Raw genomic sequence first — 56,185 nt, 5'->3', positions numbered from 1 at the left:
CATCCAGGCCGTTTCAGGCTCGGTGCAGGGCGGGTCGGAAGTGATCCGCATCGAACTGGCCGAACCACTGGCCAGCGTTCCCACAGGCTTTATCATTCAGTCGCCTGCCCGCATTGCTCTTGACTTTCAGGGCGTCAGCAATTCACTGGGCCGCTCGGCGATAGAAATCAACCTGGGCAACATGCGCTCCGCCAACGTGATCCAGGCCGGCGAGCGTACCCGCGTCGTCCTCAATTTGAAAACGCCGACGGCTTACAAGGCCGAGCTGCAAGGCAAGTCCTTGCTGATCGTTCTGGATTCGCAGGCGGGGGCAGCGCCTTCTGTGGCCGCAGCCCCGGTGTTTGCCGAAAGCCGCAACCGCGACACACTGCCTTTGAGGGACATCGATTTCCGGCGCGGGCCCAACAACTCGGGCCGCATCGTGGTCGCCCTGCCGAACAACGAAGTCGGCGTGGACATTCGCCAGCAGGGCAAGACTGTGGTGGTGGAGTTCCTGAAAACCGCCCTGCCCGAAGGGCTTCGCCGCCGGATCGATGTCACTGATTTCGGAACCCCGGTCCAAACCGTCACCACCTCGCAGGTGGGCGACAAGGTTCGCATGGTGGTGGAACCCACCGGCCAGTGGGAGCAAAGCGCCTACCAGAGCGACAACCAGTTCGTGCTCGAAGTGCGCCCGCAAAAGGTAGACCCCGACAAGCTGACCCAGGGAGCGGGATTCAATGGCGAAAAACTCTCGCTGAATTTCCAGAACATTGAAATCCGTTCGCTGCTGCAGGTGATTGCCGACTTCACCAACTTCAATGTGGTCACCTCGGACACGGTCACCGGCTCGGTGACCTTGCGCCTGAAAGACGTGCCATGGGACCAGGCGCTGGACATCATCCTGCAAGCCAAAAGTTTGGGCATGCGCAAGACAGGCAATGTGCTGCTGATCGCCCCCAAGGACGAACTGGCGGCCAAGGACAAGCAGGAACTGGAGTCCCGCGTGGCGATTCAGGGCCTGGAAGCGGTTCGCACGCAGTCGTTCCAGATCAATTATGCCAAGGCCAGTGAAATTGCCGCGCAGATTTCCGCTGGCGGCGCAGGCTCAAACACGGCCCGGATACTGTCCAGTCGGGGCAGCGTGATTGCCGAGCCGCGAACCAACCAGTTGTTTGTCACCGACATTCCTTCCAAACTTGAACAGGTGCAGAGCTTTATTGGCAAGTTGGACATTGCCGTACGCCAGGTGCTGATTGAAGCGCGCATCGTCGAGGCGTCCGACACGTTCGGCCGGTCCTTGGGCGTGAGGCTGGGCGGCGGGATGATTGGCGCAGCCGGTGCCTTGTCCAATGGCAATACCAATGTCACGCTGGGCACCAACTACGGCGCGACGGCTGCTGACACCAGTGGCAATTTCGTCAGCTTTCCCGCTTCAACGCTCGGCGTTGCGAACAATGCGGCTTCGTTCGCGGTGTCGATTTTCAATGCAGCGGCGAACCGCTTCCTCAATCTGGAACTGTCGGCGCTCGAAGCCGATGGCAAGGGAAAGATCGTTTCCAGCCCGCGCGTGGTCACGGCGGACCAGGTTAAGGCGCTGATCGAGCAGGGCACCGAATTCCCCTACCAGACCGCCACTTCCAGCGGCGCCACGTCGCTGGCATTTCGCAAGGCCAACCTGAAGCTAGAAGTCACGCCGCAAATCACGCCCGAAGGCAACATCATTCTGGACCTGGACGTGAACAAGGACAGCCGCGGTGAAACCACCGCCGCCGGCATTGCGATCGACACCAAACACATCAAGACCCAGGTGCTGGTCGAGAACGGCGGCACGGTGGTGATTGGCGGCATCTTCACGCTCGAAGAAACCAACAATGAAACCAAGGTTCCGCTGTTGGGCGATGTGCCTTACCTGGGCAACCTCTTCAAGAGCCGCGAACGCACGTCCCGGAAACAGGAAATGCTGGTGTTCATCACGCCGAAGATGATTACGGACCGCGCTGGTGCGCGATAACAAGAATTTATTTCTGAAGTAGGGAAGAGTGAAATGAAGTTGTTTAAATATCTATCAGCTGGTGTGCTGGCTGTTGCTTTGGTGGGTTGTGGCGGGGGCGGAGGGAGCGCAGGGATCAGTAGCTCCGGCGGCGGTACTACACCAACAACACCAACAACAACACCAACACCAACACCAACCGTACCAAGTGCGAATGCCGATGTTGCAGCAATTAGGATCAACTCCAGCGTAACCGCTTTGAACGCTGATGGAAGCTCCTTGGTAACGTTCACGGTTTTTGCCCTAACCAGTGGAAATGCCTCAGTGGCAGGCGCGACGATTGACCTTTCGGCTACGAATGGGGTCATATTAAGTAGTCCATCTGTCGTAACCACAGCTACCGGTGCAACGGTCACCATGATTGCGGTCTCATCTGATCAAACAAAGCGTATTTCTACGCTCACAGCTTCGTGTGCAGGATGCACGGCCAGCCCAGCAACAGCTCAGATTAACGTGATTGGCGCAAGCGTCGCCGTGACTAATTCTGGTACATCATCGCTAATTGTTGGCGGTCCCACTACAACACTGAACGCCACGGTCAAAGACGTATTTGGAGTGGCTATGCAGGGGGTAACGGTATCTTTTGCTGCAACTGACCCTGCGATTCTTGGCTTGAGTGCCCCAACTGGCGTGACTAATAGTTCCGGTGTTGCGATAGTGACAGTTTCTGGGTTGACCGTGGGCGGTGCGAGCATCAATGTGTCTGCGCTGGGCAATGCTAAATCCCAGGTATACACCAGTAATTTTCCAGCGACGGTGCTGGCAGTCACTGCTCCGGCAAATAATGCTGTCTTGGTAACGAATATTGCGCAGACCATAACAGTGTCGGCACCTGGAGCGACTACGGTAACTTTCGCGACGACGTTGGGAACATTTGCAAACGGGGCTTTAAGCCAGAGCATTCCTGTGGTCGGCGGAAATGCCTCTGCCGATTTGACGGTCCCGCAAGCAGGCACTGCATCAATCACCATGATTGACAACAATACGCCTTCACCTCGAACTGTGAGCCTCACTTTGGCAGTTTCTCCGCCGGTGTCGGCAGCCAACAAAATTCTCCTGACTGCAAGCCAGACTACTTTGCCGATTGCTACTGCTGGAAACCAGAGTTCGCTCACGATAACGGCGCGCGCAGTGACCTCAAACGGTTCGACGGATCAGTCTGTTGCCAACGTTCCAATCCTGTTTTCAATGACAGGAGGGCCAGGAGCCGGTGAGTCTCTGACGCCTGCACTTGCCTATACCAATAGTGCAGGTAATGCGGTTGCAACGTTCACCGCTGGTACTGCTGTTTCCATTTCAAACGGAATCGTGATTTCCGCCATGATCCAGAATTCCAGCCCCGTCGTGCAGACCGATAAACTGCCTTCGAACAGCTCCGCAAAAATCACTATTGGTGGCCAAGCGTTGTCGGTTGCATTTGGTCCTGCGTCCGTATTAGGGGAAAGTTCTGACAAGACTTTGTATATTCAAGCCTATTCAGTACAGGTCACAGATGCCAATAACAACCCGGTGCCTAACCAGATCGTGACTTTGCGTATGCGACCTGTGGCGTTCAGTCTGGGAGGTGCTTGCACGGTTGCTGCTAATGCAACTTATTGCTCTGAAGACGTGAATGGCAATGGTTCCCTAGATCCAGGCGAAGATGGGAAACGCACACTGACCACTGTTGCCGATGCGGGCTCATGTCCGATCGTGCAGCCGGCTGTTGCCGCGCCACCAGCTACGCTGGACGGCAATCTGACTCCCCAAAATTCAGATGGTGGAGGCGTACCCTCTACTGTGGTTACCGATGCGAGTGGAACTGCTGCTTTCAATTTGACTTACTTAAAAGGTTCGGCCCTTTGGGTTATTAACAAGTTGACCGCAACGGTCAGTTCTAGCGGTACCGAAACCGGAAAATCAACCATTTTCCGCTTGGCTCAAAGCGTTCCGGACTTCGGTCCGCCTTGCGCTCTTCCCCCTTCTCCATATAGCTATTGAGGACTCCACGGGTGATCGCCCTCGTAGGCCTCCCCGGCTCCGGTAAATCCACCGTCGGGCGACAACTCGCCCGGCGGCTGAAGCTCGCTTTCCTCGACTCCGACCACGTCATCGAGGAGCGTCTCGGCTGCTCCATCCGCGATTATTTCGAGCGGGAAGGGGAGGTCAGCTTTCGCGATGTCGAGGAATCCGTCATTGATGAGTTGACCGGCCTGGCGGGCGGGGTGCTTTCGACCGGCGGCGGCGCGGTGCTGCGTCCGGCCAACCGCCAGCGCCTGCATGACCGGAGCCATGTGGTGTACTTGCGTTCTTCACCCGAGGAGCTGTTTCGCCGGCTCCGGCACGATGTCAGCCGCCCTTTGCTGCAGGTTGCCGACCCGCTTGGCCGCCTGCGCGACCTGTATACCCAACGCGACCCGCTGTACCGCGAAACCGCGCATTTCGTCATCGAGACCGGCCGCCCCTCGGTGTCCACACTGGTCAACATGATCGCCATGCAGCTCGAACTGGCGGGCATCGTTCCGGGGTCATGAAGCCGCGCCATTCAGCAGTGTTGACCCTCGACGCCGCGTAATACAGCAGCTCGTCAATCCCTGCCGAAAAGTGCCTCTACACTTCGGTGATGCAAGCAAATCCTTTCTTTTCTCCCGCAACGGCGCAGGTCCACATCAACCTGGCCGAACGCAGCTACCCCATCGTGATCGGGACCGGTTTGCTCGGCAATGCGCAAACCTACCAGCACCTTCCCAAGGCCTCGACGGCGCTCGTGGTGTCCAACACGACCGTGGCGCCCCTGTATGCGGCGCAACTGACCGAAGCCCTGCGCGCGCACTATGCCCGGGTGCTGCTGGTCACGCTGCCCGATGGCGAGGCGCACAAGGACTGGCCGACGCTGCAATTGATTTTCGATGCGCTGCTCGAAAACGGCTGCGACCGCAAGACCGTGCTGTTTGCCCTCGGCGGCGGCGTGGTCGGCGACATGACCGGCTTTGCCGCCGCCAGCTACATGCGCGGCGTGCCCTTCGTGCAGGTGCCGACGACGCTGCTGGCGCAGGTGGACTCGTCGGTGGGCGGCAAGACCGCCATTAACCATCCGCTGGGCAAGAACATGATTGGCGCGTTTTACCAGCCGCAACTGGTGGTGTGCGACCTGGACGCGCTCAAGACATTGCCCGACCGCGAACTGAGCGCCGGCCTGGCCGAAGTCATCAAGTACGGGCCGATTGCCGACATGGCTTTCCTCGGCTGGCTGGAAACGAATCTCGACGCGCTGCTGGCCAAGGACCCGGCCGCGCTGGCGCATGCCATCCAGCGCAGCTGCGAGATCAAGGCCTGGGTGGTCGGCCAGGACGAGCGCGAATCGGGCCTGCGGGCGATCCTGAATTTCGGCCACACCTTTGGCCACGCGATCGAATCCGGTTTGGGCTACGGCAAATGGCTGCACGGCGAGGGTGTCGGTTGCGGCATGGTGATGGCGGCGCATCTGTCGCAGCGACTGGGCCGGGTGGATGCGGCTTTTGTCAGTCGCTTGAGCATGCTGATCGAGCGCGCCGGGCTGCCGGTCAAGGGCCCGGTGCTCTCAAGCGCCGACAACGCAGGCCGCTACCTCGACCTGATGCGCGTGGACAAGAAATCCGAAGCCGGCGAGATTCGTTTCGTGGTGATCGACGGCCCCGGCAAGGCTGCCGTCTGCGCCGCGCCCGATGCGCTGGTGCGCGAGATCATCGACCTGTGCTGCGCCTGACCAGCAGTTTTGCAATCTACTATGAAATTAATAGCTGCTTGCACCCGTGGATACTGCGCAATCGGCATTTTTGATGCATAAATCATGAATCTGGCTGCCTACGCCTGTGATCCGGCCCTGTCGCGCGGCCGCCGCATTCCCGAGCCGGTGGCGCCGACGCGCTCGGACTTCCAGCGCGACCGCGACCGCATCGTGCATTCGACCGCGTTCCGCCGGCTGGTCTACAAAACCCAGGTGTTCCTGAACCACGAAGGCGACCTGTTTCGCACCCGGCTGACGCATTCGCTGGAAGTCGCGCAACTGGGCCGTTCCATCGCCCGCACCCTGCAGCTCAATGAAGACCTGGTCGAGGCGATTGCGCTGGCGCACGACCTGGGCCACACGCCTTTCGGCCATGCCGGGCAGGATGCGCTCAACGCCTGCCTGAAGAACCACAACCCGCACAGCGCCGGCTTCGAGCACAACCTGCAAAGCCTGCGCGTCGTCGATGCGCTGGAAGAGCGTTACCCGGACTACGATGGCCTGAACCTGACCTTCGAGACGCGCGAAGGCATCCTGAAGCACTGCTCGAAACGCAACGCCCGTCACATCGAGGCCAGAGAGCCGGGCGGCGTGGCCCGCCGGTTTGTCGAGCAGCCCGGCCACGAGCCGGCCTGGCGGCAACCCAGCCTGGAGGCGCAACTGGCCAATCTGGCCGATGAAATCGCCTACAACGCCCACGACATGGACGACGGCGTGCGCTCGGGCCTGCTGAGCCTGGAGCAGCTGGAGGACGTGCCGCTGTTCAGCCGCTACCGGCGCGAAACGCTGGCCGTCCACCCCCGGCTGCAGGGCCGGCGCCTGCTGTTTGAAACCATACGGCGCATGCTCAGCGCGCAGGTTTACGACGTGATTGATGCCACCGGGCGGGCGCTCCAGCAGGCTGCGCCAGCCGATGTCCAGGCGGTTCGCCAGCACGCGGGTCTGGTCTGCTTTTCAGATCAAATGGCCTTGCAGTCCACGTCCCTCAAGCGCTTCCTGCTACAAAATCTATACCGCCATCCGCAGGTGACGCAGACCACGCAGGCGGCCCAGCAGGTCGTGCGCGACCTGTTCGAGGCCTACATGGCCGACCCGGCGCAGATGCCGCAGGCGCATATCGACCGTTTTGACAGTAGCGACAGCCCGCAGGCCGCCGGTGCCAAACCCGAGCGCGTGGTGGCCGACTACATCGCCGGCATGACCGACCGCTTTGCCGGCAAGGAGCATGAGCGGCTCAAGGGCCATGCGGTCTTTCCCGCCTGATCCATCGGGTTCGCGGTGAGCAGCCTGGCCCCTTGAGACGGCGCACCCACTGCCCGCTTCCCGTTATGCGATGGCGGCGGTCGTGGTGGCGGCGCTGCATCTCGACAAGCCGCCGCCGGCCCGGGCTGCTCGGGCCGGCGGTCATGCGACTGGCGCAGGAGTTTTTCAAACAGAAGCCTGCCCGGCCTGACCCTGTGTTCGCCTGCTGCCTGGCTCAGGCGCGTTGCAGGCCGGCAGCTGGCAATGGGCCGGCTGGTTACCTTGTCTTGGCTACTGCATTGGCATGCTGCTTGCATGGCAACTTCGGCTTTTCGATGTGCAGCGACTGGAAAGAGAATCTTCCAGGCAACGATTTTCTTGCTGATTCAGGGCTTACCTCTGGATATGAAATAGGTTATGCCTACATTGCATGGTCTTTTTGGTACAAAAAATACTATTTGTGACATGCTTGGGCTTCAAGCGTTTGCAACATAACAGCGAGCAGGTCAGTTTCTGGATTGCTCTTCTAAATTGGGTAAAAGGTAAGCATCATGTTCAATCGCCGTGCGTTGATTCTGGGAAGCGCTTCTTGCGCCGCCCTCGTTGCCAGTCCCGCGCTCAGGGCTCAAGCCGTCAAGGCAGGCCGAAAACTGACGATTGGCCAGTCGGTGCCGCTGACTGGCGCGGCTGACCAGATCGGCCTGGCCTACTTGAATGGCGCCAAAATCTGCTTTGACGCCATCAATGCCGCGAACGGCGTGGGCGGCTACAGCATTGAGGTCAAGGCGCTCGATGACGGCTACGACCCGGCCAAGGCCGCCGCCAATGCCAAAAAGCTGATCAGTGAAGGCGTTGATGCCTTGTTCGGCTTTGCCGGAACGGCCAGTTGCGACGCTGCCTATGCCGTCGCCAAGCCAAACGGCACTGTGTTTTTCGCGCCTTTTGCCGCGTCCGACACCTTGCACGATCCCGCGCTTGCCAATGTGTTTCATGTTCGTCCGGCGCTGGCCGACGAGGCCTACAAAGTCGCGCGGCATTGCGCCACGCTCAACCAGGAACGCATTGCGGTATTTGCCGAAGAAGATGCCATGGGCCGTGCGGGACTGGCAGCCGTGAACAACGCCCTGGTGGACCTGAAGCGGCCACCTCTTGTGACCAGCGCCCTGTCACCCGTCAACAGCACTCAGGTCGATGCGGCCGTGGCCCAGATCATCAAGTCCCAACCCCAGGCCATCATCATGGTCAGCCTGTTCAATTCATCGGCAGCGTTTATCCGGAAAATGCGCCAGGCGGGTTTTGGCGGCCAGTTCCTGACCTTTTCTGTTGTGGGCATCGACCCTTTGTTCAGTGCGCTGGGCAAGGAAATCGGCGGCATTGTCATTTCGCAGGTCGTTCCTTCGCCGCGCAGCGCCACCATACCCCTGGTCAAGGAATATCTGGATGCGCTGAACCAGACCGACCAGTCGCCCAGTTATGAAAGCGTCGAAGGCTATATTGCCGCCCGCAGCTTTGCCGAAGGCGTACAGCGAAGCATTGCCGCCGGAGGCAAGCCGGACCGCGCCGGTTTGCAAAAAGCGTTCAATTCCATGACGGACTTCAACCTGGGCGGTTTCCGCGTCAACCTGCGTGCCAAAAAATACGAATCGGTGCGGGCCATTGACTTGGTCAGCATCACGCCGGAAGGGAAAATCATCCGCTGAGTTGCCGAGCCAAAGCAAGCCGGCCAGATCAAATATCATGGCGCACACTTCCGGCATTGCAATTCATGGCCCGTCTTTCCCGCCTTGCCGTTCCCGGTTACCCGCACCACATCATCCAGCGCGGAAATAACCGACAGGCGATTTTTTCATCGGTCGCCGACTTCCAGATGCTGCTCTCGCTGCTGGATGAAAACGCGCAGAAATTCAGCGTCGCGGTGCATGCCTATGTGCTGATGGACAACCATTTCCACCTGCTGGCCACGCCGGCCACCGCCGAAGGCCTGCCGCAGATGATGCAGGCGGTGGGCCGGCGCTATGTGCGTTATTTCAACGACCGCCAGGGACGGACAGGCACGCTGTGGGAAGGGCGTTACCGCTCGACCGTGATCGACACCGACCGCTACCTGCTGGCGTGCATGGCGTATATCGACCTCAATCCGGTGCGCGCCGGGCTGGTCAGGGAGGCCGCTGCCTATCCGTGGTCCAGCCATGCGCACTATGTTGGCCAGCGGGCCGACCGGCTGGTCACGCCGCACGCACTGTTCTGGACGCTGGGCAACACCCCATTTTCGCGCGAAGCGGCCTATGCGGCGCTGGTTGCCCAGGGCATCGCGCCGGTTCAGCAGGAAGCGCTGACCCGCGCCGCGCTAGGCGGCTGGGCGCTGGGTGATGAAAGCTTTGTCGCGAATCTGCAAAAGCAGACCAGCCGCCGCGTCGTGAAAACCAAGGCCGGACGGCCTGTATCGGTCAATAAACTGGATTAAAAACAGGGTTTTCGCATGACTGTAAATGATTGTTTGCTATTTATTTTGATGTGTCCCTATATTTTTAACCCTGAGCCGTAGCTCGGATTAATTGGAATCTGACCCCGATTAAAAAATTTGGCATCAAGACTGGCATGTACTATGCTCGTCTTTTGAAATTTGAAACACCCGGCGGGCAGGGCTGGCGTCTCGATCCACGCCTCCTGCCTGCCCACTGACAAGGAATTGCCATGACCACGGCTGCTGAAATCAAGCATTTTGAACAACACGGTTTGTACGCAGGCGCCAACGAGCACGATGCCTGCGGTGTCGGTTTCGTGGCGCATATCAAGGGCCACAAGAGCCATGCGATCGTTGCCCAAGCGCTCAAGATCCTTGAAAACCTCGATCACCGGGGCGCCGTGGGGGCCGACAAGCTGATGGGCGACGGCGCCGGCATCCTGATCCAGCTGCCTGATGCCCTGTACCGCGAAGAAATGGCCGCGCAAGGCATTGCCTTGCCGCCACCGGGCGAATACGGCGTGGGCATGGTGTTCCTGCCCAAGGAACATGCCTCGCGGCTGGCCTGCGAGCAGGCGCTGGAGCGCGCCGTCAAGGCCGAAGGCCAGGTGCTGCTCGGCTGGCGCGACGTGCCGGTCAACCGCGACATGCCGATGTCGCCGACCGTGCGCGCCAAGGAACCCATCCTGCGCCAGATCTTCATCGGCCGGGGCAATGACGTGATCGTCCAGGACGCGCTGGAGCGCAAGCTCTACGTGATCCGCAAGACCGCCAGCGCCGCCATCCAGCGCCTGCACCTGACGCACAGCAAGGAATACTACGTTCCCAGCATGTCCAGCCGCACCGTGGTCTACAAGGGCCTGCTGCTGGCCGACCAGGTCGGCACCTATTTTCTGGACCTGCTTGATGCGCGCTGCGTCTCCGCGCTCGGCCTTGTGCATCAGCGCTTCTCGACCAACACCTTCCCCGAGTGGCCGCTGGCGCACCCCTACCGCTATGTCGCGCACAACGGCGAGATCAACACCGTAAAGGGCAACTACAACTGGATGAAGGCGCGTGAAGGCGTGATGTCGTCGCCAGTGCTCGGCGCCGACCTGCAAAAGCTCTACCCGATCAGCTTTCCCGGCCAGTCCGATACCGCCACCTTCGACAACTGCCTGGAACTGCTGACCATGGCCGGCTATCCGATCAGCCAGGCCGTGATGATGATGATTCCCGAGCCCTGGGAGCAGCACACCACCATGGACGAACGCCGCAAGGCCTTCTACGAATACCACGCCGCGATGCTCGAACCGTGGGACGGCCCGGCGTCCATCGTCTTCACCGACGGCCGCCAGATCGGCGCGACGCTGGACCGCAACGGCCTGCGCCCGTCGCGCTACTGCGTGACCGACGACGACCTTGTCATCATGGCGTCCGAATCGGGCGTGCTGCCGATTCCCGAGCACAAGATCATTCGCAAATGGCGTTTGCAGCCCGGCAAGATGTTCCTGATCGACCTCGAACAGGGCCGCATGGTCGATGACGAGGAAATCAAGGCCACGCTGTCGCACAGCAAGCCCTACAAGCAGTGGATCGAGAACCTGCGCATCCGGCTCGACGATGTGGCCGGCAAGACGAAAGAAAGCGCCCCGGCGGTTCCCGTGGCGCCCGAATTGTCACTGCTCGACCGCCAGCAGGCCTTCGGCTACACCCAGGAGGACATCAAGTTCCTGCTCTCGCCGATGGCCGCCAACGGCGAGGAAGCCACCGGCTCGATGGGCAACGACAGCCCGCTGGCCGTGCTGTCGAACAAGAACAAGCCGCTCTACAACTACTTCAAGCAGCTGTTCGCGCAGGTGACGAACCCGCCCATCGACCCGATCCGCGAAGCCATCGTGATGTCGCTGGTGTCCTTCATCGGCCCCAAGCCCAACCTGCTGGACATCAACCAGGTGAATCCGCCGATGCGGCTGGAAGTCAGCCAGCCGGTGCTGAACAACGCCGACATGCAAAAGCTGCGCGACATCGAGGCGCACACCCAGGGCAAGTTCAAGAGCTACACGCTGGACATCACCTATCCGCTGGCCTGGGGCAGCGAAGGCGTCGAGGCCAAGCTGGCGTCGCTGTGCGCCGAAGCGGTCGATGCGATCAAGACCGGCAAGAACATCCTGATCGTCAGCGACCGCGCCCTGAGCGCCACGCAGGTCGCGATTCCGGCGCTGCTGGCGCTGTCGGCGATTCACCAGCACCTGGTCAAGGAAGGCCTGCGCACCACTGCCGGGCTGGTGGTCGAGACCGGTTCGGCCAAGGAAGTGCATCACTTCGCCGTGCTGGCCGGCTACGGCGCCGAGGCGGTCCACCCCTACCTGGCGCTGGAAACCCTGGCCGAACTGTCCAGGGGCCTGCCGGGCGACCTGAGCACCGAAAAAGCGGTGTACAACTACACCAAGGCCATTGGCAAGGGCCTGTCCAAGATCATGTCCAAGATGGGCGTGTCGACCTACATGAGCTACTGTGGCGCGCAGCTGTTCGAAGCCATCGGCCTGAACCGCTCCTCCGTTGACAAGTTCTTCACCGGAACGGCCAGCCAGGTCGAGGGCATGGGCGTTTTCGGCATTGCCGAGGAAGCGCTGCGCATGCACAAGGCCGCCTTCAGCGACGACCCGGTACTCAGCAACATGCTCGACGCCGGCGGCGAATACGCCTGGCGCGTTCGCGGCGAGGACCACATGTGGACGCCTGACACGATTGCCAAGCTGCAGCATTCGACGCGCGCCAACAACTGGAACACCTACAAGGAGTTCGCCCAGCTCGTCAACGACCAGAACCGCCGCCACATGACGTTGCGCGGCCTGTTCGAGTTCAGGATCGACCCGAGCAAGGCCATTCCGATCGACGAGGTCGAGCCGGCCAAGGAAATCGTCAAGCGCTTTGCCACCGGCGCGATGTCGCTCGGCTCGATCAGCACCGAGGCGCATGCGACGCTGGCCGTCGCCATGAACCGCATCGGCGGCAAGAGCAACACGGGCGAGGGCGGCGAAGACCCCAACCGCTATCGCCAGGAACTCAAGGGCATCCCGATCAAGCGCGGCGACACGCTGAAAAGCGTGATCGGCGAGAAGGTCGTTGAAGTCGATCTGCCGCTGCAGGACGGCGACTCGCTGCGTTCGCGCATCAAGCAGGTGGCGTCGGGCCGCTTTGGCGTCACCGCCGAATACCTGGTGTCGGCCGACCAGATCCAGATCAAGATGGCGCAGGGCGCCAAGCCCGGCGAGGGCGGCCAGCTGCCCGGCGGCAAGGTCAGCGAATACATCGGCCAGCTGCGCTTCTCGGTGCCCGGCGTGGGCCTGATCTCGCCGCCGCCGCATCACGACATCTATTCGATCGAGGACCTGGCGCAGCTGATCCACGATTTGAAGAACGTCAACCCGCGCGCCAGCATCAGCGTCAAGCTGGTCAGCGAGACCGGCGTCGGCACGATTGCCGCCGGCGTGGCCAAGGCCAAGGCTGACCACGTGGTGATTGCCGGCCATGACGGCGGAACGGGCGCTTCGCCCTGGTCGTCGATCAAGCATGCCGGCTCGCCGTGGGAAATCGGCCTGGCCGAAACCCAGCAGACGCTGGTGCTCAACCGCCTGCGCGGCCGCATCCGCGTGCAGGCCGACGGCCAGATGAAGACCGGCCGCGACGTGGTGATTGGCGCGCTGCTCGGCGCCGACGAGTTCGGTTTCGCCACCGCGCCGCTGGTCGTCGAGGGCTGCATCATGATGCGCAAATGCCACCTCAACACCTGCCCGGTCGGCGTCGCCACGCAGGACCCGGTGCTGCGCCAGAAGTTCAGCGGCAAGCCCGAGCATGTGGTCAACTATTTCTTCTTTGTCGCAGAGGAAGCGCGCCAGTTGATGGCGCAGCTCGGCGTGAGCAAGTTCGACGACCTGATCGGCCGCCCTGAACTGCTTGACATGCAAAAAGGCATCGAGCACTGGAAGGCTAGAGGCCTGGACTTTAGCCGGCTGTTCTACCAGCCGCAGGTGCCGGCCGATGTGCCGCGCCTGCATGTGATGAACCAGGACCACGGCCTGGAGCGCGCGCTCGATGTGCGCCTGATCGAGAAATCGAAAGCCGCGCTGGAAAAGGGCGAGAAGGTCCAGTTCATCGAGGTGACGCGCAACGTCAACCGCACCGTCGGCGCCATGCTGTCGGGCGAGCTGACGCGCCTGCGCCCCGAAGGCCTGCCGGACGACACGCTGCGCATCCAGCTTGAAGGAACCGGCGGCCAGTCGTTCGGCGCTTTCCTGGCCAAGGGCATCACCATGTATCTGATTGGCGACGCCAACGACTACACCGGCAAGGGCCTGTCGGGCGGTCGCATCGTGGTGCGCCCGAGCATCGACTTCCGGGGCGACGCGGTGAAGAACACCATCGTCGGCAACACCGTGCTGTACGGCGCGACCACCGGCGAGGCTTTCTTCAGTGGCGTGGCCGGCGAACGCTTCGCGGTGCGCCTGTCGGGTGCGACGGCGGTCGTTGAGGGCACGGGCGACCATGGCTGCGAATACATGACCGGCGGCACGGTCGCGGTGCTGGGCAAGACCGGCCGCAACTTCGCCGCCGGCATGAGCGGCGGCGTGGCCTATGTGTACGACGAGGACGGGCTGTTTGCGACGCGCTGCAACACGTCGATGGTGTCGATGGACAAGGTCGTCCTGACTGCCGAACAGCACACCCATGACCATTCCGACTGGCATGGCGGCGAAAGCGACGAAGAGCAGCTCAAGCGCCTGCTGCAGGACCACAACCGCTGGACCGGCAGCAAGCGCGCCCGGGAACTGCTCGACACCTGGAACGTGTCGCGCCTGAAATTCGTGAAGGTCTTCCCGAACGAGTACAAGCGCGCCCTGATCGAGCGCAAGGAACGCCGGCTCGAAGCCGCGACCGAAACTACCAGCGCGCAAGTCGCGACGAACTGGGAAGCAGTAGCCGCCAAGTAAGCCGGGCCGGGCCGGCACAACGGCCCGGTCATCATTTTGCTATTGTATTTGTAGCTGCTTGCGCCCGCTGGATATGCGCAAACGGCTAAAAAAGCTTAAAGAATTGCACAGGAATCGATCATGGGAAAAATCACCGGCTTCATGGAATACGAGCGCATCGAAGAGGGCTACAAGCCTGTTCCCGAGCGCCTGAAGAACTACAAGGAATTTGTCATCGGCCTGGACGACCAGCAGGCCAACGTGCAGGCAGCGCGCTGCATGGACTGCGGCACGCCGTTTTGCAACAGCGGCTGCCCGGTCAACAACATCATTCCCGACTTCAATGACATGGTGTTCAGGAACGACTGGAAAAACGCGATTGACACGCTGCACAGCACCAACAATTTTCCCGAGTTCACCGGCCGCATCTGCCCTGCGCCGTGCGAGGCCGCCTGCACGCTGAACGTCAACGACGACGCGGTCGGCATCAAGTCCATCGAGCACGCCATCATCGACCGCGCCTGGTCCGAGGGCTGGGTCAAGCCCCGTCCCGCCCAGCACAAGACCGGCAAGAAGGTCGCCGTGGTCGGTTCCGGCCCGGCCGGCATGGCCGCTGCCCAGCAGCTCGCCCGCGTCGGCCACGACGTGACGCTGTTCGAGAAGAACGACCGTGTCGGCGGCCTGCTGCGCTACGGCATTCCCGACTTCAAGATGGAGAAAATCCACATCGACCGCCGTGTCGAGCAGATGCAGGCCGAAGGCGTGACCTTTCGCACCGGCGTCATGGTCGGCAGCCTGCCCAAGGGCTCGAAGGTCATCAACTGGGCCAAGGAAACCATCACGCCCGAGCAGCTGCAAAAAGACTTCGACGCCGTGGTCCTGACCGGCGGCGCCGAGCAGTCGCGCGATTTGCCGGTGCCCGGCCGCGAACTCGATGGCGTGCATTTCGCCATGGAGTTCCTGCCGCTGCAAAACAAGGTCAATGCCGGCGACAAGGTCAAGGGCCAGCTGCGCGCCGAAGGCAAGCACGTCATCGTGATCGGCGGCGGCGACACCGGCTCCGACTGCGTCGGCACCAGCAACCGCCACGGCGCGGCCAGCGTGACCCAGTTCGAGCTGATGCCCGAGCCACCCGTTGAGGAAAACCGGCCCATGACCTGGCCTTACTGGCCGATCAAGCTGCGCACCAGTTCCAGCCACGAAGAGGGCTGCGAGCGCGAGTTCGCCATCTCGACCAAGGAGCTGATCGGCGAAAAAGGCAAGGTCACCGGTCTGAAGACCGTCCGCGTCGAATGGAAGGACGGCAAGATGGTCGAGGTTCCCGGCTCCGAGCAGCTCCTCAAGGCCGACCTGGTGCTGCTGGCCATGGGCTTTGTCTCGCCGGTGGCTTCGGTGCTGGATGCTTTCGGTATCGAGAAGGACAACCGGGGCAATGCCCGGGCCGGCAACGACTTCATCGGCGGCTATGCGACCAACGTTCCCAAGGTGTTTGCGGCGGGTGACATCCGGCGCGGCCAGAGCCTGGTGGTGTGGGCGATTCGCGAAGGCCGACAGGCCGCGCGCTCGGTTGACGAGTTCCTGATGGGCTACAGCGACTTGCCACGCTAATCAGCGTATTCCCTTATGATCCAGAAGCCGGAATCCCCGGCTTTTGTCTTTTCTATGCCTCCACCTTCCAACGCTTCCCTTGTCGAACTGCGCCACCTGACCTTTGGGTACGGCGAACGCGTCATTCTGGACAATATTTCGCTGTCGGTTCCCCGGGGCAAGGTCACGGCGCTGCTGGGCGCCTCGGGCGGCGGCAAGACGACCATCCTGCGCCTGATCGGCGGCCAGAACCGGGCGCAGTCGGGCCAGCTGCTGTTCGACGGCCAGGACGTCACGCCAATGGACCAGGAACAGATCTACGCGGCCCGTCGGCGCATGGGCATGCTGTTCCAGTTCGGCGCGCTGTTCGCCGACCTGAGCGTGTTTGAAAACGTTGCCTTTCCGCTGCGCGAGCACACCGGCCTGCCCGAAGCGCTGATCCGCGACATCGTGCTGATGAAGCTCAATGCCGTCGGCCTGCGCGGCGCGCGCGACCTGATGCCGAGCGAGGTGTCGGGCGGCATGGCCCGGCGCATTGCGCTGGCCCGTGCCATCGCGCTCGACCCGGAACTGGTGATGTACGACGAGCCGTTTTCCGGACTCGATCCGATTTCTCTGGGAACGGCGGCCAACCTGATTCGCCACCTCAACGACAGCCTCGGGCTGACCAGCCTGTTTGTCTCGCATGAGCTGGAGCAGACGTTTGCGATTGCCGACCATGTGATCATCCTGGCCAACGGCAAGGTCGCCGCCGAGGGCACGCCCGACGCGGTGCGCCAGAGCACCGACCCGCTGGTCTACCAGTATGTGCATGCGCTGCCGGACGGCCCGGTGCGCTTTGACTATCCCGGCGTCACCGTCGAGCAGGACTTCGGTCCCGAAGTGACGCCTGCATCGAAGAAATCCGGAGCCTCCTCATGAGCTGGTACAAGCCTGCCGACGTCGGATTTGCCACCCGCAGCTGGCTGGCCAACCTGGGCTATGGCGCCCGGCTGTTCCTGCGGCTGCTGGCTACTTTCGGCTCCAGCCTCAGGCGCTTTGGCCTGGTGCGCGACCAGATCCATTTCCTGGGCAATTACTCGCTGGTCATCATTGCCATTTCCGGCCTGTTCGTCGGTTTTGTGTTCGGCCTGCAGGGCTACTACACGCTGCTGCGCTTTGGCTCGACCGAGGCGCTGGGCCAACTGGTCACGTTCACGCTGGTGCGCGAACTCGGTCCAGTGGTGACGGCGCTGCTGTTCGCCGGCCGGGCCGGCACTTCGCTGACCGCCGAGATCGGCCTGATGAAAGCCGGCGAACAGATCAGCGTGATGGAAATGATGGCCGTCGATCCGATCCAGCGCATCCTGGCGCCGCGCTTCTGGGGCGGCGTGATTGCCATGCCGCTGCTGGCCGCCGTGTTCAGCGCCATGGGCGTGATTGGCGGCTGGGTGGTCGGCGTGCTGATGATCGGTATCGATGCCGGTTCGTTCTGGAGCCAGATCCAGGGCAGCGTCGATGTCTGGCGTGATGTCGGCAACGGCATCATCAAGAGCATTGTGTTCGGCTTCACCGTGACCTTCATCGCGCTGCTTCAGGGCTACCAGTCGCAACCGACGCCCGAAGGCGTGGCCAGCGCCACGACGCGAACGGTGGTGGTGGCCTCCCTGGCGGTGCTGGGGCTGGATTTCATCCTGACCGCGATGATGTTCACGAAGTGATCGCTTGAAAAAATTCGTGGGACAGGCCCTTGCCGTGCGATGGCCGGGCGGGCACTGTCCTCAACCGTTTGGAAGGAAGTTTTGATGCAACGCTCGAAGATTGATGTGTGGGTAGGACTGTTTGTGCTGGTGGGCGCCGTGGCCATTTTGTTTCTGGCATTGCAGGCAGCCAATCTGCTGAACCTGAATTTCCAGCCCACCTACCGGATCACGGCTGAATTCGACAACGTGGGCGGGCTCAAGCCCAAGGCGTCGGTGCGCAGCGGCGGCGTGGTGGTGGGCCGGATCGAGGACATCAGCTTCAATGACCAGACATTCCAGGCGCGCGTCACGCTCGAAATGCAAAGCCGTTATTCTTTTCCCAAGGACAGTTCGCTGAAAATCCTCACCAGCGGCCTGCTCGGCGAGCAGTACATTGGCATCCAGGCGGGCGGCGATGAAAAAAACCTCGCTGCTGGCGACGTCATCCGACAAACGCAGTCGGCCGTGGTGCTGGAAAATCTCATCGGCCAGTTCCTGTTCAGCAAGACCGCCGACGAATCTTCAGGAACGGCTCCTCCCCTGCCAGCAACCGGAACGACGGACAAAAAATGAAGCATGCTATTCCTCTGAAAAAAGTCCCGGGCTGGGCCGCCGCCGCCCTGGCTATCGCCCTGCTGCAGGGCTGTGCCACCGGTCCCCAGGCGAATCCTGCCGATCCGCTGGAGCCGTTCAACCGGGGCGTCTACAGCTTCAACGAAGGGCTGGACCGCGCGGTGCTCAAGCCCGTCGCCACCGCCTACCAGAACATCACGCCGTCGCCGGTGCGTACCGGCGTCACGAATTTCTTTGAAAACATCTCGGATGTCTGGTCCCTGGTGAACAACGTGCTGCAGGGCAAGCCTACGGAAGCGGCCGATTCGCTGTTTCGCGTCACGACCAACACGCTGTGGGGCGTGGGCGGCATTTTTGATGTCGCCACCGAGCTGAAAATCCCCAAGCACAAGGAAGATTTCGGCCAGACCCTGGGCACCTGGGGGCTGGCGTCCGGCCCGTATGTCGTGCTTCCGCTGTTTGGTCCCTCCAGCGTGCGCGACACGGCGGGCCTGGCGGTGGACATGCAGGGTGATCTGGTGTCGCAGTCCAACAACGTTCCGGCGCGCAATTCCCTGAAAACCCTGGACCTGGTCGATACCCGGGCCAACCTGCTGCGTGCCGGCGACCTGCTGGACCAGGCCGCGCTCGACAAATACGCCTTCACCCGCGATGCCTATTTGCAGCGCCGCAAGAGCCTGATCGGCGGCAACGAGCGCACCGAACCCGAGGAACGCTTCGACCTGCCTGAAGCGCCGCCCTCGGGTGCGCCTGCGGCCCCGCAGCCAAATCCGCAGTAAAGCCCTGGTAACAAGCTTTACCCAGGCGTTTTAAAACTTCATCGGCTGCGCCCGAACCTGCCTGCAAAATAACCAGTCACACGCGGCTTGCCGCCACGGCGCCAATCGATTAGTCCACGGTGCTGCCGGCAGCCATCTGTTTTGACTTTGAAAGAAAAACCATGAACCGTAGAACTCTCGGACGTTTATTGACCGCCACGCTCAGCCTGGCCCTGCTCGCTTCGGCCCCCCTGGTGCGCGCGGCCGACGAGGCCCCGGATGCGCTGATCAAGCGCGTTTCCAGCGAAGTGCTCGACGCCATCAAGGCCGACAAGGCCATCCAGGCGGGCGAAATGAACCGCGTCCTGGCGCTGGTGGATACCAAGGTCATGCCCAACGTCAATTTCACCCGCATGACGGCTTCGGCGGTCGGCCGCAACTGGCGCCAGGCCACGCCGGAGCAAAAAACCCGGCTGCAGGCAGAATTCAAGACCCTCTTGATCCGCACCTATTCCGGCGCGCTGTCGCAGGTCAACGACCAGAAGCTCAATGTCAAACCGCTGCGCGCGGCCACTGGCGACACCGAGGTGACGGTGCGCACTGAAGTGCTGGGGCGCGGCGACCCGGTCCAGCTCGACTACCGCATGGAAAAAACCCCGACCGGCTGGAAAATCTATGACCTCAACGTGCTGGGCGTGTGGCTGGTGGAAACCTACCGCACCCAGTTTGCCCAGGAAGTCAGCGCCAAGGGCATTGACGGCCTGATCGCGTCGATGTCGCAGCGCAACCAGACCAACGCAGGCGGCGCCAAGTCCTGAACAAGCCGATTGCCATGCTGAAACTTCCCGCTGTACTGACCCACGCCGTTGCCAGCGGCTTTTATGACACCGTGGCCAGGGAAGTGCTTTCGATGCCCGGGGAAGTGGTCGTGGACGCCAGCGCGCTGAGCCAGTTCGACTCGTCGGCGCTGGCCATCGTGCTCGAATGCCGCCGGCAGGCACTGGCGGCGGGCAAGCGTTTTTCGGTGCAGGGCGCGTCCGACCAGCTGCTGCAACTGGCCGATGTCTATGGCGTTGCCGCCTTGATTCCCGCTTCGCCGCCACAAGCCGCAGCCGTGGCCGCCTGAGGGCTTGCTTCGCCTGCCGGACGAGGGCTGGCAGGGCCTTGGCCGGCGGCTCCGGATAAGAAAGCCATCAGCCCCTAAAATAGCGGGCTCATGCCAGCCATCTCATTCCAGTCCGTCTCCAAAACCTATCCTCCCCCGCGAAACCAGCCCGGCACCGGCCTCCAGGCCCTGGACCATGTCAGCTTCGACATCCAGCAGGGCGAATTCTTCGGCTTGCTCGGTCCCAACGGCGCCGGCAAGACCACCCTCATCAGCATTCTGGCGGGACTGTCCCATGCCAGCAGCGGCCGTGTGCTGGTGCATGGCAGCGACGTGCTGCTCGACTATGCCAACGCCCGGCGCAAGCTCGGCGTGGTGCCGCAGGAACTGGTGTTCGACCCCTTCTTCACCGTCCGCGAGGCGCTGCGCATCCAGTCGGGCTATTTCGGCATCAAGCGCAACGACGACTGGATCGACGAGTTGCTGGCCAGCCTGGGCCTGGCCGACAAGGGCAACGCCAACATGCGCCAGCTTTCGGGCGGCATGAAGCGCCGGGTTCTGGTGGCCCAGGCGCTGGTGCACAAGCCGCAGGTCATCGTGCTCGACGAGCCGACGGCCGGCGTCGATGTGGAACTGCGCCAGACCCTGTGGCAGTTCATCGCCAGGCTCAACAAGCAGGGCAGCACCGTGCTGCTGACCACCCATTATCTGGAAGAAGCCGAGGCCCTGTGCAGCCGCATCGCCATGCTCAAGCAGGGCCGGGTGGTTGCGCTGGCGCAAACGTCCGACCTGCTCAGCGCGGCTTCCAGCAATGTCCTGCGCTTCAAGATTGATAGCGAACTTCCCCTGCACCTGGCGCGCCAGGCCCGTATTACAGGCCGAATCGTGCAGTTTCCGGCACACAATGCGCGTGAAATCGAGCAGTACCTGGCGGCCGTCCGCGAAGCCGGGCTGGTGGCCGAGGACGTGGAAATCCGCAAGGCCGACCTGGAAGACGTGTTCCTTGAAGTGATGAATGAAAAAGAGGTGAAGGAACCCATGGCGATGGACCTGGCCGGAGCCATGAAATGACCGGCTGGCAAACGCTTTTCTACAAGGAAGTGCTGCGATTCTGGAAGGTCGGTTTCCAGACCGTCGGCGCGCCGGTGCTGACGGCCGTGCTCTACATGCTGATCTTCGGCCATGTGCTGCAGGGGCAGGCGCTGGTCTATGGCAAGGTGAACTACACCGCTTTCCTGGTGCCCGGCCTGGTGATGATGAGCGTGCTGCAGAACTCGTTCGCCAACAGCTCGTCGTCGCTGATCCAGAGCAAGATCATGGGCAGCCTGGTGTTCGTGCTGCTCACGCCGCTGTCGCACTGGCACTGGTTCTGGGCCTATGTCGGCTCGTCGGTGGTGCGCGGCCTGATGGTGGGCACGGGCGTGTTTGTCGTCACGGTGTTTTTCGGTCAGCCCGGCTTCGTGGCGCCGCTGTGGATCGTGCTGTTCGCCGTGCTGGGTTCGGCCATGCTGGGCGCGCTGGGTGTGATTGCCGGCCTGTGGGCCGAAAAATTCGACCAGATGGCGACCTTCCAGAACTTCATCATCATGCCGATGACCTTTCTGAGCGGGGTTTTCTACTCCATTCATTCCCTGCCGCCGTTCTGGCAGAAGATCAGCCACCTGAACCCGTTTTTCTACATGATCGACGGCTTTCGCTACGGCTTTTTCGGCGTCAGCGACGTCTCGCCGTGGCTCAGCCTGGGGCTGGTGCTGGCGGCGTTTCTGGTCATCAGCGCGGTGGCCGTCAACATGCTGCGCACCGGCTACAAAATAAGAATATGACCCCCACGGTCGCCCACTGCGTGTGGCTCCCTGCCCCCCGAGGGGGCTGCTGCGCCTGCGGTCCGGCAAAACCGGTCCCGCGGCCCCTGCTGGAGTAGAGGGGTTTCCTCTATGCTTGCTCTTTTTCAAAAATATTTATGACCAGCGAAGAACTTCAAACCATCATTGCCGCAGGCCTGCCTTGCGAGCACCTCGAACTGTCCGGCGACGGCCGGCACTGGTATGCCACCATCGTGTCCAGCGCCTTTGAAGGCCAGCGCCTGATCCAGCGGCACCAGCGCGTCTATGCCACGCTGGGTGGACGGCTGCAGACCGATGAGGTCCATGCGCTGTCGATGAAAACCTTCACGCCCGCCGAATGGGCAGCCAACAGCGCGAACTGAACAAAGAATCATGGACAAACTACGCATCAAGGGCGGCAAGTCCCTGGCCGGTTCGGTCGAAATCTCGGGCGCCAAAAACGCGGCACTGCCTGAACTGTGCGCGGCCCTGCTGACCGCCGACGCGGTCACGCTGCAAAACGTTCCCGGCCTGCAGGACGTGACGACCATGCTCAAGCTGATCTGCAACATGGGCGTCGAGGTCGAGCGCAGCGCAAGCGTTCCCGGCACCGTCACCCTCAATGCCGGCCCGCTGAGTTCGCCCGAAGCGCCTTACGAACTGGTCAAGACCATGCGCGCCTCGGTGCTGGCGCTGGGGCCGCTGCTGGCGCGCTTCGGCGAGGCCACGGTGTCGCTGCCCGGCGGCTGCGCCATCGGCTCGCGGCCGGTGGACCAGCACATCAAGGGCATGCAGGCCATGGGCGCGGACATCACCGTCGAGCACGGCTACATGCTGGCCAAGCTGCCCAAGGGCCAGACGCGCCTGAAGGGCGCCAGCATCACCACTGACATGGTGACCGTGACCGGCACCGAGAATTTCCTGATGGCCGCCACGCTGGCCGAAGGCGAGACCATCCTCGAAAACGCCGCGCAGGAGCCCGAAATCGGCGACCTGGCCGAAATGCTCATCAAGATGGGCGCCAACATCGAAGGCCACGGCACCCGCCGAATCCGCATCCAGGGCGTCGAACGGCTGCACGGCTGCACGCACCAGGTGGTGGCCGACCGCATCGAAACCGGCACCTTCCTGTGCGCGGTGGCGGCAGCAGGCGGCGATGTGGTCCTGAGGCATGGCCGCGCCGAGCACCTCGACGTAGTGATTGAAAAGCTGCGCGAAGCCGGCGCCACCATCACGGCGGGCGAGGGCTTCATCCGCATTCAGGCCAGCGGCCGCATGAAGGCCCAGTCCTTCCGCACCACCGAATACCCCGGTTTTCCGACCGACATGCAGGCCCAGTTCATGGCGCTCAACGCCATCGCGCAGGGCACCAGCACGGTGACCGAGACGATCTTTGAAAACCGCTTCATGCACGTCAATGAAATGGTGCGCCTGGGCGCCAAAATCCAGATCGAAGGCAAGGTCTGCGTCATCGAAGGGGTGGAAAGGCTGTCGGGCGCCACCGTCATGGCGACCGACCTGCGCGCCTCGGCCAGCCTGGTGATTGCCGGCCTGGTCGCCAGCGGTGAAACCTTTGTCGAACGCATCTACCACCTCGACCGGGGTTATGACCAGATGGAAGCCAAGCTGCGCGGCATTGGTGCCGACATTGAAAGGCTCAAGGCATGATCACGCTCGCGCTCTCCAAAGGCCGTATCTTCGACGACATCCTGCCGCTGCTCAGGTCCGCCGGCATCGAGGTGCTCGACGATCCGGAAAAGTCCCGCAAGCTCATTTTGGACACCAACCAGAGCGACCTGCGCGTGGTGCTGGTACGCGCCACCGACGTGCCGACCTATGTGCAGTACGGCGGCGCCGACATCGGCGTGGTCGGCAAGGACACGCTGCTCGAGTCAGGCAGCCAGGGGCTGTACCAGCCGCTCGACCTGCAGATTGCCAAATGCCGCATCAGCGTGGCGGTGCGCGAGGGATTCGACTATGCGGCTGCCGTCAAACAGGGTTCGCGCCTGAAGGTGGCGACGAAATACGTCGAGATTTCGCGCGACTTCTTTGCCACCAAGGGCGTTCACGTCGACCTGATCAAGCTCTACGGCAGCATGGAGCTGGCGCCGCTGACCGGGCTGGCCGACGCGATTGTCGATCTGGTCTCGACCGGCAACACGCTCAAGGCCAACCACCTGGTCGAGGTCGAGCGCATCATGGACATCAGCTCGCACCTGGTCGTGAACCAGACCGCGCTCAAGCTCAAGCAGGCGCCGATCCGCAAGCTGATCGACGCTTTCTCGTCGGCCTGCGCGCAGGCCGCTGCAAACCGGTAAAATCCAAAACGCTATGAATTTGCTAGCTACTCCCGCCCGACTGTCCTGCGCAGAATCCACATTTGAGTCTGAATTCAAGGCCCGGCTGCACTGGTCGGCCGACACCGACACTGCCATCGAGCAGCGCGTCGCCGACATCCTGCTAGAGGTGCGGCAGCGCGGCGATGCGGCGGTGCTGGACTACACCGCCCGCTTCGACGGGCTAAGCGCCGCCTCGATGGCCGAACTCGAACTGACGCAGGCCGAATTGAAGGCCGCGTTCGAGTCGATTCCCGCCGCCCAGCGCGATGCCCTGCAGGCCGCTGCCCGCCGCGTGCGTACCTATCACGAGGCGCAGAAGAAGGCCAGCGGCGAAAGCTGGAGCTACCGCGACGAGGACGGCACGCTGCTGGGCCAGAAGGTCACGCCGCTGGACCGTGTCGGCATCTACGTGCCCGGCGGCAAGGCGGCGTACCCGTCGTCTGTGCTGATGAACGCGATTCCCGCGCATGTGGCCGGCGTCAAGGAGATCATCATGGTCGTTCCCACGCCCCGGGGCGAGAAAAACGCACTGGTGCTGGCCGCCGCCTACGTCGCTGGCGTGACGCGCGCCTTCACCATCGGCGGCGCGCAGGCGGTGGCCGCGCTGGCCTACGGCACGGCGACGGTGCCCAAGGTAGACAAGATCACCGGCCCCGGCAATGCCTACGTCGCCAGCGCCAAGAAACGCGTGTTCGGCACCGTCGGCATCGACATGATTGCCGGGCCGTCGGAGATTTTGGTGCTGGCCGACGGCACGACGCCCGCCGACTGGGTGGCGATGGATTTGTTCAGCCAGGCCGAGCACGACGAACTGGCGCAAAGCATCCTGCTGTGCCCCGACGCCGCCTACATCGACGCCGTGCAGCAAGCCATCAACCGCCTGCTGCCCTTGATGCCGCGCGCCGACATCATCGCCAAATCGCTCAGTGACCGGGGCGCCTTGATCCTGACCCGCAGCATGGAAGAGGCCTGCGAGATTTCCAACCGCATCGCGCCCGAGCACCTGGAAGTCTCCAGCCGCGACCCGCACCGCTGGGAGCCGCTCTTGCGCCACGCCGGCGCGATTTTCCTCGGCGCCTACACCAGCGAAAGCCTGGGCGACTACTGCGCCGGCCCCAACCACGTGCTGCCGACCAGCGGCACGGCGCGCTTTTCCAGTCCGCTCGGCGTGTATGACTTCCAGAAGCGCTCCAGCCTGATCGAGGTCAGCGAAGCCGGCGCCCAGATTCTTGGCCCGATTGCCGCCGAACTCGCCTATGGCGAAGGCCTGCAGGCGCATGCCCGCGCCGCCGAACTGCGCCTGAACACCGTGCCCGACATGAGAAAACCCAACCAATGACCGCGCCTGATTCCACCCTCGATCCGAAACTCAAGAAACTGATCCGCCAGGATGTGCAGTCCATGCACGCCTATGCCATCCAGGACTCGGCCGGAATGGTCAAGCTCGATGCCATGGAAAACCCGCACCGGCTTCCCGCCGCGCTGCAGGCGCACCTGGGCCAGCGCCTCGGTGCGCTGGCGCTGAACCGTTACCCGGATGGCCGCGTCAACGACCTGCGCAAGGCACTGGCCGACTACGCGCAGATGCCCGAGGGCTTCGACATCATGCTGGGTAACGGCTCGGACGAGCTGATCGCGCTGCTGGCGCTGGCCTGCGACGTGCCGGGCGGCTCGGTGCTGGCGCCGCTCCCGGGCTTCGTGATGTACGCCATGAGCGCGCAGCTGCAAGGCCTCAAATTCATCGGCGTTGACCTGACGCCCGACTTTGAACTCGACGAAGCCGCGATGCTCGCTGCCATTGCCGAGCACAAGCCGTCCATCACCTACCTGGCCTATCCGAACAACCCGACGGCCAATCTTTGGGACGATGCGGTGATTGAAAAGATCATCGAGGCGGTCGGCGAGCAGGGCGGCCTGGTCGTGATGGACGAGGCCTACCAGCCGTTCGCCGGCAAGAGCTATGCAAGCCGCATGACCGGGCACGGCCATGTGCTCTTGATGCGCACGCTGAGCAAGTTCGGCCTGGCCGGCGTTCGCCTGGGCTACATGATCGGGCCAAAGGCTCTGATTGCCGAGATCGACAAGGTGCGCCCGCCCTACAACATCAGCGTGCTGAACTACGAATGCGCGCTGTTTGCGCTCGAACACCGCGATGTGTTCGAAGCCCAGGCGCAGGAACTGATCAGCCAGCGCGGCCTGCTGTTCGACGCGCTCGGCGCCTTGCCGGGCGTCAAGGCCTGGCCTAGCCACGCCAACATGATCCTGATCCGCGTGCCCGATGCGGCGCACACCTTCGACGGCTTGCGAAATCGCAAGGTGCTGGTCAAGAATATTTCTAAAATGCATCCTTTGCTGGCCAACTGCCTGCGCCTGACCGTCGGCACTGCCGAAGAAAACGCGCAATTGCTGGCCGCGCTTGAACAATCCCTATGACGACTTCCACCATTGCCTCCTTGCCCGCTCCGCGCACCGCCGAGGTGTCGCGCAACACCGCCGAAACCAAGATCACCGTCAAGCTCAACCTGGACGGCACCGGCCAGGCCTCTCTAGCCACGGGCATCGGCTTTTTCGACCACATGCTCGACCAGATTGCCAGGCACGGGCTGATCGACCTGGACATCCACGCCGTGGGCGACCTGCACATCGACGGTCACCACACGGTGGAAGATGTCGGCATCACGCTCGGGCAGGCCGTGGCGCAGGCCGTGGGCGACAAGAAAGGCCTGCGCCGCTACGGCCACGCCTATGTGCCGCTCGATGAAGCGCTGTCGCGCGTGGTGATCGATTTCTCGGGCCGGCCTGGGCTGGTCATGAACGTGCCCTTCAAGAGCGGCATGATCGGCACCTTCGACAGCCAGCTGGCCTACGAATTCTTCCAGGGCTTCGTCAACCATGCGTTTGTCACGCTGCACATCGACAACCTCAAGGGCGAAAACGCGCATCACCAGGCTGAAACGGTGTTCAAGGCCTTTGCCCGCGCCCTGCGCATGGCGCTGGAAATCGATCCGCGTTCGGTCGGCGTGATTCCTTCGACCAAGGGTTCGCTGTAAACCACACGATTTCACTGCTGTTCAGGCATGTTTTAGGCCTTTTGCGCACGTCCGGCGGGCGCAAGCAGCTATTCAATCAATAGCAATATAAATTTTCCCCGAATGTCCAAATTGAAAACGGTGGCAGTGGTCGATTACGGTTCGGGCAACCTGCGCTCGGTCTCTCAGGCGGTCCGGCATGTGGTGCAGGGCACGGGTTATGAGGTGCTGGTCACGTCCAACCCGCAGGACGTGCTGGACGCCGAGCGCGTCGTGCTGCCCGGCCAGGGCGCGATGCATGACTGCATGCTGGCGCTCGAACACTCGGGCATGCTCGGCGCCGTGCTGCATGCCGCCGCCAGCAAGCCGCTGTTTGGCGTGTGCGTCGGCATGCAGATGCTGCTCGACAACAGCCACGAGGGGCTGGATGGCGCTCCCACGCCCGGCCTGGGGCTGATCCATGGCGAGGTCGTCAAGTTCGACCTGGCCGGGCAACTGCAGCCCGACGGCAGCCGCTACAAGGTGCCGCAAATGGGCTGGAACCAGGTCTACCAGGCGCATCCTGACGGCGCAAAGGCCCATCCGGTCTGGGACGGCGTGCCTGACGGCGCTTATTTCTATTTTGTGCACAGCTTTTACGCCTGTCCGTCTGATAAGCGCCACATCGCGGGCGAAGCCGACTACGGCGGGCGCTTTGCGGCGGCGATAGCGCGCGATAATATTTTTGCCACCCAGTTCCACCCCGAAAAAAGTGCCGACCAGGGGCTGGCGCTGTACCGTAATTTCCTGCACTGGAATCCCTGAACCGCCTTTTGCTTCCTCCGGATGCGCTCATGCAAGGGCGAATCTTTTTTTAACCTCACTAACTGCTTTTCCTTAGCCCAACATGCTCCTCATCCCCGCGATTGACCTCAAAGACGGCCACTGCGTCCGTCTGAAACAAGGCGACATGGACCAGTCCACCATTTTCAGCGAAGACCCGGCGGCCATGGCGCGCAACTGGGTCAGCAAGGGCGCGCGCCGCCTGCACCTGGTGGACCTGAACGGCGCATTCGCGGGCAGGCCCAGGAATGAAGCGGCGATCAAACGCATCCTGGCCGAGGTGGGCAGCGAGATCGACGTGCAGCTGGGAGGCGGCATCCGGGATCTCGACACCATCGAACGCTACCTCGACGCCGGCCTGCGCTACGTCATCATCGGCACGGCGGCGGTGAAGAATCCGGGCTTTCTGCAGGACGCCTGCACCGCTTTTGGCGGCCACATCATCGTCGGGCTCGACGCGAAAGACGGCAAGGTGGCCACCGACGGCTGGAGCAAGCTGACCGGCCACGAGGTCGTTGATCTGGCGAAGAAATTCCAGGACTACGGCGTCGAATCCATCATCTACACCGACATCGGCCGCGACGGCATGCTCAGCGGCATCAACATGGAAGCCACCGTGAAGCTGGCGCAGGCGTTGACGATCCCGGTGATCGCCTCGGGCGGCCTGTCGAACATGGCCGACATCGAAGCACTGTGCGCCGTCGAGGACGAAGGTGTGCAGGGCGTGATCTGCGGCCGCTCGATCTACAGCGGCGACCTGGATTTCGAAGCGGCGCAAGAGCGCGCTGACGAGCTAAATGGCTGAGCGCGCTGCTGACGCGCGGAAAGCCTGGCAACGGAGCGCGCATCTGCCAGCCAGCCAGGGCCACGGAACCGGCTTCGCCGGGCCGCAGGCTGCAGGCTGCGGCTCCAAGCCCGCCTGTGCGGGCTTGGACAGCCTGCAGATGCGCCGCCTCTGGCGGCGTGGCGCCCTGCAAGGGCAGCGGCCCCCTCGGGGGGCAGGTAGCCACACGCAGTGGGCGACCGTGGGGGCTTATGTTAGCTAAACGCATCATTCCCTGCCTCGACGTGACCGGCGGCCGGGTCGTCAAGGGCGTCAATTTCGTCGAACTGCGCGACGCCGGTGACCCGGTGGAGATTGCCGCCCGCTACAACGACCAGGGCGCCGACGAACTCACGTTTCTCGACATCACTGCCACCAGCGACGGGCGCGACCTGATCCTGCACATCATCGAGGCCGTGGCATCGCAGGTGTTCATTCCGCTGACGGTTGGCGGCGGCGTGCGCACGGTCGAGGACGTGCGCCGGCTGCTCAACGCCGGCGCCGACAAGACCAGTTTCAACTCGGCCGCGCTGGCCAATCCGCAGGTTATCACCGACGCCTCGGCCAAGTACGGCGCCCAGTGCATCGTCGTGGCGATTGACGCCAAGCGCCGCAGCGACGAGGACGCCTTGGTGCGCGGCGCGGGCTGGGACGTGTACAGCCACGGCGGGCGCAAGAACACCGGCCTCGACGCCGTGGCCTGGGCCAGCGAGATGGCGCGGCGCGGCGCGGGCGAAATCCTGCTGACCAGCATGAACCGAGACGGTACCAAGTCGGGCTTCGACCTGGAACTGACGCGCGCCGTGAGCGATGCCGTCAGCGTGCCGGTGATCGCCTCGGGCGGCGTCGGCACGCTGGACCATCTGGCCGATGGCGTGCAACTGGGCGGCGCCGATGCGGTGCTGGCCGCCAGCATCTTCCATTACGGCGAATTTACTGTCGGGCAAGCCAAGCGGCACATGGCGGCACGCGGCATTCCGGTCCGGCTCTAGTCTTTAAGCTTTTTTGGCCTTTTGCGCATGCTGGACGTGCGCAAAAAGCTATTGATTTCATAGCAGTTTGAGCGTGCGTCCTGGCGCACAGTCATCACGGACAATACCCTCATGAATTGGTTAGACACGGTCCGTTGGGACGACAAGGGCCTGGTGCCCGTCATTGCGCAGGAAGCCGGCAGCGGCGATGTGCTGATGTTTGCCTGGATGAACCGCGAGGCGCTGCAAAAAACCGCCGAACTCGGCCAGGCGGTGTACTTCAGCCGCTCGCGCAATCGCCTGTGGCACAAGGGCGAAGAGTCCGGCCACTTCCAGGTGGTGCATGAAATCCGGCTCGACTGCGACAGCGACGTGGTACTGCTCAAGATCACGCAACTCGGCCACGAACCAGGCATCGCCTGCCACACCGGCCGCCACAGCTGCTTTTTCAGCCTTTACCAGGACGGACAGTGGGTTGCTGCCGAACCGGTCTTGAAAGACCCCGCCAGCATCTATAAATAGCCTGCAATGAACACCATGAATTCCAATGAAACCCTTGAGCGCCTGGCGCGCATCATAGAAACCCGCAAGCCCGGGCAGGGCGGCGACCCCTCAACCAGCTACGTGGCACGCCTGCTGCACAAAGGCCCCGATGCTTTCCTGAAGAAAATCGGCGAGGAAGCCACCGAGACCGTGATGGCCGCCAAGGACATCGACCACGGCGGCGCCACGCCCGAACTGCAAGGCAAGCTGGTTGGCGAGGTGGCCGACCTGTGGTTTCATTCGCTGATTGCGCTGGCGCACTACAACCTGCGGCCTGCCGATGTGCTGGCCGAACTGGAGCGCCGCGAAGGCACCAGCGGCATCGAGGAAAAGGCGCTGCGCAAGGCGCAGCACCGCGAAGCCACCAACGACTGAGGAAGGGAGCTACCCATGCGCGACGACATTGTGACGATAGAGCCCGACGAAGGGCTGAAAACCTGGGGCTGGGTCAGCTATTTGCTGCACCTGGTGGTCGCGGTGGCGGCCGTGTTGCCCGGTGCCCAGGTATCCATAGCCCTGCTGGTGGTGGCGCTGGTCATTGACCTGGTCAAGCGCGGCGACGCGGCCAACACCTGGCAGGCCTCGCACTTCAGCTGGCGCATACGCTCGGTGATCTGGGCCGGCGTGCTCTACCTGCTGACTTCCTGGCTCTGGCTGCTGTTCATCGTGCCCGGCTGGATTGCCTGGGGCCTGATCTCGGTCTGGTTTTTGTACCGCATCGTCAAGGGCATGGTGCGCATGAATGCCGGCCGCTCGGTGGAGGCCGCATGAGCCATCCGGACAATTGCCTTTTCTGCAAGATCGCCGCCGGCGCCATTCCCAGCCGCAAGGTGTACGAGGATGATGAACTGTTCGTCTTTCACGACATCCATCCCTGGGCGCCGGTGCATTTCCTGATGATTCCCAAAACGCATATTGCTTCAATGGCGCAGCTAGGCCCGGAGCATGCGGCGCTCATGGGACGCATGATGGTGCTGGCGCCGCGACTGGCGATCGAGCAGGGCTGCAATCCCTACCCCGAAGGGGGGTTTCGCATCGTCACCAATACCGGTGCCGAAGGCGGCCAGGAAGTGCAGCACCTGCACCTGCACGTCATTGGCGGCCCCCGGCCGTGGCTCCGGGGCTGAACGGACTGGTTTTTTTAACTACCCTGCAGGCTTGCAGGGTCATAGGCGCTGTCACATGGGGCCTTTAGAATCAGGCTTTATCGCAAACATGGCAGTCAACCGACTGCTTACAGATTAGGAGATGACTATGGGTGGATTTTCCATATGGCACTGGTTGATCGTGCTGTTGATCGTGGTGATGGTGTTCGGCACCAAAAAACTCAGGAACATGGGCGGCGACCTGGGCGGCGCAGTCAAGGGTTTCAAGGACGGCATGAAGGATGGCGGCCAGCCGCCCGAGGATGAAAAGCCGGTGGTTGCCGCCAGTCAGGTGAGCAATGCCCAGGCCAAGGCCACGTCGGAGCGCAACACGATTGACGTCGAAGCCCGGCAAAAGCCCTGATGCATGCCGGAACTTTCCTTTCTTCGCGTTCAACGCGTTACGGGGCTGAGCTGCCGTGATTGACCTGGGCATCTCCAAAATCGCCCTGATCGGCGCGGTCGCGCTGATCGTCATCGGGCCTGAAAAGCTGCCGCGCCTAGCGCGTACCGTGGGCACGCTGCTGGGCAAGGCGCAGCGCTACGTCAACGATGTCAAGCAGGAAGTGAACCGTTCCATGGAGCTCGACGAGTTCCGGAAAATGAAGGAAACCGTCGAGGAAGCAGCCCGCGACGTCGAGGGCTCGATCCGCACCGGCGCCACTGATTTTGAAAAATCGTGGTCCGACACGTCAACCTCCACCACGTCCGACGACTTGTCCGGCTTCGAGGTCTTTCCCGAATACCGGCATCCGAAAAAGAAGTGGCGGCTCAAGCGCGGCGCCACGCCGCAATGGTTCAAGGCCCGCTCGGGCATTCGCACCAAGGCCCAGTCCGGCGCGGCCCGGGTGGCACGATTTCGTCCGCAGCCCAGCCGCAAGGCCTGAAGCATTCCCCTGAATTTCTTGTTGCGCGCAGACCGGCGCAACTCACACAGCGCAAACTTCCTCCATGAGCGATCCCAACCCCACCGGCGGCGACAAGCCCGACGAGCTCGCAGGCACCGAGCAGCCTTTCGTGCAGCACCTCATGGAGCTGCGCGACCGGCTGATCAAGGCCGTGATCGCCATTGGCATCGCGGCAGGCATCCTGGCGCTGTTTCCCGGACCGGGCGCGCTGTATGACCTGATGGCCGCGCCGCTGGTGGCCAGCCTGCCCAAGGGCGCAACCCTGATCGCCACCAACGTCGTGTCGCCGTTTGTCGTGCCGATCAAGATTCTCTTCATGGCAGCCTTCATGATCGCGCTGCCCGTGGTCCTTTACCAGGTGTGGGCTTTCGTCGCGCCGGGCCTGTATTCGCACGAAAAAAAGCTGGTGATGCCGCTGGTGGTGTCGAGCACGCTGCTGTTTTTCATCGGTGTGGCGTTTTCCTACTATGTGGTGTTTGGCCAGGTGTTCAGGTTCATCCAGAGCTTTGCGCCCAAGTCGATCACCGCAGCGCCGGACATCGAGGAATACCTGAACTTCGTGCTTGGCATGTTCCTGGCTTTCGGGCTGGCCTTCGAGGTGCCGATCGCGGTCATTTTGCTGGTACGCATGGGCGTGCTGACGGTTGCTCAGTTGCGTGAATACCGGGGCTACTTCTGGGTGGCCGCCGCCGTGGGCACCGCGCTGGTCACGCCGCCCGATGCCGGCTCGATGATCATGCTGCTGATGGTGGTGGGCGGGCTGTACGAGGTCGGCATCCTGGCCGCGCAGATGTTCCTCAAAAGCACCAAGGCGCCCGACACCGACACGGAAGTTGCCAAATCCTGAAACCTCGCTGGTTTTGAATGAATATGGCCGTTTACGCAGTGGCCATGAGAATTTATAGCTATAGATTCAATAGCAAATACGCGTGTTCAAAGCAACGGTCTCAGGCCCGGGCCGTTGCCACGAATCAGCAGCGCGCCTTCAGCGCTGCACTCTGGGCCGCTGGCGCTGGGCCGGTGTCACCGAAATGTCCACCGGACCGTCGCCGCGCAGCACCTTGAGCGGTGCGGGCGTGCCGGGCTTGAGCGCGGCGACCGCCGTCAGCAACTGGCTGACATTGCGGACCGGGTGGCCATCGACGGCCATGATCACGTCGCCAGGCCGGATGCCGCCCAGGGCGGCGGGTCCGTTTTGCAGGACGCCCGTGATGATCACGCCTCCGGCCTTGGCCGCTTCCGGCTTGAGCTTGAAGGCCTCGATCAGTTCGGCATTGAGTTCCTGCGGCTCCACGCCAATCCAGCCCCGTGTCACCTGGCCTTCGGTCACGATGCCTTCGAGCACCTGCTTGGCAGTGGACACGGGAATGGCAAAACCAATGCCCATGGAGCCGCCCGAGCGCGAATAGATGGCGGTGTTGATGCCCAGCAGGTTGCCGTTGACATCGACCAGTGCGCCGCCCGAGTTGCCGGGGTTGATCGCCGCGTCGGTCTGGATGAAGTTTTCAAAGGTGTTGATGCCCAGCTGGTTGCGGCCCAGCGCGCTGACGATGCCGCCGGTCACGGTCTGGCCCACGCCAAACGGGTTGCCGATGGCCAGCACCGGGTCTCCCACCTGAAGCTCGTCCGAGTTGCCCAGGACAATCACCGGCAGCTTGTCCAGGTCGATCTTGAGGATGGCCAGGTCGGTGTCGGGGTCGGTGCCGATCACCTTCGCCCGGGTCTTGCGGGTGTCGTTGAGAACCACTTCGATTTCATCGGCGCCTTCGACCACATGGTTGTTGGTCAGGATGTAGCCGCTTGCGCTCACGATCACGCCGCTGCCCAGGCCTGCCTGTGCTTCGCCCGGGTTCTGGTCGCCGAAGAAAAACCGGAACCACGGGTCGTTCATTTGCGGGTTCTTGACGGCGGCCTTGCTGGTGTTGATGCTCACCACAGCCGCCGACGCAATTTTTGCCGCCTGCGCAAAGCTGCCGATGGGGCCGGCCGGACCGCCGGCGCGCGGCAGGCTGCTGGCGGGGGCTTCGATGACTGAAACGCCGCCAATCGTGGCGCGCCGGTTCAGCCATTGCGGCTGGAGCGTGGCGACGACGAAATAAGCCGCCACCAAAACAGTGACAGTCTGGGAAAACAGGAGCCAGGTGCGCTTCATGGATCAAAAAAGGAGTTGGCTGGCGTGAAAGAAAAACGGCTTCGGGCGGTGCAGCCCCTCTGCAGGCCGCCGAACACGTATTGTGCTTTATGCCGGATGCCCCGGCGTAGGACGAAAGCCACTGGAAAGCCATCAGCACAGGAAAAAAATCCAGAATCCCCGGCAGGCCGGGCTTGCCTGAGACAATCCCGGCATGAACACCACAACGAGACAAGAGTTGCTGGCGGCGTTTGACGCGCTGCTGCAGCCGGGGCGCTTCAAGGACTACGGCCCCAACGGCCTGCAGGTGGAAGGCAAACCGCAGGTGCGCCGGATGGTTTCCGGCGTCACGGCCAGCCGGGCGCTGATCGAAGCGGCCATTGACGCGCGGGCCGATGCGATTTTTGTCCATCACGGCCTGTTCTGGCGCGGCCAGGACGGCTGCAACATCGGCCCGGTGGTCGGCTGGATGAAGCAGCGGCTGGCGCTGCTGCTGGCCCACGACATCAGCCTGTTTGCCTACCACCTGCCGCTCGATGCGCACCCTGAACTGGGCAACAATGCGCAGCTGGGGCGGCAGCTGGGCTTGACGGCCAGCAGCTGCTTCGGCGAGCAGAGCCTGGGGTTTCTGGGCGGGCGAAGCGATGGCGGCAGCTTTGCCACGGCCAGCGATCTGGCCCGGCTCATTGAAAATACGTTAAAAAGACCTGTCGCGCAGGTGGGGCCTGCGCATTCAGCTATCAAAAAAATAGCTTGGTGCAGCGGTGGCGCGCAAGGCTATTTCGAATCTGCCATTGCCGCTGGCGCCGACGCCTTCATCACCGGCGAGATTTCCGAGCCGCAGGCGCACCATGCGCGCGAAATGGGCGTGGCGTTCATGGCCTGCGGCCACCATGCCTCGGAGCGTTACGGCGCGCCGGCGGTTGCCTCGCATGTCGCGGCGCAATTCGGCATTCATCACCAGTTCATTGACATCGACAACCCTGCATGACGACCCCAACCGGCCCATTCCTCATCACCATGGGCGATGCCGCCGGCATCGGCCCTGAAATCATCGCGAAGGCCTTTGCCCAGTCACTGCAGGAACTGGCGGGCTGCGTGGTGGTCGGCGACGTGCCGACGCTGCGCCGCGCTGCCGCGTTGGTTGCTACGTCATCCGGAAATCCGGCGATGCCGGTCGCCGAACTTGATTCGCTGGCCGATCTGACGGCAGTGCCGCCGAACTGCATCGGCGTGCTGCAGAAGTGCGCACTGCCTGGCCTGGTTCCCTATGGACAGATCAGTGGCCTGGCCGGCAGGGCTGCGGCGGACTGCATCGTCTGGGCTGCCCGCGCGGTGCTGGCGGGCGAGGCTGCCGCCATGATTACTGCGCCAATCCACAAGGAGGCACTGTCAGCCGCCGGTGGATGGGCGGCGCGTTTCCCGGGCCATACTGAAATGCTGCAGGCCGAGGCCGCCGCGTTCCTGGGCAAGCCGGTGAGCGAAGTCCCGGTGCGCATGATGCTGGCCAACGACGAACTCAGGACCGTGCTGGTCAGCATCCACATGTCGCTCCGGCATGCGATTGACGCCGTGACCTTTGACAACGTGCTGCAGACCCTGCGGATTGCGCACCAGGCCCTCAGTGCCGGGCTGGGACGGCCCCCGCACATCGCCGTGGCGGGCCTGAATCCGCATGCCGGCGAAGGCGGGCTGTTTGGCACGGAGGAGCAATTGATCATTGCGCCGGCCATCGCCGCCGCCTTGCGCGAAGGCCTGGATGTGCGCGGTCCCTTTGCCCCCGACACGGTGTTCATGCGGGCGCGCAACACCGTCTCGAAACCCGGCGAGTTTGACGTGGTGGTGGCGATGTACCACGACCAGGGCCTGATTCCGGTCAAATACCTGGGAGTGGAGCAGGGCGTCAACGTCACGCTCGGATTGCCGCTGGTGCGCACCAGTCCGGACCATGGCACGGCTTTCGACATTGCCGGCACCGGCCGGGCTGACGCATCCAGCCTGCTGGCCGCGATACGGATGGCGCGCCTGCAGGCTGCGTAGTCAGCGTTTAAAGTGACTTTACCAGCCGCCGAATTAGCACTGGGCTGATTGGCGCTCATTGATGGCGGGAATCAGGGTTGGCGTTTCAGGCTGTCGCGGATTTCACGCAACAGCACGATGTCTTCTGCTGGCGCTGGCGCAGCGGCGACCGGGCGGGGTTTTCTGAGGCGGTTCATCTGCTTGATCATCATGAAGATGATGAAGGCCAGGATGATGAAATTCAGCGCCACCGTGATGAAGTTGCCGTAGGCGAAGACGGCGCCCGCCTTCTTCGCCTCGACCAGCGGCAGTCCGGTCGCCTGACCGGCCAGCGCGACATAGTAATTTGAGAAGTCGAGCCCCCCGAAGATCTTGCTGACCAGCGGCATGATCAGGTCGCCGACGATGGAATCGACGATTTTGCCGAAAGCCCCGCCAATGATCACGCCGACGGCCAGGTCCATCACATTGCCCTTGACGGCAAACTCCTTGAATTCCTGAATCATTCCCATGGTTTTACTCCGGTTTCTTGTGGTTGTTGTGCCTTCACGGCACTGCGGCTGGCGGCAAATAATTATGCTGTGTCGGCATGAATTGACAAGCTGCCTTGAAGGCCGGTTTGCAACAAACCATGCCTGCGCTTCAATCGCAAAGGGGTGGGGTGCGATGACCTCAAACCATTGCGAAGCCTTCAAATACCCCTTCCTGCTCCGCTACAATCGCGGGTTGATCCCCTACTATTCCTTTTTCAAGCCAGTTCTTGAAGGACTTTCATGACCCAAGCAAGCGTAATGGGCGCGCCACACGGCGCGCCTGTCGATAAAGATAAAAGAAACTGGATCGTCGCCACCTGTGCAGTAGGCGGAGCAGGCGTTGCTGCCGTGGCCGTGCCGTTCGTGAGCACTTTCCAGCCATCTGAAAGAGCCAAGGCGACAGGTGCTGCGGTCGAGGTCGATATTTCCGCCCTGAAGCCGGGCGAAAAGATGACCGTGGAGTGGCGTGGGAAACCGGTCTGGATCGTCAAGCGCACGCCCGAGCAGCTGGCCGCCCTGGCCCAGGTTGACGGCCAGCTGGCAGACCCCAAGTCCGAGCGCAAGCTGCCCGAGTGGACGCCTGAATACGCGCGCAATGAAACCCGTTCCATCAAGGCCGACACCCTGGTCGTGGTGGGCATTTGCCCGCACCTCGGCTGCTCGCCTTCCGACAAGTTCCAGACCGGCGCCCAGCCATCGCTGCCCGATGACTGGCACGGTGGCTTCCTGTGCCCTTGCCATGGATCGACATTTGACCTGGCCGGCCGCGTGTACAAGAACAAGCCTTCGCCTGACAACCTCGAAGTGCCACCGCATATGTACCTGTCGGATGCAAAGCTGCTGATTGGCGAAGACAAGAAGGCCTGAAGGCCCGTTACCTCTTTTCAAAAGACCCTGCCACCTGCGCTTGAAACCCTGCCGTTCCGCACTGTATCAATCCAAGGCCAAAGAAACTCACCGAACCAGGATCAGTCATGGCTGTATTCAAAGAAATTTCCCCCGATGCCCCGGTCGCTGACAAAGCGATGAACTGGCTGGACAACCGCTTTCCCGCCAGCAAACTCTACAAAGAGCACTTGAGCGAGTACTACGCGCCCAAGAATTTCAATTTCTGGTACATCTTCGGCTCACTCGCCCTGCTGGTGCTGGTCATCCAGATCGTCACGGGGATTTTCCTGACGATGAACTACAAGCCGGAAGCATCGCTGGCTTTTGGCTCGGTCGAATACATCATGCGCGATGTGCCTTGGGGCTGGCTGATCCGCTATATGCATTCGACCGGCGCTTCGGCCTTTTTCGTCGTGGTGTACATGCACATGTTCCGTGGACTGATCTACGGCAGCTACCGCAAACCGCGCGAGTTGATCTGGGTGTTTGGCTGCGCGATTTTTCTGGCGCTAATGGCCGAAGCCTTCATGGGCTACCTGCTGCCGTGGGGCCAGATGAGCTACTGGGGCGCCCAGGTCATCGTGAACCTGTTTGCCGCCATTCCGTTCATCGGCCCCGACCTGGCCCTGTTGATCCGCGGCGACTACGTGGTTGGCGATGCAACATTGAACCGTTTCTTTGCTTTCCACGTGATTGCCGTGCCGCTGGTCCTGCTGGGCCTGGTCGTGGCGCACATCATTGCACTGCACGAAGTCGGCTCCAACAATCCCGACGGCGTCGAGGTCAAGGGCCCGAACGCGCCGCGCGATGCCAACGGCCATCCGCTGGACGCCATTCCGTTCCACCCGTACTACACGGTGCATGATATTTTCGCCGTCAGCCTTTTCCTGATGATTTTCAGCGCCATCATTTTCTTTGCACCCGAGTTTGGCGGCTACTTCCTGGAGTACAACAACTTCATTCCCGCCGACCCGCTGAAAACGCCTCTTCACATCGCTCCGGTCTGGTACTTCACGCCCTACTACTCGATGCTGCGCGCCATCACCAGCGAGATGATGTATGCCCTGATCGCTTGCGTGCTGGCCGGCGCAGTGCTCGGTGTGCTCAAAGCCAAAATCGCCGGCCTTTTCAAGCTCGTCATCGTCGGTGCTGCCGTAGCGCTCGTCGGCGCGATGCTGCTGATCGACGCCAAGTTCTGGGGTGTCGTGGTCATGGGCGGCGCGGTCGTCATCCTGTTCTTCCTGCCGTGGCTGGACAACAGTGAAGTCAAGTCGATTCGCTACCGTCCGAGCTGGAACAAATACCTTTATGGTATTTTCGTGATCAACTTCCTGATCCTGGGCTACCTTGGCGTGCAGCCGCCCTCGGCCATTGGCGAACGTGTCTCGCAGGTCGGAACCCTGTTTTACTTCGGCTTTTTCTTGCTGATGCCGTGGTGGAGCCGGCTGGGCACTTTCAAGCGCGTTCCCGACCGCGTTATTTTTGCCGCCCACTGAGCAGGAAGCTACACCATGAAAAAAATCATTTTTGCCCTGATCACTTCGCTTGGACTGATGGCTGGCGCGCAAGCGTCTGAAGGCGGCATGGCCTGGGACAAGGCGCCCAACAAGACCAATGACATGGCAGCCTTGCAAAACGGTGCCAAGCTTTTCGTCAATTACTGCCTGAACTGCCACTCGGCAGCCTTCATGCGCTTCAATCGCCTGAAAGACATTGGCCTGACCGACCAGCAGATCAAGGACAACTTGTTGTTCACGACTGAAAAAGTCGGTGAAACCATGAAGGCCGCGATTGATCCGAAACAGGCCAAGGACTGGTTTGGCGGCACGCCACCCGACCTGACCGTCATTGCCCGTTCACGTGCCGGTGCAGGCGGTTCCGGTGCAGACTATTTGTACACGTACATGCGTACCTTCTACCGTGATGAAACCAAGGCAACGGGCTGGAACAACCTGGCTTTCCCCAACGTGGCGATGCCGCATGCGCTGTGGGAACTGCAGGGCGTGCGCAAGCCGGTGTATGACGAGAAGGAAGAGCACGGCCACAAGGTTGCCGTTTTCAAGGGCTGGGAGCAGGTCACTCCGGGTTCGATGACCCCGTTGCAATACGACCAGGCCATGGGCGATCTGGTCGGTTATCTTCAGTGGATGGCAGAGCCTGTGCAAAATACCCGTGTCCGTATCGGCGTATGGGTGCTGCTGTTTCTGCTTGGCCTGAGCTTTGTGGCCTGGCGCCTCAACGCGGCGTTCTGGAAAGACGTCAAATAGTTTTGTGCTGATCAATGCGCCCAGGGCCTGCCCTGGCGTACATTGGCACCTTCGGAGTGGACGGTTCTAAGGTTTGAATCTTAGCCTTCCACTCTTTTGCTTTTAGGAGTTCCGAATCATGATGGTCCTTTATTCAGGCACAACCTGCCCTTTTTCGCACCGCTGCCGCTTCGTATTGTTTGAAAAGGGCATGGATTTTGAAATTCGTGACGTAGACCTGTACAACAAGCCTGAAGACATCAGTGTGATGAACCCGTACGGCCAGGTGCCCATTCTGGTCGAGCGCGACCTGATCCTGTACGAGTCGAACATCATCAATGAATACATCGACGAGCGTTTCCCGCATCCGCAACTCATGCCCGGCGACCCGGTTGACCGTGCGCGGGTTCGGCTGTTCCTGCTCAACTTTGAAAAAGAGTTGTTTGTTCATGTCAGCGCCCTCGAATCACGTGCTTCCAAGGGGAACGAAAAAGCGCTTGAAAAATCACGTGCCCACATTCGCGACCGTCTGACGCAACTGGCCCCCATTTTCCTGAAGAACAAGTTCATGCTGGGAGACAGTTTCTCGATGCTGGACGTCGCCATTGCGCCCTTGCTCTGGCGCCTGGATTACTACGGGATCGACCTGTCAAAAAATGCGGCACCACTGCTCAAGTATGCCGAGCGTATCTTTTCCCGTCCTGCCTATATCGAAGCATTGACACCTTCCGAGAAAGTGATGCGCAAGTAAAGCCGCATCGAATTTAACGGAGTCAGCATCTTGGCCGAATTCATGAACGCACCGAACGCCACGTCAACCCGTCCTTACCTGATTCGTGCCTTGTACGAATGGTGCACCGACAACGGTTTCACCCCTTATGTGGCCGTATCGGTGGACAACACCGTGCAGGTGCCACGTGAGTACGTGAAAAATAACGAGATCGTGCTGAACATCGGATTCGATGCCACCAGTTCACTGACCCTGGGGAACGAGTTCATTGAATTCAAGGCGCGTTTTGGCGGAAGTGCGCGTGAAATCCTGGTGCCTATCAGCCATGTGATCGCCATCTATGCCCGGGAAAATGGGCAAGGCATGGCTTTTCCGCTCGAAGTAATTCCTGCCGGAACCAGCGGCACCCTTGAGTCACAAGTGGTCACACCGGCCCACGATGCCCTGCAGACCGGTCATTCTTCTTCAGAAACGCCCGACAGCAAGATCATGCAGTTGGTGGAAAGCATGCCCGACACGGCGGCTGCCAGCAATGGCAAGCAGAAAAAATCCGTTGCGCCCGACCCTCCCAAACCGCCGACACGGCCACGGCCTTCACTCAAGCGCGTGAAGTAGAATACGACTTGTGCCGCTTTAGCTCAGTTGGTAGAGCAACCGCCTTGTAAGCGGTAGGTCGTCAGTTCGATTCCGACAAGCGGCACCATGCAACAGTTTTTGATTAAAAAGCTTAGTCAGCGCAGGCTAGGCAAGCGTTTTTAGCTATAAAAAATATAGCAAACTGCAATAATACCGCATCCACATCCCGCTTTATCGGGTCGCCGTCACGGCGACTTGGCGATCAATATTTTCAGCCTGATTGACTTGACCTTCCAGCCCTGGCGCAACAGGCTTGACTGAAGGAGCGGTACCAACTGCCTGACTTTCGCTGAAGCGGCATTGCCATTGACCAGAAGACACCAGTTTTCGCCATCAATGGGCCCTGCCTTGACGGCTGGTCGCAGGGCTGGTGGAATCAGCGTTTCAATGGCTTTCAATCGTTGGTCTGATTCCCGGACCAAATCGGTGAGCCGCGCGAGGGACGGTGAGTTGCCGGCGGCCTGGTGCAAGCTCACGGCTGATTGCAGGCGTCTGTGCATGGTCAGTTTTTGAAAGGTGTCAGCATGGCGATTTGATTATCGCGGATGCTCAAGCGTGGTTTTGCCGTTGTGGGCAATGCATTGCACCCTTGAAAGCGCATTCGTTTGGCGCACACAAAGGGCCGTTTTCCTGGCAGCGCTAAAATCTGCGGTTTGCGCACGGTTGAACTAACTGTTTGTGCCCACACCTAAGTTCCGTACTCAATAAGGGATTTTGGCCGCATTGCCAGCTCAGGGGAGCGGCCAATAGCGGCTTCGCATTTATGGCTTCCAATATCCTGACAAAAATTTTCGGCAGCCGCAACGATCGGCTGCTCAAGACCTACCGCAAAACCGTAGACCAAATCAATGCGCTGGAAACGCAGTACGAAAAGCTTGACGATGACCAGTTGCGCGCCAAGACGCAGGAGTTCAGGGACCGGGTAGCCGCTGGCGAAGCCCTGGATGCTTTGCTTCCCGAGGCTTTTGCCGTCGTGCGTGAAGGCAGCAAGCGCATCATGAAGATGCGCCATTTCGACGTTCAGTTGCTGGGCGGCATGTCGCTGCACAACGGAAAAATTTCGGAAATGCGTACCGGTGAAGGCAAGACCCTGACCGCCACGCTGCCGGTGTACCTCAATGCGCTGACCGGCAAGGGCGTGCATGTGGTCACGGTCAATGACTACCTGGCCAGCCGCGATGCCCGCTGGATGGGCAAGCTGTACAACTTCCTTGGCATGAGCGTTGGCATCAATCTGCCCAACATGTCGCGCGAGGAAAAGCAGGCGGCCTACAACTCCGACATCACCTACGGCACCAACAACGAGTTCGGCTTTGATTACCTGCGTGACAACATGGTGTATGAAATCGGCGACCGCGTTCAGCGCGGGCTGAACTTTGCCATCGTCGATGAGGTGGACTCGATCCTGATCGACGAGGCGCGCACGCCGCTCATCATCAGCGGCCAGGCCGAAGACCACACCGAGATGTACCTGGCCATCAACCAGGTCGTTCCCTTGCTGACACGCCAGGAGGGCGAGGCCGATCCGCGCACCGGCGAGGGCGTGACAAAACCCGGCGACTACACGATCGATGAAAAGACGCACCAGGTGTTCCTGACCGAACAAGGCCACGAAAACGCTGAACGCATCCTGTTCGAGATGGGCCTGATTCCCGAAGGCGCCACGCTCTACGACCCGGCCAATATTTCGCTGATGCACCACCTGTATGCCGCACTGCGCGGCAACCTGCTGTACCACCGCGACCAGCACTATGTGGTGCAGGACGGTGAAGTCGTGATCGTGGACGAGTTCACCGGTCGCCTGATGTCGGGCCGCCGCTGGAGCGATGGGCTGCACCAGGCGGTGGAAGCCAAGGAAGGGGTCCAAATCCAGGCTGAAAACCAGACGCTGGCTTCGATTACCTTCCAGAACTATTTCCGCCTGTACAAGACCTTGGCCGGCATGACCGGAACGGCCGACACCGAAGCCTACGAATTCCAGGAAATCTACGGTTTAGAGACGACCGTGATTCCGCCCAACCGCATCAGCAAGCGCGAAGACCAGCTCGACCGCGTGTACAAGACCACGCGCGAGAAATACGAGGCGGCGATCAAGGACATTCGCGAATGCTATGAGCGCGGCCAGCCGGTGCTGGTGGGGACGAGCTCCATCGAAAATTCCGAAATCATCGACCAGTTGCTGGTCAAGGAAAACTTGCCGCACCAGGTGCTCAATGCCAAGCAGCACGCTAGAGAGGCCGACATCGTGGCGCAGGCCGGGCGTCCGAAGATGATCACCATTGCCACCAACATGGCGGGTCGCGGCACCGACATCGTGCTGGGTGGCAACCTTGAAAAAATGATTGAACCGGTTGAGGCAGACGAGTCGCTGGACGCTGCCGCGAAAGAAGCTGAAATTGCCCGCTTGCGCGCTCAGTGGAAACAGGAGCACGAACAAGTCACTGCGCTGGGGGGTTTGCGCATCATTGCGACCGAGCGGCATGAGTCACGCCGTATTGACAACCAACTGCGTGGCCGTTCGGGCCGTCAGGGCGACCCGGGTTCCTCGCGCTTTTACCTGGGCCTGGATGATCCGCTGATGCGCATTTTTGCCGGTGACCGCGTCAAGTCCATCATGGAGCGCCTGAAGATGCCCGATGGCGAGGCCATCGAAGCGGGCATCGTCACGCGCAGCATCGAATCGGCGCAGCGCAAGGTCGAGGCGCGCAACTTCGACATCCGCAAGCAGCTGCTGGAATACGACGATGTGTCCAACGACCAGCGCAAGGTGATTTACCAGCAGCGCAACGACATCATGGACGCCAGCGACCTGCAGCCGCAAATCGCGTCGCTGCGCGAAGGCTGTTTCACCGACCTGGCGCGGCAGTATGTGCCGGCGGAAAGTGTTGAAGAGCAGTGGGACGTGGCCGGGCTTGAAAAAACGCTGCGCGAAGACTGGCACATCGAACTGGACCTGCGCCAGCAAATCGAAGCCGCCACGGCCATCACCGACGAGGAAGTGCTGGAGAAAGTCAGCGCCGCCGCTGAAGCCGCCTTTGCCGACAAGCTGGAAAAGATCGGCAAGGAAAATTTCACCCAGTTCGAACGCGTTGTGCTGCTGCAAAGCATCGACAGCCACTGGCGTGAGCACCTGAGCGCGCTGGACTATCTGCGCCAGGGCATTCACCTGCGCGGCTATGCCCAGAAGCAGCCCAAGCAGGAATACAAGCGCGAAGCCTTCGAGCTGTTTGGGCAACTGCTGGACAGCGTGAAGAACGAGGTCACCAAGACCTTGATGACGGTCCAGGTCCAGTCAAGCGAGCAACTCGATCAGGCGGCCGAAGCGCTCGAAAGCCGGGCAGAAAACATCAGCAATGTGACCTACACCGCGCCGACTGAAACGGGCGAAACGGAAACAACGGTTGATGAAGCGACGCGGCGGCGGCAGGCCATTCCTGCTACCTCCATGCCGCGTGTCGGTCGCAATGATCCGTGCCCCTGCGGCTCAGGCAAGAAATACAAGCTTTGCCACGGCAAGCTGACCTGATCGCCTGCGCGTATTGAGCATTTCATGGGCGCCAGCGGCGTCCCAACCCTGTCTTACCGGAGTCATCCATGCCTGTCAACCTGATTGCCACGCCCGCCGCCGACCTTTATCCCGTGCCCGGCGTGCGCTGGGGCATTGCCGAAGCCGGCATCCGCAAGGCCAATCGCAAGGACTTGGCCGTGCTGCTGCTCGATGAGGGCGCTTCGGTCGGCGCGGTCTTCACCCAGAACCGGTTTTGCGCCGCGCCGGTGCAAATCTGCCGTGAGCACTTGGCCGCCAATGCAGGCCAGAACCACGGCATCCGGGCCATGCTGATCAATACCGGCAACGCCAACGCCGGCACCGGCCATGACGGGCTGATCCGCGCCCAGTCCACCTGCATTGAACTGGCCCGCCTGCTCAATCTTTCACCTGAGCAGATCCTGCCGTTTTCAACCGGCGTCATCATGGAGCCGCTGCCGCATGACCGGATTGCCGCCGGGATTCCTGCGGCGCTGGCCGATGCCAGGGCAGACAACTGGGCCAACGCCGCCGAAGCCATCATGACCACCGACACGGTGCCCAAGGCGTTTTCAACCGGCATCACGCTGGGCGGCGCCACGGTCACCATCACCGGCATCAGCAAGGGCGCGGGCATGATCCGGCCCAACATGGCGACCATGCTGGGCTTTCTGGCGACTGATGCCTGCGTGTCGCAGGCCTTGATGGCGCAACTGGCCAGGGAACTGGCCGATGCCTCCTTCAACCGCATCACGATTGACGGCGATACCTCGACCAACGATTCCTTCGTGGTGATTGCCAGCAACCAGGCCGCCCACGCACCCATCACGTCGCTCGACAGCGCCGATGGCCAGGTCTTGCGCACAGCCATGATGGGCATTGCGCAGCAACTGGCGCAGGCCATCGTGCGCGACGGCGAAGGCGCCACCAAGTTCATCACCATCCGGGTCGAGGGCGGCAAGACCGGCGAGGAATGCCGCCAGGTCGGCTATGCCATCGCCCATTCGCCGCTGGTCAAGACGGCATTTTTTGCCAGCGACCCCAACCTGGGGCGGATTCTGGCTGCCGTCGGTTATGCCGGCATTGCCGATCTCGACCAGACGAAGATCGATCTCTACCTTGACGACGTGCTGGTCGCCAAGGATGGCGGCCGGCACGCGGACTACGTCGAAGCCGACGGCCAGCGGGTGATGAAGCAAAGCGAGATCACCGTGCGCGTCGTGCTGGGCCGGGGCGACGCGCTGGACACCGTGTGGACCTGCGACCTGTCCTACGACTACGTCAAGATCAACGCAGACTACCGCAGCTGAACCGGCAGGTCATTGAGCATGAACGAACAGTTTGAACGCCTGATGGTGCGCGTCGAGTCGCTGATGGCACGCATCGAATCCGTCCTGCCGCAACCCCTGGGCGCGCCGGACTGGAGCGCCTCCGTGGCTTTCCGCTACCGCAAGCGCAGCTCCGGCCATGCGTCGCTGGAACCGGTCCGGCACCTGGGCACGATGCAGCTGGCTGACCTGAAGGAAATTGAAGACCAGAAGGAAAAAATCCGGCGAAACACCGAACAGTTCGTCAGCGGCCAGCCGGCCAACAACGTGTTGCTGACCGGTTCGCGCGGCACCGGAAAATCGTCCTTGATCAAGGCCTGCCTGAACGAGTATTCGGCCCGTGGCCTGCGCCTGATCGAAGTGGACAAGGCCGACCTGACCGACCTGCCCGACATCGTCGACGTGGTGTCCGGCCTGCCGGAAAAATTCATTGTCTTTTGCGATGATCTCAGCTTTGAAGAAGGCGAGCCCGGCTACAAGGCGCTCAAGTCCATTCTGGATGGCTCGATTGCCGCCGCCACGCCGAACGTGCTGATCTACGCCACCAGCAATCGCCGCCACCTGCTGCCCGAGTACATGATGGAAAACCTGACCTACACGCACACCGAGGATGGTGAAGTCCATCCCGGCGAGGTCGTGGAGGAAAAGATTTCCCTGTCCGAGCGCTTTGGCCTGTGGGTCAGTTTCTACCCGTTCAGCCAGGACGAATACCTGACCATCGTGGCCCAGTGGCTGTCGTCGTTTGGCGTGGGTGCCGAGGCCATCGCAGCGGCACGCCCGGCCTCGCTGGTCTGGGCGCTGGAGCGCGGCTCGCGCAGCGGCCGCGTGGCCTACCAGTTTGCGCGCGACTACGCCGGCCAGCATGCGGCCCCGGCCCCGTGACTGAACCGGTGCTGATGGCCGACGCGTCCGCGCCTAGAGAAGGCGGCGCCAACCGCAAGGTGGTCGAGGTGGCGGTGGGCGTATTGATCCAGCCCGGCGGCCAGTTTCTGCTCACCTCCCGCCCGCCCGGCAAGGTCTATGCCGGCTACTGGGAATTTCCGGGCGGCAAGCTGGAGGCGGGCGAGAGCGTTGAAGACGCGCTGCGCCGCGAACTTCAGGAGGAAATCGGCATCACCATCGGCGCCGTCCACCCCTGGAAGATCGAGATGGTCGATTACCCGCATGCGCTGGTCCGCCTGAACTTCTGCAAGGTCTTCGACTGGCAGGGCGAGTTGCAGATGCATGAAGGCCAGATGTATGCATGGCAGTCCCTGCCGGTGCAAGTCGCGCCCGTGCTGCCGGGAACGGTGCCGGTGCTGGCGTGGTTTGCGCAGGAGCGTGAGATTCAAGCGCCCTCGTTTTGATCTGCCAACAAATTTTCAGCATCAAATAGGCCTCTGGTGAACGGCTGGTCTATATAAGTAGCTATAAATTCAGTAGCGAAAAACAGTCCGGCTGCCTTGAGACCGATGATGGACGTTGCATGACCCTTTACCAAAGCCTTTTTGTGATTGGCCTGCTGATCGCGGCCAGCGCCTTCTTTTCCGTGTCGGAAATTTCCCTGGCGGCTTCGCGCCGCCTGCGCCTGCGCCAGATGGCCGACGATGGCAACCTGCAGGCCGAACGCGTGCTGCGCATCCAGGAGCAGCCGGGCGACTATTTCACCGTCGTGCAGATCGGCCAGAATGCCGTCGCTATTCTGGGCGGCATTGTGGGCGAGGGCGCGCTGAGCCCGCACTTCAATGCCTTTTTCGGACTCTGGCTGCCGGCGCCGACCGCGCAGACCGTGGGCTTTCTCAGCTCCTTTCTCATCGTCACGTCGCTTTTCATCCTGTTCGCGGACCTGTTCCCGAAGCGCCTGGGAATGGCCACGCCCGAGCTTCTGGCGATCCGCGTGTCGCAGCCCATGACGGTCTGCATGATGCTGATGCGCCCCCTGGTGTGGTTTTACAGCCGCCTGGCCGATGCCCTGTTTCGCCTGTTCGGCCTGTCCTCGCTGCGCGACGACCGCATCACCTCGGACGATATCCTGGCCATGATGGAAGCCGGCGCGGTGGCCGGTGTGCTGGCGGCGCGCGAGCAGCAGGTGATCACGAATGTGTTTGAACTCGACACCCGCACGGTGGGCAGCGCCATGTCGCCGCGTGACCGGATTGCCTTCTTTTTGCGCGATGACCTGGACTCGGTGATCCGGCTGCGCATCGCGGCCGAACCGTTTTCGACCTATCCGGTATGCGAGGGCGACATCGACCATGTGGTCGGCTATGTCGATGCCAAGGACCTGTTCCAGCGCGTGCTCAACAGCCAGCCGATTTCCCTGGCCGACGACAGCCTGGTGCGCAAGGTGCTGATCGTTCCCGACCGGCTGACGCTGTCCGAAGTGCTGGAGCAGTTCCGCCAGGTCCACGAGGACTTCGCCGTCATCGTCAACGAATACAGCATGGTGGTCGGCGTGGTCACGCTCAACGACGTGATGAGCACGGTGATGGGCGACCTGGTGTCGCCTTTCGATGAAGAACTGATCGTGCGGCGCGACGAGAATTCCTGGCTGATCGACGGCGTCACGCCCATCGAGGACGTGCTGCGCACCCTGGGGCTGGATCACCTGCCGCATGCCGAAGACTACGAAACGCTGGCCGGCTTCCTGATGGTTATGCTGCGCCGCGTGCCCCGCCGCACCGACAGCGTAAGCTGGGGCGGCTTCAAGTTCGAGGTGCTCGACGTGGACAGCTACCGCATCGACCAGGTCATGGTGTCGCGGCTGGCCGATGGCGCCGCCGGCACGGCCATGGCTGCTGCGGATGCCGGCCCGGCTACGTCCTGACGCGCTGGCGGACTGTCAGTATCAGCCGACGGCGCGGTCGCCGGGCAGCCAGCTGCGCTGCGCCGCAAACACCGCTTCGGGGTAGGGCGCCCGGCCCCGGCTGCCGTTGTAGCGGCCCAGTCCCAGAAAAGGGTCGCCGCGCTCCCGGTCCAGGTAATGGCGAAGAATCACGCAGCCGAAGCGCAGGTTGGTCTGCATGTGAAACAGCTTGCCCGGGTCGCCATCGCCAATCACGCGCGTCCAGAAAGGCATGACCTGCATGTAGCCGCGCGCACCGACGCTGCTGACGGCGAACTTGCGGAAATTGCTTTCGACCTGGATCAGTCCCATGACCAGCGTCACGTCCAGCCCGGCACGCTTGCTCTCGTACCAGACCGTCTGCAAAAACTCCTGGCGGATCTGCAATTCGGGGATCTTGCGTTTCAAACGCTCGCTCATGGCGCCCAGCCAGCGCAGGTACGCCAGCTTGCTGTCGGTGCTCCCGAACTCGGGAATGGGCGGTGCCTGGTTGGCAATGGCCGAGCCCAGTGCCGTGCGCACCGAGTCCATCAACGGTTCCTCCAGCTGCCCTCCGGCACTGGCATGCTGCGAAAACAATAGCGATAAACCCGCGCCAGATGTGCGGGAAAGCCATTTTCTTCTTGAAAAAATCACTGAATTTTCTGTGTGGGGCAGAGGCACGCTCATGCGCGGATCAAGACGGTCAGCCTTCACAAAGCCAGTTTGTCCTTGAGGAAGCCGAACACATTCGCCGCATCGACCTTGCTGGCAACCGTGTCGCGTCGATGCTGGTACTCGATGTGGCCTTCCTTCAGGCCCCGGTCGCCAATGGTGACGCGGTGCGGCACGCCAATCAGTTCCCAGTCGGCGAACATGGCGCCGGGCCGCTCATTGCGGTCGTCCAGCATCACATCGACGCCTGCGGCCAGCAGCTCGGCATGCAGTTGCTCGGCGGCGGCCTTCACGTCGGGGAAGCGGTCTGGACTGATCGGGCAGATCACCAGCGTGAACGGGGCAATCGCATCCGGCCAGATGATGCCGCGCTCATCATGGTTCTGCTCGATGGCTGCCGCCGGCAGGCGGGTGATGCCGATGCCGTAGCAGCCCATTTCCAGGAATTGCGGCTTGCCGTTCTCTCCCAGGAAGGTGGCATTCATCGCTTTGCTGTACTTGGTGCCGAGGTAGAACACATGGCCGACCTCGATTCCGCGCTCGATGGCCAGCACGCCCTGGCCGTCAGGCGACAGGTCGCCGGCGACGACGTTGCGGATGTCCGCGATCAGGTCGGGTTCGGGCAGGTCGCGGCCCCAGTTGACGCCGGTGATATGAAAGTCGGCTTCATTCGCGCCGCAGACCCAGTCGGCCAGCACGGCGACTTCGCGGTCCGCCACCAGCTTGACCGGCTTTTTCAGGTTCAGTGGCCCGAGGTAGCCCGGCTCGCAGCCAAAGTGCTCGTCAATCTCGGCCAGGGTGGCAAAGCGGAAACCAGCCAGTCCGGGAACCTTGCCAACCTTGATTTCGTTCATGTTGTGGTCGCCGCGCAGCAGCAGCAGCCAGACCTGGGTCTTGACGATTTCGCCAGTTTTGCTGGTCTGGTCGGTGGCGAGCACCAGCGACTTGACGGTGGTTTCCAGCGGAATGCCGAGCAGCTCGGCGACATCGGCGCACGTGGCCTTGCCGGGCGTTGGCGTGTTGACCATGGCTTGCGACGCAACTGGTCGCGGGCCGGCGGGCGCCAATGCTTCAGCCTTTTCCATGTTCGCCGCATAGTCGCTGGTCGGGCAATAAACGATGGCGTCCTCGCCGGTGGTGGCAATCACCTGGAATTCTTCGCTCAGGTCGCCGCCGATGGCGCCGCTGTCGGCCGCCACGGCGCGGTAGGTCAGGCCGAAGCGGTCAAAGATCTTGCGGTAAGCCTGCGCCATGTTCTGGTAGCTGACCTTGGCGGCGGTGGCGTCGCGGTCAAAACTGTAGGCATCCTTCATGATGAATTCGCGGCCGCGCATCAGGCCGAAACGCGGACGGCGCTCGTCGCGGAACTTGGTCTGAATCTGGTAGAGGTTTTTGGGCAACTGCTTGTAGCTGCGGATGTCCTGGCGCATCACGTCGGTGACGACTTCTTCGCTGGTCGGCTGCACCACGAAGTCGCGGCCGTGGCGGTCCTTGATGCGCAGCAGTTCAGGCCCCATGCTTTCGAAACGGCCGGTTTCCTGCCAGAGTTCGGCGGGCTGCACCACTGGCATGCTCATTTCAATTACACCAGCGCGGTTCATTTCTTCACGGACAATCGCTTCCACCTTGCGGATCACGCGCAGGCCCATGGGCATGTAGTTGTAGATGCCGGCGCCCAGTTTCTTGATCAGGCCGGCGCGCATCATGAGCTGGTGGCTGACGATTTCCGCGTCGGCAGGGGCTTCCTTGAGGGTGGAAATGAGGAACTGGGAGGCTTTCATGGGCTATTTTTCTGGGTTGGGAGACTGCCGTCCGGCTGTGCGCTTGGCGGGTGCGCCTTCGCTGTGCATAATGGACACAGTTTAAAAATTTTGAGGTTTGATTATGCTTGACAGGGACGGATTTCGGCCCAATGTCGGCATCATCTTGCTCAACCAGAGAAGTCAGGTATTTTGGGGCAAACGCATCCGTACCCACTCATGGCAATTCCCGCAGGGCGGCATTGATCGGGGCGAAAACCCCGAACAGGCCATGTTCCGCGAGTTGCATGAAGAGGTCGGACTGCATCCACAGCACGTTCAGGTGCTGGCCCGTACCCGAGACTGGTTGCGCTATGAGGTGCCCGACCGATTCATCCGGCGCGATGCGCGCGGACACTACAAAGGCCAGAAGCAAATCTGGTTTCTGCTTCAACTGGTCGGTCACGACTGGGATTTGAACCTGCGCGCCACCAACCATCCAGAGTTTGACGCCTGGCGCTGGAACGACTACTGGGTGCCGCTCGATGTCGTGGTCGAGTTCAAGCGCGGCGTCTACGAAATGGCGCTGACCGAACTGTCGCGCTTCGTGCCGCGTTGCGAATTTCGCTTCGATGCGCGTCCGGAGCAGCGCAACCGCTATTTGCGCGGCGGCCTGCACCAGCGCGATCTGCTGGCCGGCCAGTCGGCGGAGTCGGCGTCATTTCTCGCCTCAGGCGGGATTCCTTCTTGCGCCAGCCGGCCGGGAGTTCCTTTCGAGTTGCCCCCGGGCGCCACGTTCGAGCCGGACCCGCAGACCAGTTTCGGTCTGAATGCACCCACCAAAAAAGCATGAAATTCAAGTCAGCCTCGATAGTTGCCGGTGTTCTCCTGCTGGGTTTGAGCACCTCGGTCTTGTCACAGTTCGCCGTCGATGAACCCGAGTGGAAAGAATCGGACACGCCGCCGCCACCCGCTTTTGACATGGGAAAACTGATCAGCCTGGACGTATCTCCCAATTCCTCGCTGACCTACGGCGTCGATCCCGCATCCATCAGCCTCACCAAAAGCGACGGCGTGGTGCGTTATGTGATGGTGGCGACCAGCGCCAGCGGGGCGCGCAACGTGATGTATGAAGGCATCCGCTGCTCTACCGGCGAATTCAAGACGTATGCGCGTTACTCGGCCGATGGGAAGTGGAGCCTGGTCACCGATCCGCAATGGCGCTCGATGTTTGGCAACATGCCTTCGAAACATCCCTTGCGGCTGGCGAAGGCTGGCGCTTGCGACAACGCAGCGCCGGCAAGCTCGGTCAAGGAAATGGTCAGCCGGCTGAAAAACCCGAACTCCAGGGTAACGCCATAAGCCAGGGGGCAGCCAGCCCGTGCTGGCAGTGCGTGCGCCCCGCTTAACGGCTGAGGATCAGGTTGGTGCGGTGAACCATTTCGGATTCGCCGGTGTAACCCAGCAACCGTTCGAATTCCGACGAAACCTTGCGGCAAATCAGCCGGGCTTCCGAACTGGAGTAGTTGGCAAGGCCGCGCGCGATTTCAGTGCCATCGGCATCCTTGATGGCAATCACGTCGCCGCGCGAAAAGTCACCCTGAACGCCCGTCATGCCAATAGGCAGCAGGCTCTTGCCGCCGATCTGCACCATGCTGGCAGCACCCGGGTCCACCGTGACCGAACCGCGCAACTGCAGGTGATCGGCCATCCATTGCTTGCGCGCCTGCATTTTCTGGGTCTGGGCGACCAGCAGCGTGCCAATCGCCTCGCCCCGGGTCAGACGGATCAAGGCTTGCGGTTCGCGGCCCCAGGCAATCACCGTCGAGGCGCCTGAGCCCGCCGCGCGCTTGGCCGCCAGAATCTTGGTGATCATGCCGCCGCTGCCAATGCTGGAGCCAGCGCCGCCCGCCATGGCTTCGAGCGCTACATCGCCGGCCTTGGCTTCGTGCACGAACTGCGCCGCAGGATCTTTGCGCGGATCGGCGGTGTACAGGCCCTTCTGGTCGGTCAGGATGATGAGCGCATCGGCTTCGACCAGGTTGGCCACCAGCGCACCCAGGGTGTCGTTGTCGCCGAACTTGATCTCGTCGTTGACGACGGTGTCGTTCTCGTTGATCACCGGCACCACGCCGAGTTGCAGCAAGGTCAGCAGGGTGGAGCGCGCGTTGAGGTAGCGCTCGCGGTCTGCCAGGTCGGCATGGGTCAGCAGCACCTGCGCGCTGCCGATGCCGTTTTCGCGCAGCTTGGTTTCATACATCTGCACCAAGCCCATCTGGCCCACGGCGGCGGCCGCCTGCAGTTCATGGATGGCCTTGGGGCGGGTGCGCCAGCCCAGACGCTTCATGCCCTCGGCAATCGCGCCGCTGCTCACCATGATGACTTCGCGGCCGTCCTTGACCAAGGCGGCCAGCTGCTCGGACCACTGGCCGATGGCCTCGGCGTCCAGGCCGCGGCCTTCGTTGGTCACCAGGCTGGAGCCGACCTTGACCACGATGCGACGGGCGTTGCGTAGAACAGTCGAGCCTGATGGAGCGTTCATTTTTAAGTGTTTTAAGGCTCTGGCGCAAGGTGGGCGGGCGCAGCCAGCTATTGTTTACAGAGCAGCCTGAATATTCGGCTGCCGGGAAATGGGCAGCAATCAGTCGGAAGACGCCGGGCTTTTGGGCTCGGGCGGCAACTCGATGAAGCGTGGATCGATTTCCTCCTCGGGCTGCTCGCTTTTCTGGACTTTCTTGACGTGCTGGTAAATCGTCTTGACGAGCTGCTCGCAGCCTTCGCGGGTCAGCGCCGAAATTTCAAAGACGGGTCCCTTGAACTTGAAGCGCTTGACGAAATCCTTGACGACTTCGGCACGCTTGTCGCCATCGATCATGTCGAGCTTGTTGAGGACCAGCCAGCGCGGCTTTTTGTGCAGCGCCTCGTCGTACTTCTTGAGTTCGCCGACGATGGCCTTGGCCTGTGCCACGGGATCGACGTTGTCGTCAAACGGCGCCAGATCGACAATATGCAGCAGCAGCCGGGTGCGCTGAAGATGCCGTAAAAAGAGGTGCCCCAGGCCCGCGCCTTCCGACGCGCCTTCAATCAGGCCCGGCAAGTCGGCCACGACAAAACTCTGCTCGGGTCCGACACGGACCACGCCCAGATTCGGGTGCAGCGTCGTGAACGGGTAATCGGCAATGCGCGGCCTGGCATTCGAGACCGCCGAGATGAACGTCGATTTTCCGGCGTTCGGCATGCCCAGCAGGCCCACATCGGCCAGCACCTTGAGTTCGAGCTTGAGGCTTTTGCGGTCGCCGGGCCAGCCGGGCGTCTTGCTGCGCGGCGCGCGATTCGTCGAGCTTTTGAAGCGCAGGTTGCCAAAACCGCCGTCGCCGCCCTTGGCGATCAGGATCTGCTCACCGGGCACCAGCAACTCGAAAAGAACCTCGCCGGTTTCGGCATCTGTCAGGATGGTGCCGACCGGCATTTTTAAAATAATATCGTCGCCCTTGGCACCGAACATGTCCGAACCCATGCCGTGGCCGCCGTTGCGCGCATCATGCCGGCGTGAAAACCGGAAGTCGACCAGCGTGTTCAGGTTGATGTCCGCCACCGCGTACACATGGCCGCCGCGCCCGCCATCACCCCCGTTCGGACCGCCGAACTCTTTGTATTTTTCGTGGCTGAACGAGACGCAGCCGCTCCCGCCATCGCCGGCGGCAATGTCAATATAAGCTTCGTCAACAAATTTCATGATGGAGTGATGTGCAGGTAGGAAAGGTTATCTGGGGGCGGTTGACAAACAAAAAAGCCCCGACTGGTCGGGGCTTCGATGCCATCGAAGTGATCGGCTTACGCCGAGGTCACATTGACAGTGCGCTTGTTCATCGAACCCTTGATGCAAAAGGAGACTTGACCGTCCACCAGTGCATACAGTGTGTGGTCTTTGCCGATGCCGACATTGACGCCCGGGTGGAACTGGGTACCACGCTGGCGCACGATGATGCTGCCTGCGTTAATTACTTCGCCGCCAAATTTCTTGACGCCAAGCATCTTGGGCTGTGAATCACGCCCGTTTCGCGTAGAGCCGCCGCCTTTTTTCTGTGCCATTTTTCGTTACTCCTGGTACTGAACTGATTAGCCGACGATGGCGCCGATTTGCAGTTCAGTGAAGTTCTGCCGGTGACCCTGGCGTTTCTGATAGTGCTTGCGACGGCGCATTTTGAAAATGCGAACCTTGTCGTGCCTGCCGTGAGACAGCACCGTGACAGTAACAGTTGCGCCGGAAACCAAGGGCGTACCAACCTTGATTGAACTGCCTTCGCCGACAGCCAATACCTGGTCAATAACGATCTCTTGGCCTACGT

At 61.8% G+C, this 56,185-nt stretch carries 57 protein-coding genes and 1 tRNA gene (2 of these 58 only partly in view); 49 read left to right on the top strand and 9 right to left on the bottom strand.

Translation table 11 applies throughout. The features are described from left to right. From pilQ to tatC, 34 genes are all read left to right on the top strand, one after another. A protein-coding gene (gene pilQ / locus EC86_RS0112465; RefSeq protein WP_029525964.1) for a type IV pilus secretin PilQ crosses the window boundary here: on the top strand, positions 1-1,993 show its 3' portion. It extends 146 nt beyond the left edge of the window; the window shows 1,993 of its 2,139 coding nt (coding positions 147-2,139); its start codon lies beyond the left edge, outside the window; its stop codon occupies positions 1,991-1,993. A 33-nt stretch (positions 1,994-2,026) separates the two neighbouring features. Beyond that, a complete protein-coding gene (locus EC86_RS28820) occupies positions 2,027-4,012 on the top strand; it encodes an Ig-like domain-containing protein (protein WP_156955308.1) in 1,986 nt (661 codons plus the stop codon). Between the two features lie 11 nt (positions 4,013-4,023). Next, a complete protein-coding gene (locus EC86_RS0112460; protein ID WP_029525962.1) occupies positions 4,024-4,545 on the top strand; it encodes a shikimate kinase in 522 nt (173 codons plus the stop codon). An 89-nt stretch (positions 4,546-4,634) separates the two neighbouring features. Then, positions 4,635-5,756, top strand: coding sequence for a 3-dehydroquinate synthase (aroB, locus tag EC86_RS0112455; RefSeq protein ID WP_029525961.1), 1,122 nt, complete (start codon positions 4,635-4,637; stop codon positions 5,754-5,756). 84 nt (positions 5,757-5,840) lie between these two features. Then, positions 5,841-7,040 (top strand): deoxyguanosinetriphosphate triphosphohydrolase, encoded by a 1,200-nt coding sequence (locus EC86_RS0112450; RefSeq protein WP_029525960.1) that lies wholly within the window; start codon positions 5,841-5,843, stop codon positions 7,038-7,040. Positions 7,041-7,183: 143 nt separating this feature from the next. Then, positions 7,184-7,483 carry a hypothetical protein gene (locus tag EC86_RS28815; protein WP_156955307.1) on the top strand — a complete coding sequence of 100 codons (300 nt, stop codon included), beginning with the start codon at positions 7,184-7,186 and terminating at the stop codon, positions 7,481-7,483. A gap of 87 nt (positions 7,484-7,570) precedes the next feature. Next, positions 7,571-8,719: an ABC transporter substrate-binding protein gene (locus tag EC86_RS0112445; protein WP_029525959.1), complete on the top strand. Its 1,149-nt coding sequence runs from the start codon at positions 7,571-7,573 to the stop codon at positions 8,717-8,719. 65 nt (positions 8,720-8,784) lie between these two features. After that, positions 8,785-9,483 carry an REP-associated tyrosine transposase gene (locus tag EC86_RS0112440; RefSeq protein ID WP_029525958.1) on the top strand — a complete coding sequence of 233 codons (699 nt, stop codon included), beginning with the start codon at positions 8,785-8,787 and terminating at the stop codon, positions 9,481-9,483. Positions 9,484-9,713: 230 nt separating this feature from the next. Beyond that, on the top strand, positions 9,714-14,456 hold the full coding sequence (locus EC86_RS0112435; protein ID WP_029525957.1) for a glutamate synthase-related protein: 4,743 nt from the start codon (positions 9,714-9,716) through the stop codon (positions 14,454-14,456). A gap of 120 nt (positions 14,457-14,576) precedes the next feature. Then, positions 14,577-16,043 (top strand): glutamate synthase subunit beta, encoded by a 1,467-nt coding sequence (locus EC86_RS0112430; protein WP_029525955.1) that lies wholly within the window; start codon positions 14,577-14,579, stop codon positions 16,041-16,043. Between the two features lie 54 nt (positions 16,044-16,097). Next, a complete protein-coding gene (locus tag EC86_RS0112425) occupies positions 16,098-16,943 on the top strand; it encodes an ABC transporter ATP-binding protein (RefSeq protein WP_029525954.1) in 846 nt (281 codons plus the stop codon). Beyond that, positions 16,940-17,722, top strand: a complete 783-nt coding sequence (mlaE, locus tag EC86_RS0112420; RefSeq protein WP_029525953.1) for a lipid asymmetry maintenance ABC transporter permease subunit MlaE — start codon at positions 16,940-16,942, stop codon at positions 17,720-17,722. The genes EC86_RS0112425 and mlaE overlap by 4 nt, the downstream gene beginning before the upstream one ends. An 84-nt stretch (positions 17,723-17,806) precedes the next feature. Next, positions 17,807-18,316: an outer membrane lipid asymmetry maintenance protein MlaD gene (gene mlaD, locus EC86_RS0112415; RefSeq protein WP_029525952.1), complete on the top strand. Its 510-nt coding sequence runs from the start codon at positions 17,807-17,809 to the stop codon at positions 18,314-18,316. After that, positions 18,313-19,095 carry an MlaA family lipoprotein gene (locus tag EC86_RS0112410; protein ID WP_029525951.1) on the top strand — a complete coding sequence of 261 codons (783 nt, stop codon included), beginning with the start codon at positions 18,313-18,315 and terminating at the stop codon, positions 19,093-19,095. Before mlaD ends, EC86_RS0112410 begins: the two co-directional genes overlap by 4 nt. A 161-nt stretch (positions 19,096-19,256) precedes the next feature. Further along, complete coding sequence (locus tag EC86_RS0112405; protein ID WP_029525949.1) at positions 19,257-19,892, top strand: MlaC/ttg2D family ABC transporter substrate-binding protein; 636 nt, start codon at positions 19,257-19,259, stop codon at positions 19,890-19,892. A gap of 14 nt (positions 19,893-19,906) precedes the next feature. Then, positions 19,907-20,200: an STAS domain-containing protein gene (locus EC86_RS0112400; RefSeq protein ID WP_029525947.1), complete on the top strand. Its 294-nt coding sequence runs from the start codon at positions 19,907-19,909 to the stop codon at positions 20,198-20,200. 90 nt (positions 20,201-20,290) lie between these two features. Beyond that, positions 20,291-21,250 (top strand): ABC transporter ATP-binding protein, encoded by a 960-nt coding sequence (locus EC86_RS0112395; RefSeq protein WP_029525946.1) that lies wholly within the window; start codon positions 20,291-20,293, stop codon positions 21,248-21,250. Then, a complete protein-coding gene (locus EC86_RS0112390) occupies positions 21,247-22,002 on the top strand; it encodes an ABC transporter permease (protein ID WP_029525945.1) in 756 nt (251 codons plus the stop codon). Before EC86_RS0112395 ends, EC86_RS0112390 begins: the two co-directional genes overlap by 4 nt. Before the next feature lie 137 nt (positions 22,003-22,139). Further along, positions 22,140-22,385 (top strand): BolA family protein, encoded by a 246-nt coding sequence (locus EC86_RS0112385; protein WP_029525944.1) that lies wholly within the window; start codon positions 22,140-22,142, stop codon positions 22,383-22,385. A 10-nt stretch (positions 22,386-22,395) separates the two neighbouring features. Next, positions 22,396-23,670 carry a UDP-N-acetylglucosamine 1-carboxyvinyltransferase gene (gene murA, locus EC86_RS0112380; protein WP_029525943.1) on the top strand — a complete coding sequence of 425 codons (1,275 nt, stop codon included), beginning with the start codon at positions 22,396-22,398 and terminating at the stop codon, positions 23,668-23,670. After that, entirely contained in the window at positions 23,667-24,320 is a 654-nt protein-coding gene (gene hisG / locus EC86_RS0112375) for an ATP phosphoribosyltransferase (protein WP_029525942.1), read from the top strand. Before murA ends, hisG begins: the two co-directional genes overlap by 4 nt. 13 nt (positions 24,321-24,333) lie before the next feature. Next, a complete protein-coding gene (gene hisD, locus EC86_RS0112370; RefSeq protein ID WP_029525941.1) occupies positions 24,334-25,680 on the top strand; it encodes a histidinol dehydrogenase in 1,347 nt (448 codons plus the stop codon). Next, on the top strand, positions 25,677-26,774 hold the full coding sequence (gene hisC / locus EC86_RS0112365) for a histidinol-phosphate transaminase (protein WP_029525940.1): 1,098 nt from the start codon (positions 25,677-25,679) through the stop codon (positions 26,772-26,774). The genes hisD and hisC overlap by 4 nt, the downstream gene beginning before the upstream one ends. Beyond that, positions 26,771-27,391 (top strand): imidazoleglycerol-phosphate dehydratase HisB, encoded by a 621-nt coding sequence (gene hisB, locus EC86_RS0112360; RefSeq protein ID WP_029525939.1) that lies wholly within the window; start codon positions 26,771-26,773, stop codon positions 27,389-27,391. Before hisC ends, hisB begins: the two co-directional genes overlap by 4 nt. Before the next feature lie 102 nt (positions 27,392-27,493). Then, complete coding sequence (gene hisH, locus EC86_RS0112355; RefSeq protein ID WP_029525938.1) at positions 27,494-28,174, top strand: imidazole glycerol phosphate synthase subunit HisH; 681 nt, start codon at positions 27,494-27,496, stop codon at positions 28,172-28,174. 82 nt (positions 28,175-28,256) lie between these two features. Next, positions 28,257-28,997 carry a 1-(5-phosphoribosyl)-5-[(5-phosphoribosylamino)methylideneamino]imidazole-4-carboxamide isomerase gene (gene hisA / locus EC86_RS0112350; protein WP_029525937.1) on the top strand — a complete coding sequence of 247 codons (741 nt, stop codon included), beginning with the start codon at positions 28,257-28,259 and terminating at the stop codon, positions 28,995-28,997. Between the two features lie 230 nt (positions 28,998-29,227). Then, positions 29,228-30,007, top strand: a complete 780-nt coding sequence (hisF, locus tag EC86_RS0112340; protein ID WP_029525934.1) for an imidazole glycerol phosphate synthase subunit HisF — start codon at positions 29,228-29,230, stop codon at positions 30,005-30,007. 111 nt (positions 30,008-30,118) lie between these two features. After that, positions 30,119-30,508: a phosphoribosyl-AMP cyclohydrolase gene (hisI, locus tag EC86_RS0112335; RefSeq protein WP_029525933.1), complete on the top strand. Its 390-nt coding sequence runs from the start codon at positions 30,119-30,121 to the stop codon at positions 30,506-30,508. Positions 30,509-30,523: 15 nt separating this feature from the next. Then, positions 30,524-30,904, top strand: a complete 381-nt coding sequence (locus EC86_RS0112330) for a phosphoribosyl-ATP diphosphatase (protein WP_029525932.1) — start codon at positions 30,524-30,526, stop codon at positions 30,902-30,904. Positions 30,905-30,919: 15 nt separating this feature from the next. Then, positions 30,920-31,300 (top strand): DUF4870 family protein, encoded by a 381-nt coding sequence (locus EC86_RS0112325; protein WP_029525931.1) that lies wholly within the window; start codon positions 30,920-30,922, stop codon positions 31,298-31,300. Continuing rightward, complete coding sequence (locus EC86_RS0112320; RefSeq protein ID WP_029525930.1) at positions 31,297-31,656, top strand: histidine triad nucleotide-binding protein; 360 nt, start codon at positions 31,297-31,299, stop codon at positions 31,654-31,656. The genes EC86_RS0112325 and EC86_RS0112320 overlap by 4 nt, the downstream gene beginning before the upstream one ends. A gap of 127 nt (positions 31,657-31,783) precedes the next feature. Next, positions 31,784-32,038, top strand: coding sequence for a Sec-independent protein translocase subunit TatA (tatA, locus tag EC86_RS0112315; protein WP_029525929.1), 255 nt, complete (start codon positions 31,784-31,786; stop codon positions 32,036-32,038). Between the two features lie 55 nt (positions 32,039-32,093). Continuing rightward, positions 32,094-32,561, top strand: a complete 468-nt coding sequence (gene tatB / locus EC86_RS0112310; RefSeq protein ID WP_029525928.1) for a Sec-independent protein translocase protein TatB — start codon at positions 32,094-32,096, stop codon at positions 32,559-32,561. Between the two features lie 64 nt (positions 32,562-32,625). Further along, on the top strand, positions 32,626-33,429 hold the full coding sequence (gene tatC, locus EC86_RS0112305; RefSeq protein WP_029525927.1) for a twin-arginine translocase subunit TatC: 804 nt from the start codon (positions 32,626-32,628) through the stop codon (positions 33,427-33,429). A gap of 138 nt (positions 33,430-33,567) precedes the next feature. Here the strand turns inward: tatC and EC86_RS0112300 are convergent, their stop codons facing one another. Continuing rightward, complete coding sequence (locus tag EC86_RS0112300) at positions 33,568-34,734, bottom strand: S1C family serine protease (RefSeq protein ID WP_029525926.1); 1,167 nt, start codon at positions 34,732-34,734, stop codon at positions 33,568-33,570. Between the two features lie 193 nt (positions 34,735-34,927). Between EC86_RS0112300 and EC86_RS0112295 the strand changes: the two genes are divergently transcribed. Beyond that, entirely contained in the window at positions 34,928-35,704 is a 777-nt protein-coding gene (locus tag EC86_RS0112295; protein ID WP_051675875.1) for a Nif3-like dinuclear metal center hexameric protein, read from the top strand. Next, positions 35,701-36,753 carry a 4-hydroxythreonine-4-phosphate dehydrogenase PdxA gene (gene pdxA / locus EC86_RS0112290; protein WP_029525923.1) on the top strand — a complete coding sequence of 351 codons (1,053 nt, stop codon included), beginning with the start codon at positions 35,701-35,703 and terminating at the stop codon, positions 36,751-36,753. The genes EC86_RS0112295 and pdxA overlap by 4 nt, the downstream gene beginning before the upstream one ends. Positions 36,754-36,824: 71 nt before the next feature. On the opposite strand, the gene mscL is transcribed toward pdxA, so the two are convergent. After that, entirely contained in the window at positions 36,825-37,244 is a 420-nt protein-coding gene (gene mscL, locus EC86_RS0112285; RefSeq protein ID WP_029525922.1) for a large conductance mechanosensitive channel protein MscL, read from the bottom strand. 261 nt (positions 37,245-37,505) lie between these two features. Here mscL and petA point away from each other — a divergent pair, with 261 nt between their 5' ends. The 6 genes from petA to EC86_RS0112255 all read left to right on the top strand — a co-directional run bounded on the left by petA (position 37,506) and on the right by EC86_RS0112255 (position 41,832). Next, positions 37,506-38,132, top strand: coding sequence for a ubiquinol-cytochrome c reductase iron-sulfur subunit (gene petA / locus EC86_RS0112280; RefSeq protein ID WP_051675873.1), 627 nt, complete (start codon positions 37,506-37,508; stop codon positions 38,130-38,132). A gap of 107 nt (positions 38,133-38,239) precedes the next feature. Beyond that, entirely contained in the window at positions 38,240-39,649 is a 1,410-nt protein-coding gene (locus EC86_RS0112275; RefSeq protein WP_029525920.1) for a cytochrome b, read from the top strand. Positions 39,650-39,664: 15 nt separating this feature from the next. Then, positions 39,665-40,420, top strand: a complete 756-nt coding sequence (locus EC86_RS0112270) for a cytochrome c1 (protein WP_029525919.1) — start codon at positions 39,665-39,667, stop codon at positions 40,418-40,420. A 118-nt stretch (positions 40,421-40,538) separates the two neighbouring features. Continuing rightward, positions 40,539-41,150, top strand: a complete 612-nt coding sequence (locus EC86_RS0112265; protein ID WP_029525917.1) for a glutathione S-transferase N-terminal domain-containing protein — start codon at positions 40,539-40,541, stop codon at positions 41,148-41,150. 42 nt (positions 41,151-41,192) lie between these two features. Beyond that, complete coding sequence (locus EC86_RS0112260; RefSeq protein ID WP_029525916.1) at positions 41,193-41,744, top strand: ClpXP protease specificity-enhancing factor; 552 nt, start codon at positions 41,193-41,195, stop codon at positions 41,742-41,744. A 12-nt stretch (positions 41,745-41,756) separates the two neighbouring features. After that, positions 41,757-41,832, top strand: a tRNA-Thr gene (locus EC86_RS0112255). A gap of 118 nt (positions 41,833-41,950) precedes the next feature. Here EC86_RS0112255 and EC86_RS0112250 read toward each other — a convergent pair. Further along, positions 41,951-42,265, bottom strand: coding sequence for a hypothetical protein (locus EC86_RS0112250; RefSeq protein WP_029525915.1), 315 nt, complete (start codon positions 42,263-42,265; stop codon positions 41,951-41,953). Between the two features lie 263 nt (positions 42,266-42,528). Between EC86_RS0112250 and secA the strand changes: the two genes are divergently transcribed. The 5 genes from secA to EC86_RS0112225 all read left to right on the top strand — a co-directional run bounded on the left by secA (position 42,529) and on the right by EC86_RS0112225 (position 49,425). Further along, positions 42,529-45,291 carry a preprotein translocase subunit SecA gene (gene secA, locus EC86_RS0112245; RefSeq protein WP_029525914.1) on the top strand — a complete coding sequence of 921 codons (2,763 nt, stop codon included), beginning with the start codon at positions 42,529-42,531 and terminating at the stop codon, positions 45,289-45,291. A 68-nt stretch (positions 45,292-45,359) separates the two neighbouring features. Next, positions 45,360-46,601, top strand: a complete 1,242-nt coding sequence (argJ, locus tag EC86_RS0112240) for a bifunctional glutamate N-acetyltransferase/amino-acid acetyltransferase ArgJ (protein WP_029525913.1) — start codon at positions 45,360-45,362, stop codon at positions 46,599-46,601. 18 nt (positions 46,602-46,619) lie between these two features. Next, positions 46,620-47,501 (top strand): ATP-binding protein, encoded by an 882-nt coding sequence (locus EC86_RS0112235; protein WP_029525912.1) that lies wholly within the window; start codon positions 46,620-46,622, stop codon positions 47,499-47,501. A 14-nt stretch (positions 47,502-47,515) separates the two neighbouring features. After that, on the top strand, positions 47,516-47,965 hold the full coding sequence (locus EC86_RS0112230) for an NUDIX domain-containing protein (RefSeq protein ID WP_029525911.1): 450 nt from the start codon (positions 47,516-47,518) through the stop codon (positions 47,963-47,965). Positions 47,966-48,084: 119 nt separating this feature from the next. Beyond that, positions 48,085-49,425: a polyamine export protein PaeA gene (locus EC86_RS0112225; protein WP_029525910.1), complete on the top strand. Its 1,341-nt coding sequence runs from the start codon at positions 48,085-48,087 to the stop codon at positions 49,423-49,425. Positions 49,426-49,446: 21 nt separating this feature from the next. On the opposite strand, the gene EC86_RS0112220 is transcribed toward EC86_RS0112225, so the two are convergent. Both EC86_RS0112220 and EC86_RS0112215 read right to left on the bottom strand, forming a co-directional pair. Then, entirely contained in the window at positions 49,447-50,112 is a 666-nt protein-coding gene (locus EC86_RS0112220) for a lytic transglycosylase domain-containing protein (protein WP_029525909.1), read from the bottom strand. A gap of 23 nt (positions 50,113-50,135) precedes the next feature. Further along, complete coding sequence (locus EC86_RS0112215) at positions 50,136-51,878, bottom strand: proline--tRNA ligase (protein WP_029525908.1); 1,743 nt, start codon at positions 51,876-51,878, stop codon at positions 50,136-50,138. A 103-nt stretch (positions 51,879-51,981) separates the two neighbouring features. Between EC86_RS0112215 and EC86_RS0112210 the strand changes: the two genes are divergently transcribed. Next, the gene (locus EC86_RS0112210; protein ID WP_029525907.1) at positions 51,982-52,689 is read left to right on the top strand and encodes an RNA pyrophosphohydrolase; all 708 of its coding nucleotides are present in this window, start codon (positions 51,982-51,984) and stop codon (positions 52,687-52,689) included. Continuing rightward, on the top strand, positions 52,686-53,198 hold the full coding sequence (locus tag EC86_RS0112205; RefSeq protein ID WP_029525906.1) for a CNP1-like family protein: 513 nt from the start codon (positions 52,686-52,688) through the stop codon (positions 53,196-53,198). Before EC86_RS0112210 ends, EC86_RS0112205 begins: the two co-directional genes overlap by 4 nt. A 43-nt stretch (positions 53,199-53,241) precedes the next feature. Here EC86_RS0112205 and proB read toward each other — a convergent pair whose 3' ends face one another. The 4 genes from proB to rplU all read right to left on the bottom strand — a co-directional run. After that, positions 53,242-54,378, bottom strand: coding sequence for a glutamate 5-kinase (proB, locus tag EC86_RS0112200; RefSeq protein WP_029525905.1), 1,137 nt, complete (start codon positions 54,376-54,378; stop codon positions 53,242-53,244). A gap of 99 nt (positions 54,379-54,477) precedes the next feature. Next, positions 54,478-55,572: an Obg family GTPase CgtA gene (cgtA, locus tag EC86_RS0112195; protein WP_029525904.1), complete on the bottom strand. Its 1,095-nt coding sequence runs from the start codon at positions 55,570-55,572 to the stop codon at positions 54,478-54,480. Positions 55,573-55,670: 98 nt separating this feature from the next. Beyond that, the gene (rpmA, locus tag EC86_RS0112190; protein WP_029525903.1) at positions 55,671-55,928 is read right to left on the bottom strand and encodes a 50S ribosomal protein L27; all 258 of its coding nucleotides are present in this window, start codon (positions 55,926-55,928) and stop codon (positions 55,671-55,673) included. Positions 55,929-55,955: 27 nt separating this feature from the next. Continuing rightward, positions 55,956-56,185: the 3' portion of a 50S ribosomal protein L21 gene (rplU, locus tag EC86_RS0112185; RefSeq protein WP_011800165.1), read on the bottom strand. 82 nt of this gene lie beyond the right edge of the window; the window shows 230 of its 312 coding nt (coding positions 83-312); its start codon lies off the right edge, out of view; the stop codon is at positions 55,956-55,958.

Origin of the sequence: Polaromonas glacialis (genome assembly GCF_000709345.1) — a bacterium.
Classification (GTDB): Bacteria; Pseudomonadota; Gammaproteobacteria; order Burkholderiales; family Burkholderiaceae_C; genus Polaromonas; species Polaromonas glacialis.
The sequence above is the reverse complement of the archived record's forward strand: the minus strand, read 5'-3'. Positions and strand labels throughout refer to the sequence as shown.

Bases quoted from the DNA above. Each gene is read 5' to 3' on its own strand.
- EC86_RS28820 (WP_156955308.1), top strand. From the start codon at position 2,027: ATGAAGTTGTTTAAATATCTATCAGCTGGTGTGCTGGCTGTTGCTTTG.
- aroB (WP_029525961.1), top strand. From the start codon at position 4,635: ATGCAAGCAAATCCTTTCTTTTCTCCCGCAACGGCGCAGGTCCACATC.
- EC86_RS0112450 (WP_029525960.1), top strand. From the start codon at position 5,841: ATGAATCTGGCTGCCTACGCCTGTGATCCGGCCCTGTCGCGCGGCCGC.
- EC86_RS28815 (WP_156955307.1), top strand. From the start codon at position 7,184: ATGCGACTGGCGCAGGAGTTTTTCAAACAGAAGCCTGCCCGGCCTGAC.
- EC86_RS0112445 (WP_029525959.1), top strand. From the start codon at position 7,571: ATGTTCAATCGCCGTGCGTTGATTCTGGGAAGCGCTTCTTGCGCCGCC.
- EC86_RS0112440 (WP_029525958.1), top strand. From the start codon at position 8,785: ATGGCCCGTCTTTCCCGCCTTGCCGTTCCCGGTTACCCGCACCACATC.
- EC86_RS0112435 (WP_029525957.1), top strand. From the start codon at position 9,714: ATGACCACGGCTGCTGAAATCAAGCATTTTGAACAACACGGTTTGTAC.
- EC86_RS0112430 (WP_029525955.1), top strand. From the start codon at position 14,577: ATGGGAAAAATCACCGGCTTCATGGAATACGAGCGCATCGAAGAGGGC.
- EC86_RS0112425 (WP_029525954.1), top strand. From the start codon at position 16,098: ATGCCTCCACCTTCCAACGCTTCCCTTGTCGAACTGCGCCACCTGACC.
- mlaE (WP_029525953.1), top strand. From the start codon at position 16,940: ATGAGCTGGTACAAGCCTGCCGACGTCGGATTTGCCACCCGCAGCTGG.
- mlaD (WP_029525952.1), top strand. From the start codon at position 17,807: ATGCAACGCTCGAAGATTGATGTGTGGGTAGGACTGTTTGTGCTGGTG.
- EC86_RS0112410 (WP_029525951.1), top strand. From the start codon at position 18,313: ATGAAGCATGCTATTCCTCTGAAAAAAGTCCCGGGCTGGGCCGCCGCC.
- EC86_RS0112405 (WP_029525949.1), top strand. From the start codon at position 19,257: ATGAACCGTAGAACTCTCGGACGTTTATTGACCGCCACGCTCAGCCTG.
- EC86_RS0112400 (WP_029525947.1), top strand. From the start codon at position 19,907: ATGCTGAAACTTCCCGCTGTACTGACCCACGCCGTTGCCAGCGGCTTT.
- EC86_RS0112395 (WP_029525946.1), top strand. From the start codon at position 20,291: ATGCCAGCCATCTCATTCCAGTCCGTCTCCAAAACCTATCCTCCCCCG.
- EC86_RS0112390 (WP_029525945.1), top strand. From the start codon at position 21,247: ATGACCGGCTGGCAAACGCTTTTCTACAAGGAAGTGCTGCGATTCTGG.
- EC86_RS0112385 (WP_029525944.1), top strand. From the start codon at position 22,140: ATGACCAGCGAAGAACTTCAAACCATCATTGCCGCAGGCCTGCCTTGC.
- murA (WP_029525943.1), top strand. From the start codon at position 22,396: ATGGACAAACTACGCATCAAGGGCGGCAAGTCCCTGGCCGGTTCGGTC.
- hisG (WP_029525942.1), top strand. From the start codon at position 23,667: ATGATCACGCTCGCGCTCTCCAAAGGCCGTATCTTCGACGACATCCTG.
- hisD (WP_029525941.1), top strand. From the start codon at position 24,334: ATGAATTTGCTAGCTACTCCCGCCCGACTGTCCTGCGCAGAATCCACA.
- hisC (WP_029525940.1), top strand. From the start codon at position 25,677: ATGACCGCGCCTGATTCCACCCTCGATCCGAAACTCAAGAAACTGATC.
- hisB (WP_029525939.1), top strand. From the start codon at position 26,771: ATGACGACTTCCACCATTGCCTCCTTGCCCGCTCCGCGCACCGCCGAG.
- hisH (WP_029525938.1), top strand. From the start codon at position 27,494: ATGTCCAAATTGAAAACGGTGGCAGTGGTCGATTACGGTTCGGGCAAC.
- hisA (WP_029525937.1), top strand. From the start codon at position 28,257: ATGCTCCTCATCCCCGCGATTGACCTCAAAGACGGCCACTGCGTCCGT.
- hisF (WP_029525934.1), top strand. From the start codon at position 29,228: ATGTTAGCTAAACGCATCATTCCCTGCCTCGACGTGACCGGCGGCCGG.
- hisI (WP_029525933.1), top strand. From the start codon at position 30,119: ATGAATTGGTTAGACACGGTCCGTTGGGACGACAAGGGCCTGGTGCCC.
- EC86_RS0112330 (WP_029525932.1), top strand. From the start codon at position 30,524: ATGAATTCCAATGAAACCCTTGAGCGCCTGGCGCGCATCATAGAAACC.
- EC86_RS0112325 (WP_029525931.1), top strand. From the start codon at position 30,920: ATGCGCGACGACATTGTGACGATAGAGCCCGACGAAGGGCTGAAAACC.
- EC86_RS0112320 (WP_029525930.1), top strand. From the start codon at position 31,297: ATGAGCCATCCGGACAATTGCCTTTTCTGCAAGATCGCCGCCGGCGCC.
- tatA (WP_029525929.1), top strand. From the start codon at position 31,784: ATGGGTGGATTTTCCATATGGCACTGGTTGATCGTGCTGTTGATCGTG.
- tatC (WP_029525927.1), top strand. From the start codon at position 32,626: ATGAGCGATCCCAACCCCACCGGCGGCGACAAGCCCGACGAGCTCGCA.
- EC86_RS0112300 (WP_029525926.1), bottom strand. From the start codon at position 34,734: ATGAAGCGCACCTGGCTCCTGTTTTCCCAGACTGTCACTGTTTTGGTG.
- EC86_RS0112295 (WP_051675875.1), top strand. From the start codon at position 34,928: ATGAACACCACAACGAGACAAGAGTTGCTGGCGGCGTTTGACGCGCTG.
- pdxA (WP_029525923.1), top strand. From the start codon at position 35,701: ATGACGACCCCAACCGGCCCATTCCTCATCACCATGGGCGATGCCGCC.
- mscL (WP_029525922.1), bottom strand. From the start codon at position 37,244: ATGGGAATGATTCAGGAATTCAAGGAGTTTGCCGTCAAGGGCAATGTG.
- petA (WP_051675873.1), top strand. From the start codon at position 37,506: ATGACCCAAGCAAGCGTAATGGGCGCGCCACACGGCGCGCCTGTCGAT.
- EC86_RS0112275 (WP_029525920.1), top strand. From the start codon at position 38,240: ATGGCTGTATTCAAAGAAATTTCCCCCGATGCCCCGGTCGCTGACAAA.
- EC86_RS0112270 (WP_029525919.1), top strand. From the start codon at position 39,665: ATGAAAAAAATCATTTTTGCCCTGATCACTTCGCTTGGACTGATGGCT.
- EC86_RS0112265 (WP_029525917.1), top strand. From the start codon at position 40,539: ATGATGGTCCTTTATTCAGGCACAACCTGCCCTTTTTCGCACCGCTGC.
- EC86_RS0112260 (WP_029525916.1), top strand. From the start codon at position 41,193: ATGAACGCACCGAACGCCACGTCAACCCGTCCTTACCTGATTCGTGCC.
- EC86_RS0112250 (WP_029525915.1), bottom strand. From the start codon at position 42,265: ATGCACAGACGCCTGCAATCAGCCGTGAGCTTGCACCAGGCCGCCGGC.
- secA (WP_029525914.1), top strand. From the start codon at position 42,529: ATGGCTTCCAATATCCTGACAAAAATTTTCGGCAGCCGCAACGATCGG.
- argJ (WP_029525913.1), top strand. From the start codon at position 45,360: ATGCCTGTCAACCTGATTGCCACGCCCGCCGCCGACCTTTATCCCGTG.
- EC86_RS0112235 (WP_029525912.1), top strand. From the start codon at position 46,620: ATGAACGAACAGTTTGAACGCCTGATGGTGCGCGTCGAGTCGCTGATG.
- EC86_RS0112230 (WP_029525911.1), top strand. From the start codon at position 47,516: ATGGCCGACGCGTCCGCGCCTAGAGAAGGCGGCGCCAACCGCAAGGTG.
- EC86_RS0112225 (WP_029525910.1), top strand. From the start codon at position 48,085: ATGACCCTTTACCAAAGCCTTTTTGTGATTGGCCTGCTGATCGCGGCC.
- EC86_RS0112220 (WP_029525909.1), bottom strand. From the start codon at position 50,112: ATGAGCGTGCCTCTGCCCCACACAGAAAATTCAGTGATTTTTTCAAGA.
- EC86_RS0112215 (WP_029525908.1), bottom strand. From the start codon at position 51,878: ATGAAAGCCTCCCAGTTCCTCATTTCCACCCTCAAGGAAGCCCCTGCC.
- EC86_RS0112210 (WP_029525907.1), top strand. From the start codon at position 51,982: ATGCTTGACAGGGACGGATTTCGGCCCAATGTCGGCATCATCTTGCTC.
- EC86_RS0112205 (WP_029525906.1), top strand. From the start codon at position 52,686: ATGAAATTCAAGTCAGCCTCGATAGTTGCCGGTGTTCTCCTGCTGGGT.
- proB (WP_029525905.1), bottom strand. From the start codon at position 54,378: ATGAACGCTCCATCAGGCTCGACTGTTCTACGCAACGCCCGTCGCATC.
- cgtA (WP_029525904.1), bottom strand. From the start codon at position 55,572: ATGAAATTTGTTGACGAAGCTTATATTGACATTGCCGCCGGCGATGGC.
- rpmA (WP_029525903.1), bottom strand. From the start codon at position 55,928: ATGGCACAGAAAAAAGGCGGCGGCTCTACGCGAAACGGGCGTGATTCA.